This window comes from Methanosphaera sp. BMS, from assembly GCF_003268005.1.
GTDB lineage: Archaea > Methanobacteriota > Methanobacteria > Methanobacteriales > Methanobacteriaceae > Methanosphaera.
Genome location: NZ_CP014213.1, coordinates 461,370 through 519,040 on the forward strand (window position 1 = coordinate 461,370; position 57,671 = coordinate 519,040).

Annotated in this window: 39 protein-coding genes (2 of these 39 cut by a window edge); 24 read left to right on the forward strand and 15 right to left on the reverse strand. The window is 26.6% G+C overall.

Annotation, left to right across the window (positions count from 1 at the left end; genetic code table 11):
• From AW729_RS01480 to AW729_RS01505, 6 genes are all read left to right on the forward strand, one after another.
• Window positions 1-1,060: the 3' portion of an IBR domain-containing protein gene (locus AW729_RS01480; RefSeq protein ID WP_112123415.1), read on the forward strand. 698 nt of this gene lie to the left of the window's left edge; the window shows 1,060 of its 1,758 coding nt (coding positions 699-1,758); its start codon lies beyond the left edge, outside the window; its stop codon occupies window positions 1,058-1,060.
• A 19-nt stretch (window positions 1,061-1,079) separates the two neighbouring features.
• Window positions 1,080-1,757, forward strand: coding sequence for a hypothetical protein (locus tag AW729_RS01485; RefSeq protein ID WP_112123416.1), 678 nt, complete (start codon window positions 1,080-1,082; stop codon window positions 1,755-1,757).
• Between the two features lie 39 nt (window positions 1,758-1,796).
• On the forward strand, window positions 1,797-2,099 hold the full coding sequence (locus tag AW729_RS01490; protein ID WP_112123417.1) for a hypothetical protein: 303 nt from the start codon (window positions 1,797-1,799) through the stop codon (window positions 2,097-2,099).
• Between the two features lie 50 nt (window positions 2,100-2,149).
• Window positions 2,150-2,587: a hypothetical protein gene (locus tag AW729_RS01495; protein WP_112123418.1), complete on the forward strand. Its 438-nt coding sequence runs from the start codon at window positions 2,150-2,152 to the stop codon at window positions 2,585-2,587.
• Window positions 2,588-2,807: 220 nt separating this feature from the next.
• Window positions 2,808-5,096 (forward strand): DEAD/DEAH box helicase family protein, encoded by a 2,289-nt coding sequence (locus AW729_RS01500; protein WP_162685724.1) that lies wholly within the window; start codon window positions 2,808-2,810, stop codon window positions 5,094-5,096.
• Window positions 5,089-5,595 carry a hypothetical protein gene (locus AW729_RS01505; protein ID WP_112123420.1) on the forward strand — a complete coding sequence of 169 codons (507 nt, stop codon included), beginning with the start codon at window positions 5,089-5,091 and terminating at the stop codon, window positions 5,593-5,595. The genes AW729_RS01500 and AW729_RS01505 overlap by 8 nt, the downstream gene beginning before the upstream one ends.
• Before the next feature lie 294 nt (window positions 5,596-5,889).
• On the opposite strand, the gene AW729_RS01510 is transcribed toward AW729_RS01505, so the two are convergent.
• Window positions 5,890-8,121 carry a type I restriction enzyme HsdR N-terminal domain-containing protein gene (locus AW729_RS01510; RefSeq protein ID WP_112123421.1) on the reverse strand — a complete coding sequence of 744 codons (2,232 nt, stop codon included), beginning with the start codon at window positions 8,119-8,121 and terminating at the stop codon, window positions 5,890-5,892.
• 105 nt (window positions 8,122-8,226) lie between these two features.
• Between AW729_RS01510 and AW729_RS01515 the strand changes: the two genes are divergently transcribed.
• The gene (locus AW729_RS01515; protein ID WP_112123422.1) at window positions 8,227-8,670 is read left to right on the forward strand and encodes a histone-like protein; all 444 of its coding nucleotides are present in this window, start codon (window positions 8,227-8,229) and stop codon (window positions 8,668-8,670) included.
• Between the two features lie 9 nt (window positions 8,671-8,679).
• Here AW729_RS01515 and AW729_RS01520 read toward each other — a convergent pair whose 3' ends face one another.
• The 5 genes from AW729_RS01520 to AW729_RS01540 form a co-directional block, all read right to left on the reverse strand.
• Window positions 8,680-15,279 (reverse strand): DUF4011 domain-containing protein, encoded by a 6,600-nt coding sequence (locus AW729_RS01520; protein ID WP_112123423.1) that lies wholly within the window; start codon window positions 15,277-15,279, stop codon window positions 8,680-8,682.
• Between the two features lie 500 nt (window positions 15,280-15,779).
• Window positions 15,780-16,181, reverse strand: coding sequence for a hypothetical protein (locus AW729_RS01525; protein ID WP_112123424.1), 402 nt, complete (start codon window positions 16,179-16,181; stop codon window positions 15,780-15,782).
• A gap of 32 nt (window positions 16,182-16,213) precedes the next feature.
• Window positions 16,214-18,379: a DEAD/DEAH box helicase gene (locus tag AW729_RS01530; protein ID WP_112123425.1), complete on the reverse strand. Its 2,166-nt coding sequence runs from the start codon at window positions 18,377-18,379 to the stop codon at window positions 16,214-16,216.
• Entirely contained in the window at window positions 18,369-19,628 is a 1,260-nt protein-coding gene (locus AW729_RS01535; protein WP_112123426.1) for a BREX system ATP-binding domain-containing protein, read from the reverse strand. The genes AW729_RS01530 and AW729_RS01535 overlap by 11 nt, the downstream gene beginning before the upstream one ends.
• Before the next feature lie 3 nt (window positions 19,629-19,631).
• A complete protein-coding gene (locus AW729_RS01540; RefSeq protein ID WP_162685725.1) occupies window positions 19,632-20,312 on the reverse strand; it encodes a hypothetical protein in 681 nt (226 codons plus the stop codon).
• Between the two features lie 179 nt (window positions 20,313-20,491).
• Here AW729_RS01540 and AW729_RS01545 point away from each other — a divergent pair, with 179 nt between their 5' ends.
• The gene (locus AW729_RS01545) at window positions 20,492-24,055 is read left to right on the forward strand and encodes a DUF5655 domain-containing protein (protein ID WP_112123428.1); all 3,564 of its coding nucleotides are present in this window, start codon (window positions 20,492-20,494) and stop codon (window positions 24,053-24,055) included.
• Window position 24,056: 1 nt separating this feature from the next.
• Window positions 24,057-24,485 (forward strand): YkvA family protein, encoded by a 429-nt coding sequence (locus tag AW729_RS01550; RefSeq protein ID WP_112123429.1) that lies wholly within the window; start codon window positions 24,057-24,059, stop codon window positions 24,483-24,485.
• A 149-nt stretch (window positions 24,486-24,634) separates the two neighbouring features.
• Here AW729_RS01550 and AW729_RS01555 read toward each other — a convergent pair whose 3' ends face one another.
• The 3 genes from AW729_RS01555 to AW729_RS01560 all read right to left on the reverse strand — a co-directional run bounded on the left by AW729_RS01555 (window position 24,635) and on the right by AW729_RS01560 (window position 27,803).
• Window positions 24,635-24,841 (reverse strand): transposase, encoded by a 207-nt coding sequence (locus tag AW729_RS01555; protein WP_394339577.1) that lies wholly within the window; start codon window positions 24,839-24,841, stop codon window positions 24,635-24,637.
• A gap of 82 nt (window positions 24,842-24,923) precedes the next feature.
• Window positions 24,924-25,046 carry a hypothetical protein gene (locus tag AW729_RS11615; RefSeq protein ID WP_257791405.1) on the reverse strand — a complete coding sequence of 41 codons (123 nt, stop codon included), beginning with the start codon at window positions 25,044-25,046 and terminating at the stop codon, window positions 24,924-24,926.
• Between the two features lie 666 nt (window positions 25,047-25,712).
• The gene (locus AW729_RS01560) at window positions 25,713-27,803 is read right to left on the reverse strand and encodes a DUF262 domain-containing protein (RefSeq protein WP_112123431.1); all 2,091 of its coding nucleotides are present in this window, start codon (window positions 27,801-27,803) and stop codon (window positions 25,713-25,715) included.
• 532 nt (window positions 27,804-28,335) lie between these two features.
• Here AW729_RS01560 and AW729_RS01565 point away from each other — a divergent pair.
• The 4 genes from AW729_RS01565 to AW729_RS01580 all read left to right on the forward strand — a co-directional run bounded on the left by AW729_RS01565 (window position 28,336) and on the right by AW729_RS01580 (window position 34,424).
• The gene (locus tag AW729_RS01565) at window positions 28,336-29,313 is read left to right on the forward strand and encodes a restriction endonuclease subunit M (protein WP_112123432.1); all 978 of its coding nucleotides are present in this window, start codon (window positions 28,336-28,338) and stop codon (window positions 29,311-29,313) included.
• Window positions 29,313-33,335, forward strand: a complete 4,023-nt coding sequence (locus AW729_RS01570) for an Eco57I restriction-modification methylase domain-containing protein (protein ID WP_112123433.1) — start codon at window positions 29,313-29,315, stop codon at window positions 33,333-33,335. Before AW729_RS01565 ends, AW729_RS01570 begins: the two co-directional genes overlap by 1 nt.
• 260 nt (window positions 33,336-33,595) lie before the next feature.
• On the forward strand, window positions 33,596-34,132 hold the full coding sequence (locus AW729_RS01575) for a transposase (RefSeq protein WP_162685726.1): 537 nt from the start codon (window positions 33,596-33,598) through the stop codon (window positions 34,130-34,132).
• Window positions 34,083-34,424, forward strand: coding sequence for a transposase (locus AW729_RS01580; protein ID WP_112123435.1), 342 nt, complete (start codon window positions 34,083-34,085; stop codon window positions 34,422-34,424). The genes AW729_RS01575 and AW729_RS01580 overlap by 50 nt, the downstream gene beginning before the upstream one ends.
• Before the next feature lie 223 nt (window positions 34,425-34,647).
• On the opposite strand, the gene AW729_RS01585 is transcribed toward AW729_RS01580, so the two are convergent.
• Window positions 34,648-35,298, reverse strand: coding sequence for a hypothetical protein (locus AW729_RS01585; protein WP_112123436.1), 651 nt, complete (start codon window positions 35,296-35,298; stop codon window positions 34,648-34,650).
• 1,495 nt (window positions 35,299-36,793) lie between these two features.
• On the opposite strand from AW729_RS01585, the gene AW729_RS01590 reads away from it, so the two are divergent.
• The 6 genes from AW729_RS01590 to AW729_RS01615 all read left to right on the forward strand — a co-directional run bounded on the left by AW729_RS01590 (window position 36,794) and on the right by AW729_RS01615 (window position 44,906).
• The gene (locus AW729_RS01590; protein WP_112123437.1) at window positions 36,794-37,597 is read left to right on the forward strand and encodes an endonuclease/exonuclease/phosphatase family protein; all 804 of its coding nucleotides are present in this window, start codon (window positions 36,794-36,796) and stop codon (window positions 37,595-37,597) included.
• Between the two features lie 216 nt (window positions 37,598-37,813).
• Window positions 37,814-38,284: a DUF6508 domain-containing protein gene (locus tag AW729_RS01595; protein WP_112123438.1), complete on the forward strand. Its 471-nt coding sequence runs from the start codon at window positions 37,814-37,816 to the stop codon at window positions 38,282-38,284.
• Window positions 38,285-38,550: 266 nt separating this feature from the next.
• A complete protein-coding gene (locus AW729_RS01600) occupies window positions 38,551-41,286 on the forward strand; it encodes a type I restriction endonuclease subunit R (protein WP_112123439.1) in 2,736 nt (911 codons plus the stop codon).
• Between the two features lie 263 nt (window positions 41,287-41,549).
• Window positions 41,550-42,116 carry a restriction endonuclease subunit S gene (locus AW729_RS01605; RefSeq protein ID WP_257791431.1) on the forward strand — a complete coding sequence of 189 codons (567 nt, stop codon included), beginning with the start codon at window positions 41,550-41,552 and terminating at the stop codon, window positions 42,114-42,116.
• Window positions 42,103-43,647: a type I restriction-modification system subunit M gene (locus tag AW729_RS01610; RefSeq protein WP_112123441.1), complete on the forward strand. Its 1,545-nt coding sequence runs from the start codon at window positions 42,103-42,105 to the stop codon at window positions 43,645-43,647. Before AW729_RS01605 ends, AW729_RS01610 begins: the two co-directional genes overlap by 14 nt.
• Window positions 43,648-43,649: 2 nt before the next feature.
• Window positions 43,650-44,906 carry a restriction endonuclease subunit S gene (locus AW729_RS01615; RefSeq protein WP_112123442.1) on the forward strand — a complete coding sequence of 419 codons (1,257 nt, stop codon included), beginning with the start codon at window positions 43,650-43,652 and terminating at the stop codon, window positions 44,904-44,906.
• Here AW729_RS01615 and AW729_RS01620 read toward each other — a convergent pair.
• The gene (locus tag AW729_RS01620) at window positions 44,903-45,943 is read right to left on the reverse strand and encodes an integrase (RefSeq protein ID WP_112123443.1); all 1,041 of its coding nucleotides are present in this window, start codon (window positions 45,941-45,943) and stop codon (window positions 44,903-44,905) included. The genes AW729_RS01615 and AW729_RS01620 overlap by 4 nt on opposite strands.
• A 21-nt stretch (window positions 45,944-45,964) precedes the next feature.
• A complete protein-coding gene (locus AW729_RS11375) occupies window positions 45,965-47,209 on the reverse strand; it encodes a restriction endonuclease subunit S (RefSeq protein ID WP_335645365.1) in 1,245 nt (414 codons plus the stop codon).
• 525 nt (window positions 47,210-47,734) lie between these two features.
• Here AW729_RS11375 and AW729_RS01630 point away from each other — a divergent pair.
• Entirely contained in the window at window positions 47,735-48,940 is a 1,206-nt protein-coding gene (locus tag AW729_RS01630; protein ID WP_236951245.1) for an ATP-binding protein, read from the forward strand.
• 758 nt (window positions 48,941-49,698) lie between these two features.
• On the opposite strand, the gene AW729_RS01635 is transcribed toward AW729_RS01630, so the two are convergent.
• The 3 genes from AW729_RS01635 to AW729_RS01645 all read right to left on the reverse strand — a co-directional run bounded on the left by AW729_RS01635 (window position 49,699) and on the right by AW729_RS01645 (window position 52,049).
• Window positions 49,699-50,115 (reverse strand): hypothetical protein, encoded by a 417-nt coding sequence (locus AW729_RS01635; protein WP_112123446.1) that lies wholly within the window; start codon window positions 50,113-50,115, stop codon window positions 49,699-49,701.
• A gap of 378 nt (window positions 50,116-50,493) precedes the next feature.
• Window positions 50,494-50,697 carry a hypothetical protein gene (locus AW729_RS01640; RefSeq protein WP_112123447.1) on the reverse strand — a complete coding sequence of 68 codons (204 nt, stop codon included), beginning with the start codon at window positions 50,695-50,697 and terminating at the stop codon, window positions 50,494-50,496.
• Window positions 50,698-51,320: 623 nt separating this feature from the next.
• Complete coding sequence (locus AW729_RS01645) at window positions 51,321-52,049, reverse strand: hypothetical protein (protein ID WP_112123448.1); 729 nt, start codon at window positions 52,047-52,049, stop codon at window positions 51,321-51,323.
• 516 nt (window positions 52,050-52,565) lie between these two features.
• Between AW729_RS01645 and AW729_RS01650 the strand changes: the two genes are divergently transcribed.
• The 4 genes from AW729_RS01650 to AW729_RS01665 form a co-directional block, all read left to right on the forward strand.
• Window positions 52,566-52,919, forward strand: a complete 354-nt coding sequence (locus AW729_RS01650) for a hypothetical protein (RefSeq protein ID WP_112123449.1) — start codon at window positions 52,566-52,568, stop codon at window positions 52,917-52,919.
• A 19-nt stretch (window positions 52,920-52,938) separates the two neighbouring features.
• On the forward strand, window positions 52,939-53,385 hold the full coding sequence (locus AW729_RS01655) for a hypothetical protein (RefSeq protein WP_112123450.1): 447 nt from the start codon (window positions 52,939-52,941) through the stop codon (window positions 53,383-53,385).
• Window positions 53,386-53,794: 409 nt separating this feature from the next.
• On the forward strand, window positions 53,795-54,460 hold the full coding sequence (locus tag AW729_RS01660) for a site-2 protease family protein (RefSeq protein ID WP_236951246.1): 666 nt from the start codon (window positions 53,795-53,797) through the stop codon (window positions 54,458-54,460).
• A 2,156-nt stretch (window positions 54,461-56,616) separates the two neighbouring features.
• On the forward strand, window positions 56,617-57,671 hold the 5' portion of the coding sequence (locus AW729_RS01665) for an RNA-guided endonuclease TnpB family protein (RefSeq protein WP_112123451.1). 58 nt of this gene lie beyond the right edge of the window; only the first 1,055 of its 1,113 coding nucleotides appear in the window; the start codon lies at window positions 56,617-56,619; its stop codon lies beyond the right edge, outside the window.

The following is a 57,671-nucleotide window of genomic DNA, read 5'->3' on the forward strand; positions in this document are numbered from 1 at the left end:
TAAATCTTTGGAGATATTTTGGAAAAAGGTATGTTTTGACAAAGTTGAATTAAAGTCATGGTATAATCATTTATCGAATAATTTAGCAAATAATACTAACCCCGAAGAATTTTTTGATAATTTATTTAATATTGATTCTGAAGATACAATGGGTTGGTGTAATAAAATTGATTCGATAGGTTATGTTTTTAGAGATTATGCGTATAATTATTATGACTTACTTTTGGAAAGAAATCCGGATTCAATCCAAATACTCAATAAAAAGGCTGAATTCTTATATTATTCTAAGCCAACAGTATCTTTAAAGTTATATGAAAGGATATTAGAACTTAATGAATATGATAAGGATGCATTAAAACAAAAACTGCGATTACTTTATAAATTAAAATGGTATGGTAAAGCATATGAATTCATTAAATCATTACCTGATAACATGAATGGAATTACAAGTGAAATATCAGACATTGCAGAATTATTAACTGATAATAAAAAGTATTCCGAAGCCATCTATTGCTATGAAAAATTGTTACAATATAATCCATCTGAAATTTCTTCCATAACAAATATCAAGAAAATATGGAAAGAAGCGGGAATGAAAGAAGCTAAAAAGAACAGTAAATATTACCTTGATTGGATTGATGTAATCATTTCACGTAATGATGTAATATGGTGTCCAAAAGAGGGATGTAATGGAAAATTATGTCATATAGTTCAGGGATTTAACGGAAAAAGACTCTTGGGAAGAAATATGATACTGGGGGAATATATTGATTGTGATGAAAACGCTACACATTATTGTCCTAAATGTAAAAAAGAATATGAATATGGCGTAGAATGCTTTAATTATGATATGAATGATTCTGTATTATATGAATATGCAGTTACATTAATACTAGCCATCAAACATTATATTTTAAATAGTTATACAAATGAAGAAAATATTAATATTTTACAAGAACGATTATATACTGAATATCACTTGGATAAAAGAGAAGTTAATGCTTTTATAAACAAATTAGAAAAATTAAATTATATAAATAAAATGATTACTTTGAACTAATATTAAGTAGGTGATAATTATGGGTTCTAGAATAGATTTTCATTGTAGTAAATGTGGTAAACAGTGGGTTGAAGATTTTCAATACTTTTATTTGATGAGTGATGATAGAATTGAAGAAAGTGGATTAATGTTTTTAACTTCACAAATAGAAAGACGGTCTGTAGCTAAAGGTTCTGTATATGAAACTTACTGTAGAGATTGTGATAAAGATATAAAATTATATTTAATAGAAGAAGTTAAAACAGAATATCCCTCAATAGATCAAAATAAAATAATAGAAGAATATAAACATAAACCAAATATAATATTTGGAGATTATACAGATTTTAAAGATGGAATGAAAGTAAAATGTTGTAATTGTGGTGAAGATATTATTTTAAAGGCAGATTATGACCTTGAAATGGAATTTAATTTAAATTGTAATTCTTATAATATGTTTTGTGGTTATTGTCAGGAATATACTACAGTTTATGCGATTAAACCACCACTAAGAGAATATACAACAAAAGAAGCATACGAAAAAATTGAAAAACTAATAGATGAAAACAGTTTAGTAGGATTTGCTAAAGATTATGAAGGAATATCAGAAATCAATTGTCCATTCTGTGATAAAGAGATACCAATACAAAATAGTTTTGATAAATGTCCAAAATGTGATGGAGAACTAAAATGTGTGGAGATGATGATGTATGATTAATAAGTATTCCTTCATTAATTATTTTAGGAGTTTTAAACAATGGTAAAAATAAAAGATATACTGGAAAAATTAAGCCCACATCTGAGCTACGGCGAAGCGATAATGAACATAGAACTGGGAGATGTGGATTTTGATAACTTCAAACAAGAAGGTGATTTTTTTTATGTATTTTCTAATTCAAAAAATCCAAATATCAGATTAAGAATAAAAGAGGACTTTCCATTTAGGGTAGTATTAATAAAAAGAGAAGGTAATAGTGCTTATGGAACAACATGGAATGGAATAGAATCTATCACTTGGGTAGAAGAAAAGGAAGAATTTGTAGAGAGGTTATTCGAATAATGAAAATTAATATATATTTTAAATTAGTAATAATAATGGAGGTAAAATAAATGGCACAAATAGTAGATTATAAGTGTAATAATTGTGGAAATACTTTTGAATGGGAAGATTTTTATTTAATATACCGTAAAGATGGTGAAATAGTTGAAAATGAATGTTTAATGATAACAAGTCGTGAATCTTATGAATCTGATTTGAGAGGAGAAGCATTATTAACCTACTGTGATGATTGTAAGAAAAAAGTTAAAATTTACACGGTTGATGAAGAGTATTCTGAAGAGGATAAGAAAAGATTTGGAGAAGAAATTAAAGAATACATGAAACATAAACGGCCTAGAAATACTATAAAAACTTTTATTGAAGAAGTTGATTATGAAAACATATCCTGTCCTAAATGTGAGAAGAAATTATCATTAGAATATACGTTTAGTAAATGTCCAAAATGTGGAAGTGAAAATATAGTTGGATATGTAACAATGGCTGATTAAATAAGATTATTTTCATTTATTTTTTTGATGTAATATCAACGAATAATTTTAAAACCAATTAAAAAAAACAAGTATACATTCTATTCATAATTATATCGTATGATTTCTTAAATAACACAGTAAATAGTAAATTTTATTGACAGTTATCTTCTTTTTTTCATATAAGATATATATTATGAAAATATAAATATTAATAATATAAAACATGGAGTTAATAAAAATGGAGAATAGTGTTGAAGTAACATGTTATGGTACAATAAACAAAATTAAAGGAAAAAATCTACGACCTTCATATCAACATCAAATTGAGGCAAAACAAAGTTTGGATAAAATGAATGAACATGATTCATTCAGTACTTTATTGGTTCTTCCAACGGGTGGTGGTAAAACATATACTGCTGCTACTTGGATTATGAGAAATGCTATTAATAAACATAAAAAAGTTATATGGATTGCACATAGACAAATGCTTATTGAACAGGCATTAGAAACTTTTAAAGATTATCCATATGAAGAATATCTTCCAAATATTTCTAGTTTTAATTTTAGAATTATTTCTGGTAATAAAAATCATGATCGTATGGTAAACATTCAAGAAAATGATGATATATTATTAATCAGCAAAGATAGTGCGGGTAAGAATCTTGAAAAGCTTAATCAGTGGATAGAAAATGAATCAGAAGTATACCTGATAATTGATGAAGCTCATCACTCAACTGCAAGAACTTATCAAAGAATTATTGAATATTTCAAAGATAATGTGACTAATGTTAAACTTATTGGTTTAACTGCTACTCCTATGAGAACAGCAAAACGTGAACAAGCATTATTAAGTCAAATATTCTGTGATGGTATTGATGAAGATACTGGTCTAGTAGTTATGGGAAAAGATGTTGAAGATAATGAAAAAAAGAAAGGTATATGTTATAGAATTCCATTAAAAGATTTGATGAAAAATGAAATCTTATCTACCCCTATTAGAGAATCTACAGATACAAACTTAGATATTCCTACTTTATCACCAGATGAATTAAAGAAAATAAACAATTCGGATAAACTACCTAAAGAGTTAATTGATAAAATGAATAATGATGGAACTCGTAACAGGGTTATAGTTGATAAATACCTTGAAAATAGAAGTAAATATGGGCAAACAATTGTCTTTGCTATGAGTCAGAATCATGCTATAGGATTGAATGCTGTTTTCCAGAAAAATGGTGTTAAATCAAATTATATAATTTCAAGTGTTCAGAATGATATGGGATATAAGATAGATCAAGAACGTAATGAAAGAATAATAAATCAGTTTAAAAATAATGAGTTAGAAGTTCTTATAAATGTAAATATATTGACTGAAGGAGCAGATATTCCACAAACAAAAACTGTATTTTTAACAAGACCCACAACTTCAATTATCCGTATGACGCAAATGGTGGGTCGTGCTTTACGTGGAGTTAAGGCAGGTGGGACAAAAGAAGCATATATCATATCTTTTGTTGATAAATGGGAAGATAAAGTTGCATGGGTAACTCCTGAATTAATATTTAATGATGTGGATGTACTACCTGAAGATCCTAAAGCTTCCAAACCATGTCAAATGTCTATAATAGCTATTAGTAAAATTGAAGAATTTGCTAAAATCCTTGATGATTCTATAGATACTAGTAAACTTGATGCTGTACCATTTGAAAAACGTATTCCAATAGGAATGTATTCTTTTTCATATGATAAGGAAGAAGGAACAGATTATTCTTATCAGGTTATGGTTTATGATAGTACATGTACATCATATGCACAATTCTTAGAATCATTGGATAATAAAGAAATATTTGAAGAATTTGGTATTGAAGATGAATATCTCAAAGAAGAAGATTTAAAAGTCATGGCAGATTATGTTAAAGAAAAGTTCTTCAATGAAGATATGATTCCACCATATGATGAAAATGATATATGCGAAATATTAAATTATTTTGCTTCACAGAAGTTAACTCCTGAATTTTATACATTTGATGAGATAGATAGAAATAATTTAGATGTCTCAAAAATAGCTGAAAAAATGATTCAAGAAAAATATGATCCAATTCAACAAATGGAATATATAGAAGAACAATGGGATTTAACAGATATTAATATTTTAAATATATTTTACAGTAATAACTTTGATTTATTTGTAACATTGATACAACATGAAATTTTTAAACAACTAAAATCACCTAAAAAAGTACATAATATAATTTACGGAACTAAAAAATATGAAGAACTAACCTTATATGAATTATCTAAATTTGCACCAAATGAAGCTGAGAAACTTAAAGAGAAAATATTTGAAGATGCTAAAGATAAAAACGGAAAATATACTTGTCATCAATGTGGTATAAACTCAAAATATAAAGCTGGATTTGAAATAGATCATATAATACCAATGAATGAAGGTGGACTAACAACAGAAGATAATTTACAATTGTTATGTAGAGGATGTAACAGACTTAAAGGAGATAAAATTGATTGAATATTATACGCCAGAACAATTAGCATATTTTTGCTATGAAGAAAAATATGATCTTCTAAAAGTTAATAATTTAGTTGAAAAAATTTATCGTGAAGAATATTCTTTTATAAATAAGAATTATCACGATAATCAAGAATTATTCCTAGAGGAAATATTGATGTATCAAAGTTTTTTAACATATGAAGAATTATATGATAATCAGGTTAAACATCATATTGATATTAACAATCATTTGGAGAAATATGAGAAATTTATAAATGATTTTTCTCCAAATTTCTTTTTGATTACACGTTTGATTTTATTATATCATCGAAAATATAGAGTAATCAAGTTACGAACATTACTCAAAAAATTTGGATATAAAAAGAGATCACCATTCATAATTCAAAAAATTAGGGACAATGTGATGTTTTATCATTTAAAAATATATATTGATGGTGAATTGGTAAATATTGAAGATTGTGATTTGGATGATATGATAACATTTAGATTATATTAATATTTTTTTATATTTTTAATCGATAGGATTTTTCATATCCATATTCTACAATTGCTATATTAACATTGTAGTGATTAAAATCTACTTTTAATTATATTGAATAAGATGTTTGTTATTCTTATACTTAAATATATTATTCATATAATTATAATATATACTTTTTATTATATCATATGATTTACCCGATTCTTGAATTTTTTAATGATTCCATGTATATGTAATAATATGATAATTGAATTTTTTACCTAAATATGTTTTGATAATCATCAAAATACTTTTTTAACTACTGATTTTCTACTCCATTTCATCATTGTTTGCCATTAATTCATCTGAATTAATATATTCGGCACCCAAAAATCTTTTTACTATAAAGTATTTTTTTCCATCATCTTCATCAAACTCTAAATATGAAAGAATCCTATATCTATTTCTTGGAATTTCCTCATCTTTTTCAAGATATATATTCTCATCATCAATGTCTTCTATGTAATATTCTTCAAATACGTGTTCACCAGTATTGTAAATATACTCTTCTAAATATACTCCATTGTAATCATCATTTTCCATATCTTTTAGTATATCTATGTCCTCTAAATATGCCTTTGGAACTATTAGATTATCATCTTCTTCATTCACCAGGTAGTTTATATCATTTTCAGTGACATATGTTTCACCATCTTCTATTGGCCTAACCTTTCCAAAATAATCCACTACTTCATTTTCATTTGTTTTAAAAGTATTTATATTGTATGGAATGTAATAAGGGGTATATAGTGCATTGACTTCCTCTTTTGCTTCAAAAAACTTGAATATCTCAGTATCTGGTAAGAATAAAGGTATTAATTCTAATAGTTTTTCATCATCTTCTTCAACCACATCCCTACATACAAAATGATATTCTGTTTTATTTGAAGTGGGATATTCTAGCTCTAATATGTATTTTCCTTCAAAGTCATATTTTGATGCCATGGATGCATGTTCTTCATCAAATACTCCAGATACTGGAATGTAAAAAGAACAATTGAGCATATAATCTAATATTGAATTATATGTTTCTCCGAATATTGTAACTTTTTCAACTTCATCAATTTCTTGTTCATTTCTATTTAGTACTCTTAACATGTCAAATTGTGAAATATTTCTATGATGTGATTTTTCTGCTTCTTTTATAGCATCTTTGGAAATAGTTATTGTCACTAAATTTAAATAGTCAATTAAGTATTCCATAGCATCATCATCTAATTCTTTAAGATTTAATTCTTTTAGAATCTTTTGTATGTGTTTTTTGCTAATTCCTTCCGGTAAGTTTTCATCATCTTTATTTTTAGGAACGTAATTTTCCTGATATTTGCTACGTCGTTCTTGTTTTAGGAGGGCATATTCTATACAGTTACCTATTAAGTTCTTAAATTCAGGATTGTCTGCATAAAGTAGGTTGGTCATATTAATTTGTCCTAACTGGACCATATTTTCATCATTAATTTCAAGGTCACTATTTTCTTCAATATAATCTAGAATTATGCTTCTTTTCATCGGACCCATATTGCGTGTACTTGTAGCTCCATCATCATAGAATTTAAGGGTATTATCATCTAAAACTCCAAATCTATCAAATCGTATCCATTGAATTTCAGCACCATTTAATGCAATCATCATCACAGTATCTGTTCTACCACTATCTGTAGCATAAGGAGTAACTTTTAAATTAATAATCTCATAATTACCATCTATTTCAACACGTAAACTCCTGTAGTAACCTACAAATTTACCTCCTGTATTATCTACTTTCCGGTAAAATACTCCTAAATCTTCTATAAACTTATATTTACCAAGTGATAAATCATCAATTTTATGGGAAGTATCTAGTAAGCAATCTCTAAAATTAAGAATATATGGCTTTAATTCATCTCTTGTCTGGAAATGTATTGCTTTTGTTTTATCATCATAATCTTTATTCATCTCTTTTTCTTGTATTTTTTCATTAAATAACTCTTCAAGAGAATATCTATTATAGGAATATTCTGGTATTGGTTCTGTTTTAATATTTGCATAATCCAGTAATTCATCATATGTTGGAGCATTAACAAGTCTGGTGTAATTATTATTCTCATCTTTTTTAAGAAAATCAGCTTCTAAACCATTTGTAACCATTATAACAGGTATATTTAATCGTTCAGCATAACCTTTGGCCTGGTCATATACATCTTCAGTTAAATCAACAGTTTCTGCTTTACATTCAACTACCATGAGTAATTCTTTTTTATCAGATTCACCAGATATCAACAAGTCCATCCGTTGATTATTATCATGATAATGTGCCTCTGATTCTTCAATATCCATAGCAGCATATGTTATATTAAGTTCCTTATTTAAGTACTCAATTATTTTTTGTCTAACATATTCTTCAGAATGCTGATTAGGACTTACCACACGATAAATACCTTTAAGTTTATCATACACTTGAAGTTTACCATCTTTATTAACTATCTCCGGATTATCATATTTACTTAAATCAATTTTCATCATAATAACAAAACCATATATTTAATAATTCTACAATTAAAATATTATATATAATTGGAATAAAATAAATATTTCGTAAAAAATCAGATTATAATAGAGAGGATATAAATGAGTGAAAATAGAGAATTAATACTAAATTCAATAAAAACAAATGGCAAACAGATAACTGATGATGCATTAGATAATCTTGAAGAACTTTTAAATGTAGTTGAAGAGGATCCTTTTGAAACTTTTAATGATAAAATTAATTATATAAATTGGATTACAACGAGGGCAATTCAAGTAGCTAGTGATGCTAAAAGAGATGTTATTATAGAAGAAGATTTTCAAATTATGCTTAGAACACCTAAAGATGATGTCACATTACCATTTACACCAATCAAAAGATTAATAGATAATAACACTTCAAAAAATATAAACAAAGACGCAGCAATACAATTAACATCAGATCTTGATGAATATTGCAGAGGATTATTACTAACGGCTGATAATATTGCAACAGAAAAAGGACATAAAAAAATTATGAAGGAAGATATAGATCAATCAATATAATTACTAGTATTACTCATTATATTTTTTAATTATATCCTCCTTTAAGACATATCCTTCTTTTTCTAATGTAATAGTATCAACTTCTAATTCTTTTAATAGGGGAGTACATCTTTCTTTAAATATTTTACCCATTGATTTATAACCAATTAAACTGGAAGCTGTTTTAAGCAAATCCTTTTCATCCAAACAAGTATTTAATAGTAATGATATGATAATAGATTGTTTAAGCTCCATATCAGATATTGTTTTTATATTAGGTTTTTCTCTTCTTCTAACATATTTTAAAGTATACTTTCCATAATAATAAAAGTCATTATCTTCAATTATAGGAAATATGTTACAAACTCCCTTGAGATTCATATCTATTTCATTTTTAAATTTCTTGGTTGCACTTGTTCTACCTAATGCTTCTTTTACTCTAGAATAAATATCATTAACATGAATAGGTTGTTCACATAGGATTATGTCTCTAATCAATTGTATATTATTTGAATAAGGCGTTTGTGCTTTAAAGTATTCATAATCTTTAACATATTTATTTATTTGTTCCTCCTTGATTTCTTCCACAGTTTTAACTTCTAATTCGGGTTCAAAGATTACTTCTTCTTTCTCAAGTATTTTTTCGTCATCTTTATGTTTAATTGCATATTCAACTGCTTCTATGAGTCGTTTTTTACTATCATTCTGATTATAGAACCAATCCCAGGACCATATTCTGTAGAATGTCCATCCCAGGTTTTCTAGTACATCTTGACGAAGTCTATCTCTATCTCTAGCAGAACGGGATGAATGATAATTTGCACCATCACATTCAATTGCTAAAAGGAATCTGTCGTTATCATCTGGATCAACTAGTGCTAAATCTATTCTATAACCTGCTATTCCAACTTGTTTTTCTATCAGATAACCCTTTTCATCTAGGTAGTTATATACACTTTCCTCGAAAGGTGAATCAAAGTCTTCTCCAGTTCTATAGTTTTTAGGAAACTCCTTTTTCTCTGCAAAATATAAATAATTTTTAAGTACTTGTGCTCCACGTGAGGCTTTTTCAGGTAATTCTAAATCGGATGATTTGAAGTTAGCAAATATCACACATCTTTCTTTTGCACGGGTAATAAGTACATTTAATCGTTTTTCTCCTCCATCTCTATTTAATGGTCCAAAGGTTGGTGATAATTTATGATTTATATCAAATCCATAACCTATGGAGATAAGGATAATATCTCTTTCATCTCCTTGTATGTTTTCTAGGTTCTTTATGAAAAATCCATCTTTCTTATCTTGATCAAAGAATGGAAACATCTCGGGATTATCTTTAAGTTTAATTTCTAGCTGATCCTCGATAGCATCACGTTGTGCTGTACTGAATGTTCCCACACCTACGGTTTTTTTATCACCATATTTTCTAAATACTTTCATTGCATAATCTATGATGTTTTTTGCTTCTTTAATATTACGTCTACTTTTTCCTCGATCATAAACGCTAGTTGGATCATATTCAAATTGAATTCCAAGCTCATGTGAATCTTTAATTGTTGATGGGAAAACATTTAAATTATTGTTATAAAATTCCATATTTGAAAATGCTATTAAGGAGTCATGTTTACTTCTGTAATGCCATTTTAACATTTTAGATTCAAATGATGTTTTACTTAACTCCAATATACTTTCAATACCCTCTGTGTCATATTCATCAGGTTCTTCATCTTCTTTTTCTAATGATACATCAAAGAATGATGTTGGAGGTAATTGTTTGGTATCTCCCATTATAACGTAATGTTTTCCTCTAAGTAATGCTCCTATTGAATCTTCAACTTTTACTTGACTGGCTTCATCAAAGATTACATAGTCAAAGTAAGACTCGAAATATTTTGAATCAAGATATTGGGATATACTCATTGGACTCATCATTAAACATGGTTTAATATCTTTTAAAATTGGTTGGATAATGCCTAATATTTGTCTTATCGGTTTGATTTTACGTTTTTTACCAATTTCCTTATTTAACATGCCTAATGGTGAATTCATGGCTAGTGATGAAGCCGTATTTGGTCTTTTTCCTGCAAGTTGTTCTTTTATTCTATATTGATTTAATTGTAATGATTTTCTATCTAACTGTTTGAATTCTTCAATCTTGTTATTGTGAATATTATAGTTGAATTTTCTTAAAATAGCATTATTTTGTTTGATATCATTTATACAATTGTTTAAAAAGTTATATTCAAATAAATCTACTATGGAATCATATTTTATTTGATCTTGTTTAATTAAATCAATTATTTCATTCGTATATTCATTACTATATTCTTGACATAATTCTATGAATTGATGATAGGTATGTAATGAATTTTTATTCTCCTTAAGTTCTGTTAGTAGCACATTGAATTTTTCATCACTTTCTAAAAATATTCTATCAAAAATATACTTATCATCTATTTTAAGAGTTGTGGTGATTATATCGAATAACTCTTTAGTTTCATTGTATTTGTTGTTTAGTTGTGTTGTTAGTTCGTTTGGTGTTGGGTTGTTTGTTTGTAGGTAGTTTATTGTTTGTGTTGTGTATGTGTTGTTTTGTATTTGTTTGTTTAGGTTTATCATTTCATTTAGTTGTGTTGTTAGTTCGTTTGTGTTACTTTTTATTGATTGGTAGTTTTTGAAGTATTTTTTACCATTATCATCGTTTGAGTGGATTTGGTTTTGGAGTTGTTGGATTTCTTTGATTTTGGATAGTTGGTTTATTATTGTTGGGATATTGTTTGGTTCGAATGATGGATCGGTGGAGTGTAGTTGGGTTGTTATCTCTTTTTTTCTGAGGTATGTTTCTTTATTGTCGTATATTTGTTTGATTATTTTGTTGAATTCTGTGTTTTCTTCTGTGAATATGTTTTCGAAGTTAATTTTGTTTTTTATTTGTAGTGTTGTTGTTATTTTTTCATATTGTTCTTTTGTTTGGTTGTATTTGTTGTTTAGTTGTGTTGTTAGTTCGTTTGGTGTTGGGTTGTTTGTTTGTAGGTAGTTTATTGTTTGTGTTGTGTATGTGTTGTTTTGTATTTGTTTGTTTAGGTTTATCATTTCATTTAGTTGTGTTGTTAGTTCGTTTGTGTTACTTTTTATTGATTGGTAGTTTTTGAAGTATTTTTTACCATTATCATCGTTTGAGTGGATTTGGTTTTGGAGTTGTTGGATTTCTTTGATTTTGGATAGTTGGTTTATTATTGTTGGGATATTGTTTGGTTCGAATGATGGATCGGTGGAGTGTAGTTGGGTTGTTATCTCTTTTTTTCTGAGGTATGTTTCTTTATTGTCGTATATTTGTTTGATTATTTTGTTGAATTCTGTGTTTTCTTCTGTGAATATGTTTTCGAAGTTATATTTGTTTTTTATTTGTAGTGTTGTTGTTATTTTTTCATATTGTTCTTTTGTTTGGTTGTATTTGTTGTTTAGTTGTGTTGTTAGTTCGTTTGGTGTTGGGTTGTTTGTTTGTAGGTAGTTTATTGTTTGTGTTGTGTATGTGTTGTTTTCTATTTGTTTGTTTAGGTTTATCATTTCATTTAACTGTCTATTTAATTCATTTGTATCACTAGCTATTGACTGATAATTTGTGAAATATCTTTCACCAAAATAATCTTTTCTATGCACTTCTTCTCGGATTTTTTGAATATAATCAATATTTTCCAGTTGTTCTAAAATTCTTGAAATGTCGTTAATATCAAAAGAGGGGTCAATAACTCTTAATTCTGAAATAATCTCTTTTTTACGTTTAAGTGTTTGTTGAATTTCAATACATCTGTCATATAAAACAGAATCGTTAATTAATTCATTTCTTACAAGTAACTGACTTTTAACTGAAATTAACTCATTATTCTTAGATATAATCTCATTAAAATCATTTATAATTACTTCTTTATCCACTTCTCTATTATAATAAGAATTAAATTCATTTTTCAATGTTTTAAATTCTGAATCCATGAATTTAAACATTTTATTGCTTTTTTCTATAAATAAATTTAATTTATATTCTAGTTGATTATCATTTAACGCATTCTTTAATGGAGATTGATTAACAAAATCAGATAGTTGCTTAAATCTATTTATCATGTCCGGATTATTTTCAACAAAATAAATATTCACTATAGAATCATCAATAATTCTTTTTATATTACTTAACTGGCCACTATAATTGTTTACATTTATATCAAGAGAATTAAGATTAATATATTTTACTTTGTTTTGATATTCTGTAATGTTTGTTATTAAATTTGATAGTTCTTCTGTTGAGTCACAGTATGTTTTATCATTTAAGAAGTTTATCTTATCATTTAATTCGTAGCAGGAATAATTTTTATCTTTATTTATTCCTGTCGTGGCATAGATGTTGTTTTTTATGGTAATAAGGTTTGTGTATTGGTTGTTGTATGTTTCGATGTCTTCAAGTAATGTATTGGTTTCATCTATGTTTAGATTATCTATATTTGGTGAGTCTTTTAATTGGTCATTTATGGTTGATAGTTCTGTAGTATATTCTTCCACATTTAATTCAAGGCTATTGGTGTTAATGGATGTTATTTCATTTTGATATTCTGTAATGTTTGTTATTAAATTTGATAGTTCTTCTGTTGAGTCACAGTATGTTTTATCATTTAAGAAGTTTATCTTATCATTTAATTCGTAGCAGGAATAATTTTTATCTTTATTTATTCCTGTCGTGGCATAGATGTTGTTTTTTATGGTAATAAGGTTTGTGTATTGGTTGTTGTATGTTTCGATGTCTTCAAGTAATGTGTTGGTTTCATCTATGTTTAGATTATCTATATTTGGTGAGTCTTTTAATTGGTCATTTATGGTTGATAGTTCTGTAGTATATTCTTCCACATTTAATTCAAGGCTATTTGTGTTAATGGATGTTATTTCATTTTGATATTCTGTAATGTTTGTTATTAAATTTGATAGTTCTTCTGTTGAGTCACAATATATTTTATCATTTAAATAAGAAATTTTTTCATCTAATTCATCAATAAGGTAATTATTATCACTGTTAATACCCGTAATATTATAAATATCATTTTTTAAAGAAATTAAATTATTTAAAGAATTATCAAATGAATCAATAGCTGAATATAACTCATCAAATTGAGAATCATCAATATACTCAATATCAAATCCATACCAAAAATTCTTCTTAACCGGTGCTACAAGTTCATAAATAGATGCTATCTCAGTTAAGTTATTTACAGTCTCTTGACGTAGTTTTTTTGTCATAAGTTGTGGATTATTGATAGTGTAATTATGAATAACCTGATTATTATCATTTAAAGATTTTTCAACCACATTTAAAGAACCTATAATAGTATAAGCATTCAAACCAGTATTACCATATTCCTTAAAAATTTCCACTGAATAATCATTCAAATCTTGTTTAAGTAAGTCCAACTTGTCAAGATCAGATGTATCCTTCAGTTTTTCATAATTTAACTGTAATGTTCTATCCATCTCATCAAGAAAATCCCTTTTATTGTATTTGGCACCATGAATTTCAAGACAAGCATCACCTAAACCCACACTATCCAGTCTAGATTTAACAACATCAAGAGCAGCCTTCTTTTCACTGACAAATAAAATCGATTTCTCATTTGCCAAAAGTTCAGATATGAGATTAACAATAGTCTGAGATTTACCCGTCCCAGGAGGACCTTCAACAACAAGATCTTTACCCTTAATAATCTCTTCAATAACATCAACCTGTGATGAATCAGCATCTAAAACATTATATACCTCATAAGAACCCTTAGAATCTAAATTATTTGTATAATCAGTATCATAATCTAATGAAGGTGTTTCACCACCAAAAAATAGATTTTTCACATTATTTGATTCAAGATTAGGCCATTGATTAAATTCCAAATCTTTATACATGACAAACTTTTTAAAATTAAAGTTAGCTAGGTAAATATCTTTAGTTATTCTCCAATCTTGCTTAGCTAGAAATTTATTAACATTACTTAAATACTCATTTAATTCCTCTCTATCATTCAATTCTTCAAATAATGGAAAATCAAGACCTTGTTCTGATAATTTAAATTGTAATGATAAATTAGAACGAATATCATCGTCATTCCATGATAATTTGAAGGATGTTTCAATAGATTCTCTTTCTAACTCTACAGGGATTAATATTAAAGGGGCAGAATACTTATTATTACTTTTAGGATCAATCCATTCAACAAAACCTAATGCTAAAAATAAACTATTAAAACCTTGTTCTTGAATCATGGATCTATTATCATTTAAAGAACGTAATAACCATCTATTCAAAGTTTTTTCTTCCAAATTAGTTTGCAAATAGTTATCAGTATGTGATTCCTTAACTTTATCAAAACTATGCCAAGTATTATCCTCTTGGACAAAACTTCCTTTTCTAGGAAGAAAACCCATTCTTTTTTGTTTTAAAATTAACAAATCAAATAATTCAACAATATTCTCATCTACTATTTCGAGAGATTTGGCAGTCTTTTTAAAATTAAGAAGTTTATTTCTCATGGACATATCTAATAACTTTTCACGATACTCTGTTATCTTATTTACAATAATTTCATTTTCATTAGCAATCATATACTTAGCCCCGAATCATTTATATTATATTTATAATAAGGACTATTAAAAATTAGCTATGGTTAAAAAACATTATAGAAATAATATATTATTTATGGGATATCTATGATTTTTTGATTTATTATTAAAGTAATTTCTATTGTAATTTATTTCAAAATAAAAAAAATATATCAATAATTATTGTGTCAAAAATTAATTCCTATTTTTAATCCATTGGATTTTGAAGTAACATATTTTACATTCATGTTCTTACGGATGTGGCTATCAAAGATTACTTTTAATTAGGTTAATGATATGATTAATTATATTTATGGTTATTTGATATTCTGTATCAATACTTACTCCTGACTTTTTATATTTGATTTAATAATAATTTTTTATAATATTTGTCATAGTACATGTATATCTAATACATAAATAATACAATTTTCTATGGATATTAATTAAGATATTTTCTCATTTTGAATAAAAAAAAGAAGTTTGAGGGGTAGTGGTTAGTATTAAATAGGGTAGTATCTATATGCACCATCACTATCTAAATGACGTTTAACTGTTTGACCAGTCTTTTTATCTCTATAATAAATATCTGTTTTTGTATTTATTCTTTCTTCATTTTCACCAACATCCCAACGGGATTCAATAGTGTTACCTTCAACACTATTGGATGAAGAACTACTTTTACTAGTACTTGACTTTGATTTTGTTGTTGATTTGGTTTTAATTGTACTGTTATTTGTTTGATTGTTAGTAATATTTGTTGAGTTGTTTGTACTGTTTACAGTAGTATTATTTGTTGTATTATTTATAGTATCATCATTATGGGTTAATATTAACGTAGCACAGATTATACTAATACATACTATTATAGTTATACATATGATTATGATTGTCTTTTCTCTCATATTATCATTTAAAGTATTTATAATGAATTATGTTACTCATTATTTAATTCTTTATAGTTTAATCCACTTACTATTTCCATATTTGTGTGTGTTACCAAGTCTTGTAAATCATCAAAGTTGAAAATTAATCCTTTAATAGTAGTCTCTTGTTGTTCTTCTGGTAAATATGGACTATATTTTGTTCGGAATTCTTCTATTGTAATAGAATTTAAATATGTTTCAGTCTCATGATTAATATTGTTTTCATCTAAGTTATTATAGAATAAAACTATATCTTCAACTATATCATCGGGTGATACTAATTTAATATAGTAATCATTTTCTTCTGATTCAATAATTTCAACATGTTCTGATATTAAATTGCTTAATAAAAGATTAACTTTACCTCCAGCAAAAGTGTAGATATGTATTACTTGAAGATCTTCTTTATATCTAAATGTTATCGGAACTATGTTATAATTTAAATTAAATTCTTTTGTATATTCAATTAAATTTTTTAACCATATATTGAATTTATCATTGAATTTTTCTAGTAATGTATGATCAAAATTATCAAGTAATATATCATATATTTGTCTACATAGCAGATATGATTGATATTGATTTCCAGAGTTCCATCCAGGAATTTCTTTAGTTTTTGGAGATTTTTTTACATAAATTATATAATTGTTATAATCAATTTCAGTTATTTCCCAGTATTGACCACTTAAAATGAATCTTGCACCTGATTTTAATCCAAATACATAAAGAACATCTAGTTCTCCAATTTCTTTAAGACCATTTTTTATTTTAAATGATGTTGATGTGGTAAATACGGAATAAAAATTAAGGAAATTCATTTGACCAAATAGTTTTTCAAATTCATAACCTAATGATAATTTTTTACCTATCAAATCTAATATCTTGGAATCAACTAAGTGTTTAATCAATTCTTTATATGTGTCCTTTGAAATGTCCTTAAATACATACGTGTCATGTAATATGTAATATGCATCAGGAATGTTTATTTCTGTCTTTTGGAAGATAATACTGAGAATTTGATGTAAATAAATATCCAATGCATATTTACGTATATTAATATCTTCCACTTTATTTTCATATGATAAATTCATTTGAGCTAAATATTTTAAGCTGGTAATATCATCAGATGTAAAGAGTAATGCTCTCTCTATTTTACTTTTTCTACCACTTCTACCAATTTTTTGCATAAAAGAACTTATTTCATTAGGTGGTGTAATCATAGAGACTACATCAATATTTCCAATATCGATTCCAAGTTCTAATGTGTTAGTACTAACCATAATTCCTTTTTCTTGATTTTTAAACAAATCTTCATTTTCTTCACGTAAATCTTTATTAATGGATGAATGATGAAGATAAATGTTTGTATCTAATTTATCTTTTAATAAAGTGTTAATTTCTTCAACACTTTGTCTTGATTTACAAAATAATAATAGTTTTTTGTTAGAATATGGTTTTAAATTTTCAGCAATCTCCATTTTTTTATCATAAAATTGGGTTTTATATTTTATGACAGGTTTGGCCGAAGTTTTTATTACCTTAACTGGATTTTTATAATCAATCCACTTTGAAACTACCTCTGGATTTCCTACTGTAGCGGATAATCCTATTTTTATAAATCCATCCGTATATTCTGTTAATCGTTTAAGTAATGAATTTAACTGTATTCCACGTTCACTTTCAATAAAATAATGTATTTCATCAATGATTACATATTTAATGTTTCCAAATATTTTCTTCTTTTGACCTTCACTTTTATTTATTAACATTACTTCTAATGATTCAGGTGTTGTTAATAAAATATCCGTGGGTTTTTTAAGATATTTATTTTTCATTGATACTGATACATCACCATGCCATTTTGTAGCACTAAGTCCAAAATATTTATTCCAGGAATGTAAACGTTTATCCATATCATTAATCAAAGCTTTTAAAGGAGCAATATAAAGTACACTAGTTGCATCTAAACTTTTAGTAATTAAATTATTGTATATTGGGATTAATGCTGCTTCTGTTTTACCACTAGCAGTAGGAGCAATAATTAATGAATTTTTATTATTTAATATTATAGGAATAGTTTCTTTTTGAATTTCAGTTAAATCAGTCCACCCTAAGTTGTTTTGTAGAAAATATTTTAACTTATAATCCAATAAGCCTAATACATCATTACCAGTCATCAAATATCTCTTCTTCAGTTTCTATTGAATTTTCTTCTTCTTTGAATAATTTAATAATCTCTTCTTTATTATTCAATTGTTCTTGGTTTTGTTCAACTGTATCAAGTACACTTATTAACTCACGAATATATGTTCTAGGTACAATAACTCCACCAGTAAGGCCAGTATTAGCAACACGTATGTCTATAAATTCACTAACAGCTTCTTTAGCATTACTAATATCCCATTGATATGTTTCTTGATGCATGTCTATGATTAAATCAGAAATTTTTTTAACATCATTTTCCTTAAAACCATGTAAATTAACGATAGGAGTTCTAAGATCATCATAATCACTTTCTAGAACATTAACTATTCTGCTGTATAATGCATCATATGACTTTACACCCTTCTTTTCATCTTCATAGAATTGTTGTGTACCTGCAAATACAAATAGCATGCCATTAAATGTTCCATTGTTACAGTTATCATATATATCTCTCATATAATTATAGGCTACAGAACGTGATTTTTCTAGTGGTGTTTTAAGAATAAATTCTGCCTCATCAACTAAGATTATAAGACCAGAGTAGCCGATTGAATTAATAAATGTGGATAAAGCTGTTAAAAAGTGGAAAGCATTTTCCTTTGTAACATCACCTTTAACACCAAACTTTTTCTTTTCAGTAAAAGGTATATTTGAATCTCCTCTTAGCCATGCTTGGGCATAATTAGCAGTTTCGTCATCATGTTCTTCTCTAGCATGGAAATATTTTTCAATAGCAGTAGCAAATGAATTGGAACAGTCCCTAGTAGCTATTAAGTCCTCTTTAATACGATGTTCAAGGTATTCCTGTCTTTCCTCTATTTCATCGTCATCTTCATATTCATCTTCAGCTTCAACTTTAAGTCGGGTAATCCACCGGTCAATAATATGATTTAATGATTCTCCTGTCTTACATTTTAATGTCTTAGCGATTTCCTTGTAAATATTTTCAATCTTATGAAACTGAAGATTCTGACTAAGAGTAATTCTAGAAACAACAAAATTATCATTAAAAGCAGTTTCTTCTATTAACTTTAAGAAAAATGATTTACCGGCACCAAACTCACCATTAATGAACTTAGTAACAGCAGTACCATTTTCAACTCTGTCTAATATATTTTTAAATTCATTAAGTTCATCTTCTCTACCAACTGAAAAATCCAGAATAGATTCTCGAGGTATATTCCCATTTTTCAAGGCATTTAATGTATCTTGATAATCCATAACCTATTTCTCCTCATGACTAAATATAATATATCCATAATTTTTTGATTTACCCATAGAATCATATAATAAAACATTTTTATCAGAATCTCTGGAGGGAACATGTCTGAAGTTTAATTTCCAAACATTTAAAGAATAATATTTTTTAATTTCATTTACCGGTATTTTAATGTTAAAATCCTTTAAAATACCATTAACAATCTTTATAAATTCAATAATATCCATCTGTTTAAGCTTTTTATTCATATTTAATAAATCATAGGTAGTTTTAATAATATTCAATAAGAAAGTATCATAATTAATAGTAATATCAGATAAATACAATGGTTTTTCACTAATCAAATGTTCACAATCAAGTATAATTTCCATATCCTCTCTTGTAACTTCAACAATTTCTTTACCAGAAAGACTATCTAAGGATAATTTATCTTTAATAGTAGTAAACAAAATTGGGTTTTTAAAATATTTAATACTCTTCAAAAGGATTTTCTTTTTAGATTCAAAATAACCGAATAATTTTTTATCATTTTCATAAATCCTATCCACCATAGTCAAGCCTATAATAGAATAAGTATTGTTTAACTTAGATGAGATAAGAACAATATCCCTATAATTTATCTTGTTGATATTAACTGACTTTTTTTTAATAGCTGCTATCTTATTCTCCGATAAAACATTATTCAAAATATCCTGGTTAACATTGAAAATCCAAAATTTCGTTTTATCGTTGCATTTTTCTAATAATACATTATTTTTAATAATTAACCCACCTATATTCATTAATGATTGTAAATATATCAATAATAATATATTTATTGCAATATATATTTATATATAATAATTAAATCAATTGTGGGATTTAGATGGTATACTGTAAAATATGCTCAAAAATAACAGTAAATGATAATGAGTTATGTAAAGTCTGTCAAAATAAACGAAAAGCAGCAAATATTATAATTAATTTACAAGATAATGTAAATTTTAAAAAATACATTACAAAGACAAAATTATACAATATAGGATATACTGATGTTATACGTTTAGAAGATTTAGTATGGACATTAAATGAAACAAATGTAATAAAAAAAATCAACAATGAAGAATACGAATGGATAGACTTAGATTTACTAAAGAAATTTGTAGAAAAATACGATGAAAAAAATGGGCAAGATTTTAAAATTACAGAAATAGTAAGTGATGAAAATCAAGATAACTGCATGTATTGTGGTAAATCAATACCAAAATCATCTAAAAAGAAAAAAATATGTAAAATATGTAAAAAAACTAGAAAAACACTTAAAAACATAAAATTCATAGACTCATTTGAATATACTCTTAATATAGATGATATGATACAAGAAACATCTAAAGAAGAATATCAAATAGAAGGAATAATCTTTGATCTAATTGAAAATGACTTAATAAAAAAAATAGATGAAAAAAATTACCAAAAAATCCCAGAAAACATAGAACAATACTTAAAAGAACATGAAGACATCAATAATAAAATAAATCAGAGTAAAAAGCAAAAAGTTGATAAGAAGATAAGTAAAACAAAGATTTCAGATGATACAACTAAAGAAAAAGTTGATATTGGAACTAATTCTACCAATGAAACTAATGAAATTAAATCTACTATTGAAAATAAAACTCCTAAAAACGAATCAAAACCATTATTCATCGTAAATACGGATAATCCCCATATATCTTATATCGAACCTGCAGGATGGGTATCATATAAAACAATTAATAGGAATACATTAAATATCTCTGAATATAATGAATTAATTGAAATTCCACAATCACCTGAATATTATCCATCAAAAGTATATATACTAAAAGACTTTGAAAATCTAAAATGGATTAAAGAGTTAAATAAATATTACATATATACAAAAGGTTACAAAGATTATCAAAATGTAAAAATATATACTTCTTCAGATATTGAAGAAGAACTCAAAACTTCTCAAATCAAAGAAACTAAAAAAACAGAAACACATGATAAAGTAAATAATATCTCTGAACAAGAAAATAATATTCCTAACAATAATGCAATATTCGATGAATTCTTTAATAAACATATTACAATTTCCGAAGATGAAAAATCATGGATAACATATGATGAATTATTCAATATATTCACAAAATATGTTTGTGAAGAATATCAAATAAAAATACCTGAATTGGGAGATAATGGATTTAATGTCTTGATATATTCAAAAATTAAGAAAACAAATGGAATAAAAACTAAAAATGTTAATTCAATAATAGAATTTAATTTAATATATGATGATGCTAAATTAAATAAAAAACAATCAAAGGATACAATAGAAAAAACTGAATTTGAAGACATGAAAGTTGATAAAGAAAACAAAGAGCAAATAAATAATAAGAAATTATCATTTTCACAAATAACAGAGGTGAATAAATTATTAACAGACTTTTTAAATGAAAATATTAAAATACTGCCAAAAAATGCAAATACAAATGATTTAACACAAAAAGACATATATGAATCATTTGAAAAGTACCTTAAAACAAAAAATAGTGTAATTGATTATTCAGTATTTTCTTATAGTTTCCAAAATATTGTAGCAAATACAAGTGGAATAAATAGGCTAATTGATGAGGATAATATATATTATAATTTTGAATATAAAGAACACCTAATGAATTTAGATCAAAGTGAAAACATTAGTAAAAAGCAAGTTACAAAAGATACAACATCAAAAGTTGAAAGTATCAAGGGCAATTTGGAAATATTTGATGAATTCTTCGAAAAACACTTAAAATTTACTAACAATGGTAATTGGATAAAAAAACAAAGATTATACACACTTTTTAATAATTATGCTCTAAATAATTATAATGTGGAAATACCTGAAACTGGATTAGACGGTTTTAATTCAATATTACGAACTAAAAAGAAAACTATTAAAAATTTAGAAGAAAGAATTAGAAATGGAAAAATAGAATATAACTTGAAATATAACCCACAAAAAGAAAAAACAGAAGATAAAAAAACTCAAGATAAATTAACTATTGAAGATGAAATTGTCGATATAGAATTCAAACGATTAGAAGAATACTTTGAAAAATATATACAAATATTGGATAAAAAAGTTGATAAAAAGGATATAACAAAAAAACAATTATACATGAGTTATAATAATTATTATAAAGAAGAATATGGAGAAGAAATCTCATATGCTGACTTCACATCGTCTTTTATAAAGTTATTATCAAAGCATTCTGATATATATTCAGTAGTGGTTGGATCAATAGTTCATTATAATGTAGATATTAAAGATACCTCAGAAGAAGTTAAGGATAACAATGTGGATGAAAATATTAATGAAACAACTGCTCAAAATAAACCAAACAAGGAAATATTTGAAGAATTTTGGAATAAACATATTTTGGTAATCGAGGATATGGATGATGGAATAACAACAAGTGAATTATATGACTATTATAAAGAATACTCTAAAAATAATTATAATATTGGGATAAAACAATATGGTGTTAGAGGATTTCAATCATTATTATCTAAAAAAATAAAAGAATCTTCAAATGAGGTATTTTCAAGAGTTATTAAAGGAAAATTAAAATACAACTTAAAATATGTCCTTAATAAAAATGATATTGAAATTGAGGATAAGAATATAAAAGATGAAACTAAGAAAGAAAAAGTAACTGAAAAGTTAGATATAATACCTGTAAATATCAAAGAATATTTCAAAAATAAAACTACTAAAGAGATAGAAACTACTGATGAATTAATTATAGTTTATAATGACATTGTACATGTTAATGAATACTTATCATTAATTAAATTGTTTACAAATACGAAAGATTATCTAAATAAAATAAACATCAGTTGGATAACTGATGATGAAATGAATGTAAATATTGAGTATATTATTAAAAAGGAAAAAATGGGGATAAATCATTCTTTAGTAGCAAATAAAGTTATCCATGAAAACAATATGGATACTGGAAAAGAAAAAACAGAATATAATCCTAAAACTAAAAAAACCGTGAAAAAATTCACATTAGAAGACCATGAAAATTTAAAACCAGAAAATCCATCCTATAATTTATTCAATATATTGAATGAAAATATATTGAATATTGATAAAGGGGTGTCAAGAGCGATACTGAAGAAATTTGTAGGTTATAAAAAAAATAATAAACGTTTTGCAGATATTATAATTAGAAAATCATCATTAACTCTAAGTTTATATATTCCAATAAAAGAAATTGTAGATCCAAGAGGTATATGTATAGACATTACAAATAAAGGTAGTTGGACTAATGGGTTAATAGATGTTAAAATATATGATGTAGCAGAAATAGGATATGCAATGAATTTAATAATCCAATCTTATGAATACACACAAAATAATTATCAAAGGAGTGAATAAAATGCCAAAAATATTTAAAGAATTTTACGATGCACTAACAGAAAACTTAGACTCATACAACGGTCAATACGCTTCATTTATAGACAATGGACCAAAATTATATAAACTATTGTCAAACTTACTGATGAATTATAATAAAGAACTAGATTCTGAAGATAAGATGAAAATCAATGCTGCAATATCATACTATGTAGTACCATTAGATGTTATACCGGAATCAGAATATGGTCCCTATGGATATATTGATGATATTTATATCTGTGTATATGTAATCAAAGACTTAATAAAAAAATATGGAATTGAAGAAATAAATCAATTCTGGGAAGAAATAGAAGAACTATCAGAAGTAATAGAAGAATCATATGAAAAAACAACAATTCTTCTAGATGATACTGATGAAATATTAAAATATATAGGATTAATAGAATAATCATAGAGGGGTGACAATTATTTTTTGAAAGTTAATTGTAGTTGTCACTTTGGTCATAGTTAACATTGATATATTCATATTATCTATTTTTTTGTATTTTTAATTTTATCCTCTATGAATATTGTGTTTCTTTTATGTTGTGTATTTTATCATGTTTTGGGTTGTTGCCATAGCAATTGTTCTGTTTTTGAACTTTTTATGCCTTTTACGTGATATAATCTGTATTTTAGTGTATATTTATAGTATGTGAATCTTGGTTCTACATTTGGCATCCTGTCTTTGTATTTTTCTCGTGCTTCTGGTGTGTGCTTGCGGTGTTTTAGTTTCATGGTTGAATCATTTATGTAATCTGTTATTACTTTGGGGTCATTTTAGTTGATATGTATTTGTCTTTGGATGGACAATTGGAACAGTTAACTCCATAGTAAATTATATTGTCTAGTTTTCAGGTGGTATATCTTTTTTTGTTTGAGTATTTGTCCTTTGGGACATAACAATTATTTTTCTCATTCCGGTCATGTAATTTTTCCAATCTTTTTTTGTTGTTCTTTTTTCGGTCACTGGATCTTCACAGTTTATATTTTGCTGATGCTAATCATTTATCAGGCAGGTAAAGCGTTATTTTTTTTCTTTGATTTTATGCTTTTTATCTTGTCCTAGTTGTAATATCCAAAATCTGATAGTACTCTATATCAGAGCATTGTTCATGGAATTCTTCTGGTGCTATGTTTAGTGCTTTTTGTATGTATATATCTTATGATTTTTCAATCAGGATATGAGTTGTTTTGATTGATTCCTCTGTTGAGTGTCAACTGCTATTATTAATCCATTTTTACATATATAATTATCATGAATTATTGTACGTTATCCAAAGGTAAAATAAAATGTTTGATTATAATCTCTTCTTTCAAAATCATAAAAAATTTACCAATATCTATATTTTACTATATAATATCTATTACAACCCAATATATAAATATATTTAACAAAAACGTAAAAATTTTATTAAAGTTTGATTATAAAATTATAAATAATACAAAACGTAGTAAGATTTTTATAGAAAAAATAACCAATTAAATTGTAGAAAAAAAATGGAAAAATATAATAATTGTGCACCCTTTCCCCTAATATAAAGAAAAAAACCTAATTTATTTTCAAAATATTTAAACAAAATATATCTTTCATAACGCCTTGTTTTCTAAAATAAAAAAGCAAGAATCAGATTAACTAATTGTCATCTCTTTTTATTTTTTGAGTTGTATCATATGCCTGTTTAATTAATTTATAAACATAATTAATATCATCTTCTTTTTTAAGATATACCATAGTATTGCCAGTACCATAATGTCCTATATCAGTTAAATCATTACATAATCCTTTAGGGTCCTTTATTTTATCTATTCCAATATCTAAGTATAATTTTAATCCTTGCTTTTGAGGATCTATTTCCGTAAAATTTTTAGTTGTTTTGAATACGATATATTGTTTGTTAAATATTTGAATAACATTTTCATCTATATCTAAAATCATATCTGATAATATGTTATATAATTTTCGAGAATGTGTATGTTCTTCCAAATGTTTGTGATCATTAATTGTATATACCATTCCTGTTTTTATTTCTTTAATTTCTTCTAATTTCTTTTCTATTTCTGATGTAACTAATGGATATTCCCAAATTGATTTGATTTCGTTGAATAATATGTCTGCACGATTATTTATCTCTTTTTCGTTCCATGAAGTTAGATTTGATAAATATTTATTTAAATGTAATTTAGAATCTTTAAAACCCTCTTCCATATTTAATTTTTCATCAAATGTTTTATTGCCCATTTCTGAATTTCTAGCTGTTAAAGTTAAATTTCCTATTGTATTTAAATATGTTTCATGAATTTCTTTATAGTTTTCACCTAAACATTCCTTCCATTGACTATTTAAGTTTTGTGGCATTATGTGTTCTATAGTACAATTTTCCACAATTACAATTTCTTTATTATGATAATTTTCTAGTTTATATAGCATGTGTCTTCCATTTTTATTGTAAATCTTTTTGGTTTTACATGATTCTTTAAACTCTTCATCTTTTGGGAATCGTTTATTATCATTTTTCGGATATTGTAGAAGATTTACAATAAATGAATTAAGATAATCCTCCTTATCTATGGATTTATGAAGTATTAAAAATACTGATCCCATAGCATTTGTATTTAAACTACAAACATATCTTCGTAGAACATAACTTTCAATATATTTAGTAATTTGAATGAAGTCTTCTTTAGTTAAATTTATTTCTGGATTGACATAATCATCATAAACACTTAATAAAAATCTATATACAACTGTATTATTTAGACTTCGAAGACTGTCAAATACTCTTTTAAGATCTTCATCTTTTTCATTTCCATAAAACATATTATTATAGTATTCTGCATTACTATGAATATCTTTAACTAGTAATTTAATATTATCTCCATACTTAAGATTTGCATAATGTTTAAATTCCTTATAAATATCGGAATTAATAGGATTATTTAGTTTTGACATTAAATATGAACTAAAAAATAAATCAAAGTCTTTTTCATCAATATCGCTAAAAATAGATTCGATATTTTTCCAATAATCATTATAAAGAGTTTTTTGATCTTTAGAATCCATAAGAACATAGTTACGAATCAAGTCACTATTTGTAAGTTTTTTTCCAGTAGAATTTAAACTTTCAAAAATTGATTGTGGTTTATCCTCTCTTTGCAAACGAACTGAAATGAAAATTAATTTATTAAAACCTTTCCAAAAAATTTCCATATCCTCATTAGATAAAAGTTTATTAAAATATTTGTAGTTTTCTTGAATATTTATGGAGTCATTATCATCAAAATCCAATTTCTTATCTGAAAATATTGAAGATATGATTTTATCTAATGTCACATCATCTTTTTCACGCAAATAAAGTTTTTTAGTCTTTTCCATGTTATTATTAATAATATTATTATTAAAAACCCCCATAGCATAATTTTTATTAATTTCTTTATATTTTTTACAAAAACTACATAATAATAAGGTTAGTGTTGTTATACGTTGTTGTCCATCAATAATATCTAAATCAGAAATAGAACCAATGACACCATTGTCTTCGACTTTATAAACAATAGACCCAATAAAATAACTTTGCCTATCATCATTAGCTCCGATTTCCATTATGTCATTAAATAATTCTTTACATTCTTCTTTACTCCAACTGTATTCTCTTTGATAAAGGGGTATGTTCATATTAATTTGTTGACTAATAAAATTTTTAAAATAAAATTCTTGAACCTGCAAAATTACAACTCCTTACATTATTAATGAATATTATATTATATGTTTAATTTTAATAAAAAATCTTGTTCTCAAAATATTAAAATTATTCTATGTAATAGATATTGAACTTCCTGAGAATTTAAACACAGAAATGAATACAACATCAAATGACTGAAAAAACAAAGATTGAATGCTAAAGGTGGAACCACGATTCACTACAAGAAAAAAACACTAAAATACAGACAATACTATCTAAAAGGACTAGATTTGCAAAAACAGAAATTTAATGGTAATAATCCTAAACATATGAAAAATACACAACATAGAACTTCAACAAAAAGATAATCAAATAGGAATATAAAAAATATAATAATTCATATAAGAGACACCAACAAGACTTGAATTGTCTAGAACATACTCTCAAATCATAATTGTTGCAGGGTCTCTAAGTTGTATTATTTTGAAAATATGCATGATAAACATTATAATGGATGTCCAACAAACATAAATTTGTATAGTAATTATTTATTAATTATTTATTCCGGGGGATAAAATGAATATACTAGGAATTGATATAAAAGAAAAAGTTTTAAAAGATTATTATCCTAAATTATTGACAATTCTTTTAAAAGACCATTCCTCCAATAAAAATATCATTTGGGCAACAGATGATTATAAACGTTATGGTAAAGGTTATGAAAAAACTTCAAGAATCTTTTCTAAATTAATTACTGGTGATAATGGATATATTATTAAACCAAGAATTAAAAAAACAGATAATCAACAAACTTCAAGAAGTCGTGATAATGGGGAAGTTTTTACTCCTTCATGGATTTGCAATAAACAGAATAATTTAATTGATGAAAAATGGTTTAATTATAAATATGTATTTAATCAGGAAAATGGGAATAAATGGGAAACAAATACTAACAAAATTAAATTTCCAAAAGGAAAGAGATGGCAAGATTATATAATGGATATTAGATTAGAAATTACATGTGGTGAAGCACCATATATTGTAAGTAGATATGACACAGTAACAGGAAATTACATTAATATAAAAGATAGAATTGGTCTTTTAGACAGAAAATTAAGGATTGTTTCTGAAAATACTGATAATCAAATTGATTGGTTGTATTGGGCTAAAAAATCTATTGAGAATATTTATGCTTATGAATTTCAAGGAGATAACCTACTTTTAGCAAGAGAAAATATTTTATTTACTTTTATAGATTATTTTAATCAAAAATTTGATAAGAATCCCGATTTTGATTTGATATATGAAATAGCGAATATAATTTCTTGGAATATTTTTCAAATGGATGGTTTAAAATATGTGGTTCCATATTCTTGTCAAACTGAAAAAAAGATTATTGTCACATTATTTGGAAAGGAAGTAGAAGAAACTCAATGTATTGGTTGTAAAAAAGATTATGTTGATCAACATAATGGAGTATATTCTAAAATTAAAGATTGGGAAACTGGAAAAACAATTAAATTTATTGATTTAATCAATAAGGGGGAAATATGATGATTAATTCTAATGAATTTGTGGATACTTTTAGTTATAAAATTATTTATATTTTCACTATAAATGATGAATTTCATAAAGGGCGATTGAAAATAGGTGATACAAGTATTAGTACTAATAAAACTCCTGACCAATTACCTCCTAATTGTCATGAGTTAAATGTTGAAGCTAAAAAAAGAATAGATAGTTATACAAAAACAGCTGATATAAAATATAATCTTTTACACACAGAATTAGCTATCATAACTTACAATAAAGAAGGGGTCTTAATATCCGAAGCATTTAGGGATTATGATGTCCACAAAATTTTAGAAAATTCAGGAATTCCAAAAAAATCAGTGGGTAGAGCTAATGAATGGTTTGAAGTAGACCTTGAGACAGCTAAACTAGCTATCAAAGCAAAAAAAGAAAATGAAGATAATCTTTCGGGTACAACTACTATGAAAGGTTATACTCCCATAATATTCAGGCCAGAACAAGAAACAGCTATTGAACAAACTATTGAACGATTTAAAAAACAAAATCGCATGTTATGGAATGCTAAAATGCGTTTTGGTAAAACATTAACTGCTTTAGAAGTTATTAAACGTAAAAAATTCAAAAGAAGTATTATTATAACTCATAGACCTGTTGTGGATAAAGGTTGGTATGAAGATTTTAATAAAATTTTTTATGATAAAGACAATTATAAATATGGTTCTAAACAATCTGGTTACTCATTATCAAAATTATTAAATTCCGGAAAAAATTTTGTATATTTTGCTTCTATTCAAGATTTAAGGGGATCTAAAAAGGTTGGAGGAATTTTTGATAAAAATGATGAAATTTTCAATTTAGATTGGGACTTTGTTATTATTGATGAAGCACATGAAGGAACACAAACTGACTTAGGTCAAAATGTTAAAGATACAATAATTAAAAAAAGAACAAAAGTTTTAGAATTATCTGGAACTCCATTTAATATTCTTGATCAATATGATGATTTAGACATCTATACTTGGGATTATGTGATGGAACAAGAAGCTAAAGATAATTGGGATAGACTCCATTGTGGTGATTCTAACCCTTATGAAGAATTACCCAAAATGCACATCTTCACATATGATTTAGGAGAAATGCTAAATAATAATCAGTACGATGATATAGAGGATAAAGCATTTAACTTTAAGGAATTCTTCAGAACATGGACTGGAAATATTGAACAAGATTTTAAAGTAATGCCTTCGGATAAAGAAGAAGGAGATTTTGTTCATGAAGATGATGTTAAAAGTTTTTTAAATTTAATATCTCGAGAAAATGAAAATAATAATTATCCTTTCGCTAGTGAAGAATATCGAAAGTTATTTAAACATTCATTTTGGTTGCTTCCGGGAGTTGCTGAAGCTAAAGCATTTAGTAAATTATTAAGAAATCATCCTGTCTTCAGTGCATTTGAAATTGTGAATGTTGCTGGTGAGGGAGATGAGGAAGTACATAATATCGAAGCTTTAAAAGACGTTAAAGAAGCTATTGATAAAGCGGGGGAAGAGGGTTACACAATAACATTATCTTGTGGAAGATTAACAACTGGAGTAACTGTTAAAGAATGGACATCTGTCATGTATTTATCAGGATCTTATTCTATTAGTGCATCTAATTACCTTCAAACTATTTTTAGAGCCCAGTCTCCTTGTAATAAATTTGGAAAAATGAAAACTGATTGTTATGTTTTTGATTTTGCACCGGATAGAACTTTAAAAGTTATTGCTGAAGCTGTTCAACTTTCTACAAAAGCAGGTAAAACATATGATAAGCAAAAAAATGCACTTGGGAAATTTTTAAATTATTGTCCGGTTATTTCAATAGATAATACTGGGATGAAACCATATAATGTAAGTAATATGCTTCAACAACTTAAAAGAGCATATGCAGATAAGGCAGTGCAAAATGGTTTTGATGATACAAGTTTATACAACGATAATCTCATGAGTTTAACAGATATGGATTTAGATGAATTCGAAAAACTTAAAGAAATTATTGGAAGTTCTAAAGCACAAACAACACCTAAAAATATTGTGATTAATGATCAAGGATTTACAGATGAAGAAAGGGAAAAGCTTGAACAAATACAGAAAAAACCAAAAAAACAAAGGACACTTGAAGAAGAAGTTGAATTAAAACGACTTAAAGAATTAAGAAAACAAAAACGAACAGCTATTTCAACTTTAAGAGCTATTTCAATTAGAATGCCTTTGTTAATATTCGGTGCTGATATTCCTATTACTCAAGATTTTAAACTTAGAGACTTTTTAAATGAAAACATTGTTGATCAAAAATCTTGGGAAGAGTTTATGCCTCAAGGTGTCGACAGAGAACTTTTTGAAAAATTTATCAAATATTATGATGAAGAAGTATTTGTTGCGGCAGGAAATAAAATAAGACATATAATTAAAGATTCTGATAACTTGTCTGTTGAAGATCGTATTAGAAAAATTACAAAATTACACTCATGTTTCAAAAATCCCGATAAAGAAACAGTCTTAACACCATGGCGTGTAGTAAATATGCATTTAAGTGATTGTTTAGGTGGATGGTGTTTTTATGATGATACATTTGATGTAAAAGAAGGTATTTTAGATAAACCACGTTATATTAGTCATGATGATGTTACTTCTGAAGTATTTAATGATAAAAGCCAAATTTTAGAAATTAATTCAAAAACAGGTTTATATCAATTATATGTTGCATATAGTATTTATAAAAATAAAGTTACTTCTTATAATAATGAATTATCATTAGATGAACAACAGTTTATTTGGTTAGATGTTATAAAAAATAATATTTTTATCATTTCTAAAACTCCAATGGCTAAATCTATAGCTAAACGGACATTATTAGGTTTTAGAGAATCGAAATTTAATGCACATTATTTTGATGATATGATAAATCAATTTGAAAATAAAGATAATCTTCTTATTAAAAAACTTTCAAAACCAAGTTACTGGAATATTAAAGGGGTTGATAAAATGAAATTTAATGCAATTGTTGGAAATCCACCTTATCAAGAGATGGATGGTGGTGCTAATGCTAGTGCTAAAAATATATACCCATATTTTGTTAATGTATCTAAAAAATTACATCCAAATTATGTATCATTAATTATTCCTGCTAGATGGTATACTTCAGGTAAAGGTTTAGATGATTTTAGGCAAGATATGATTCATGATAAACATATAATAAAATTATTTGATTATGTGGATTCTAAAGACATTTTTCATACTGTTGAAATAAAAGGAGGAATCTGTTATTTCTTAAGAAGTGAAAATGAAGAAAAACCGTGTGAAATTGTGTATCATAGTGATGAAGGAATACAACATTCTACTAGATATTTACATGATTTAGGCGAAATTTACATCAGAGATGAAAGAATTATTTCAATAGCTCATAAAATAATTGATAATGATTTTGAAGCATTTGATACTATTATATCAAGTCTCAAACCTTATGGTCTTAGAGGAGATTTCTTTAAAAATCCTAAAAAATATGATTTACCTGAAATTTTAGAAGATAAAGTTAATTCAAATGATTTAGCTATATATGGTCTTGAAAATAATAAACGAGTTTATAAATATGTACCTAAAAATTATCCACTACCTAAAAAAGAAGGATTGGATAAATATAAGTTGTTTGTTAATCGTACATATGGAAATGGAAAATTAGGGCAGGATAATCGACCTACTCCTGAAATTGGAAAACCGGGACAATTATGTACTGAAACATTTTTACAAGTAGGTCCTTTTGAAAGTGAAATAGAAGCACAAAATGCATTAAAATATATGGAAACCAAACTTTTCAAATTGTTAGTTGGTATAAATAAAACAACTCAAGATGCCCCTAAAAGAGTTTATACTTTTGTTCCTATGCAAGATTTCACAGAATCTTCTGATATTGATTGGAATGGATCAGTAAGTGAACAATTATATGAAAAATATAATTTAACTCAAGAAGAGCAAGATTATATTGAAAAATTAATTCTAAAATAATTTATGAGTTAATAATTTTATTTTTTCTTTTTTTGATTTTATAGAATAATTATCGTTATAGTAGTAATACACTAAAGAATAAGTATTTATAGTAAAAATAGAATAGATATTATTATGCAAACTGAAAATATCTATTCTATAAATAAGTATATGAATTCTAGACAACTTAAACTTTTCGATTTTGAAATGCCAAGACATAAAACCCCTTCGTTAGTTCAATTATCAAAAATTGAAAAGTCGATTTAACTGGCAATAGGATGTTGGATTTTGTTTTAACAGCATATAATTATGCTAAACTAACATTTAAAAAGTATTCTTCACAATATTCTAAACAAAAATACACACAACCACAATTATTTGCAATTTTAGCATACAAAACATACAATAAATATGATTATAGGAACATAATAGAAAATTTAAATGTATCTACAAAATTACAAAAGGCTTTAAATCTTAAAACAATACCTCATTATACAACTATCCAAAAATTCTTCAAAAAACTACCAGTTAAAAAATTAAATCAAATTAACACATTACTTTTACAACAGTTCCCACTATATGAATGTTATTTCAGTTTAGATGGAACAGGATTCACTAATTCCTATTCAGATATATATTACAACAACAGAACTAAAAAAACACGTCGAAGTTATATCAAAAATCACATTACAGTGGATTCAAAATATATGTTAATAAGACATCACAATGCTACAAAAGGACCAAAATATGATATAAACTTTGCAATAAGTGCAATACGAGCAATACGATGTTATAAACCAATACATATTAGCAGATAAGGCATATGATACAGAAATTATTAAACAAACAATTATTGAAGAAACAACTGCATTACCAGAGATACCAGTAAAAACAAGACAAAAACGTGGTACATATAGAAGCAAATGTAGAGTGATATTCAGACCTCGGGTATATAGATTCAGAAACCAAGTTGAAGGAGTAAATAGTGTTGAAAAAAGAAAATTTAGTGGAATAAACAACAGTAGAAGCACTAATTTACAAATAAAAGAAACAAAAATGAAAAATGTGTTTTATACCATTTACCAATCAATTCAAATTGTACAAAAATAGGGATTTCTACAGAGCCAAATATATACTCTTCAGCTTTTTTTTATTTACCAGGGGGCCGACAAAAATATGATTTTTTTACTATTTTAAAAAAAGGATAGTTATAAAAGTATAGCATTAAGTTTTCAATACTATACTTCATAATATATATAATATAATATTATAATTATTTATTATATTATAAAAGATATCAAGGATATAATTCACTTTTTAATGTTTTACATCTTTACAATTTTTGTAAAGAATTATTTTTACTTATTCTAAGTATATGTTTATTCGGAACTTTAACCCTGTCAAAATTGTACTCCTGTTCTTTGATTTCATCACGATATTTCCTGATATACTCATCAAATTCTCGCTTAGTTGTTGCAGTTTGACTTGTTATCATCGTACGGGTATCTTGAGGTATTACGTTATGCAGATTTAGCATTTTAGACAAAAGTGAAGTGTATTTTCCATAATATACATAATATTCATCATCACACATTTTCTTTACATTTTCCTCATCATTGTAAAGTTTTTCTTCATTAAATTGCATTACATCCCGTAAAGCATTTGCATCATTTTTGTGAAGATTCTTTACATTTTCATTACATTTGTAAAACTTTTTTTCATCATTTTTCTTTACGTTTTCATCAATTTTGTAAAGAGGAGTCTCAGTGACTATCTTTTCACTTTCCTCTTTTTTAATTGTTTTAAGTGATTCAATACATTCTTCTATGGCACTAAGTCTTGAATATCTATAGGCATTTTCTCTGCGTAAATCATAGAAATCTATACATTTTCTGACATACTCTGAAGTGTTAAGTCCTGATTGTTTTATTTTTTGTTCTTGAGTCTCTGTTATTCTTACGTTAATGTTTTTTATAGTAATCACCTTTTTTATTAGAGAATTCAATATTTTTGTAAATTTAAAGTTATTAACAGTTTTTTTGATGATTTTATATTATTAATAACTTTTTGTTGAAAAAATAAAGGATTTTCAACAGTTAATCGTATGATTTTTCTGATGAGATAAATCATAACGGTAGAAAAAAATTATTCATTGTTTTGAAAAAAATTTTTTTCTAAAATGCTATTTGTAAGTGGTAAGAATATCCGGGTAAATTGTGGTAATTCTAGTTAAAATTACCAAGATTATTCCTTAAATTTAGGAAAACCTAAAAAAAAATAACAGGTAATTATCACTTAAAAATCCATAAATAATTTTTAAATAAATTCTATAAAAAAATAAAGCATCAACAACTACATAACGGTAGAAAAAATTATTCATAGTTTTGAAAAAATTTTTTTCTAAAATTCATTTTGTAAGTGGTAAGAATATCCGGGTAAATTGTGGTAATTCTGGTCAAAATGACCAAAATTATGCCTTAAATTTAGGAAAACCTAAAAAATATAACGGGTAATGATCACCTTAAAATCCATAAATAATTTTTAAATAAGTTCTATAAAAAGATGAAGTATTGACAACTATGGAAGTATATCAATGGAGTTAGCAAAAAATTCCATAATTTTTTTCCATAAATGTATTATATTTAGATAAATAAATCAAGGTGATAAAAACGTTAAATAATTGAATAAAATTTTTTCCTTTAGAAAAAAGTTTGTGCTACAAATTTTAATATTCAAAAAATGTAGCACAAAAAAAATTTTACAAAAAAAAGGTTATAAACAGTTAATATTGAAAATAATCCCATTAAAAAAATTAACGGGAATCAATTAGAATACAACTTCCCATTTAGGTAAATATGATTAATAAAAAGGTTTAATTACATCATAATAATTTTTATATAAAATACATGGGCTAATTCATAATAATTATAACTCCTATAAGTCTTATTAAAGTCAATTAGTCTTAATTAATTTTTATACCTATTAATTAGACTCTGATTAAGATTTTAACAATCAAATACAATATTTTTAATTTGCTACAAAAAAGTATTTGTGAATAGGTAGTCTAATAAAATTTCATTAAAGAAATCACTAGTCGACCTATTACTTAATAATATCTCTAAACAGAAAGAGTAGAAAAGGGAGAATCTGACTATTTTTCACATTAACATGACACGGTTTCTATATATTTTGATTAAAACATATTGGCTGTATTTTAGGAATTATTCGAAAAATCATCGGATCAAAATTAATATATTCTAATGTAATAATCCACTTTTTCTTCTATATATATTTATAATTTATATTTTTAATTATATATTGGTTTAATTTAATAAATAACTTGAAAAATTTGAATATTTTTTCTTGTGGATTAGCTTAAAACTTTTACAAATATATAAATATGGTTTAATATTAAAAATAGTATCAATTAAAACTGATAAAAATATTGCTAATATTTTTAAATAAGTGGGGGTAAAACCATGAAAATAATGAGTTGGAATTGTAACGGAAGTTTTAGAGAAAAAATTAACTCAATAACCCAAAAAAATCAAAAAACATATGTAGATGCAGATATTTATGTAATCTGTGAATGTGAAAATCCTGATGAATCACATCCGGACTACAAAGAATACAAAGAGTTAATCCAAGACTTATTTGGAGATAATCATTATTGGGTTGGAAATCTTCCTTATAAAGGTTTAGGAATATTTGCTAAGGATAATGTTGATTTAATAGAATTGGAAACTAATGGAAATTTTGAATTCTTTAAGGCCTTTAGAGTAAATGATTCCTTCAATCTATTGACTATTTGGGTACAAGATAAAGATAAAGAAAAAGGACTAAATCCATATGTCGAAATGATTCATGACTTCTTTGATGCTAATACAGAATTATTTGATGAAAATCTTATAATATGTGGAGACTTAAATAGTAGTGCTGTATTTGACCATAAACATAATGCAAAAGATGATAATGGAAATGCTAAAAATCATACAAATCTTGATAAGAAATTAAATGACAAAGGATTATTTAGTGTATATCATGAGTTAAGTAATGAAGAAAATGGTAAAGAAAAACAAAAAACCTTTTTCCTATATAGACATTTAAATTATCAGTTCCATCTTGATTATGTATATGCCAATAAGGAAATAATTGAAAAAACAATATTAAAAGAAAAAGGAAAGAATGTTTATGAAGATTTACCTAACAAGTTTGAAATTTTGGATAAGTGGAACTGGATTAGTTTAAGTGATCATTTGCCAGTAGTGTTTGAATGGGATTAAATAACAATTTTGTATCTAAATCCGGTATTTCTATTTTTTATGAGATGGATGGTCTTATAAGATCATCATCCCTATTTTTTAATATTTTATTCTTCGTTTAATGTGTTTATATAACTAATTTTTGGAAAAAATAGATTGGATTTTTTTATATTATTTAAAAACAGATACATGTCATAATTGATAAAACTTAATAGTTATGTAAGTTAATTTTATAATATGGAACCTGAATATAACCGTAAAACTGAATTTACTAAGGAAGAATTAATCGAGATTCTGGATTCTTTTCTAGAATATAAACCTGTATTTGACAGAAGAGTTTCTGGCGAGGATTCTTCATGGAAAGTAGATGAAACAAGGTATGATACTGATGCAAGCACACATAGATATATTGGTTATGATTATACTTACGTGAAAGCAGCATGGGATGTTAGGAATGTGGTGTATGATTATCGTATTGAAGACAAAGAAAATATTCCTAATTTTAAGATCATTTGTGAAAAATATGGAGTACATGACGTTAAAGGAGCATCTGAGAAAAAATTGGATTTTCTTGAGATAGTTACTATTATTACTTATATTGATAGGGCTGACCGTCATTCTGATGGTGGATGGTATGAACATCGTGTAGAGGATGGTACTTTTTATAATTTGCTCTGCAGGTTAGAAGATATTAGAGATGATTTGTGATTTTCTTATGATTAGATATTGTTATTATAATTGTATATCCATACTTAAATTGTATAAATCGAATAAAAAACTTCTATAACAGAGAATTATATGTTCACAATTCTTTTATATTATTTTTTCATTTTCTTTTTGTTATACTGTAGATAATTGGAGTGGAAAAATTTTCTTCAAAACATTTATATTTAAAAATTTCTATTTTTATATCTTTATAATTATATTATCCTGTTTACATAAATATAAGTAATAATAAAAGGGGAATTTTTTTCATGTCTACAGAAAGTGAAGCAGTATTGGAGCAGAAGTTAATTGAAAAATTAACTAATAATGGTTATTCTTATATTAAGTTGGATAATGAGGATGATCTTAATAGTAATTTTAAAAAACAATTAGAAAAGTTAAATAATGTTAAATTAACTGATGAAGAGTTTGATAGACTTCTTATTTATTTGGATGATGGGAGTATTTTTGAAAAATCACGTAAATTAAGGGATAAGTATTATATTAAACGTGATGATGAATCTTTTTATTTGAAATTTTTAAATCAGAAGGAATGGTGTAAGAATATTTTTCAAGTTTCTAATCAAATCACTATGGTTGGAAAATATGAAAATCGTTATGATGTAACTATTTTAATTAATGGTCTTCCTCTTGTTCAAATTGAACTTAAACGTCGTGGTATGGAGCTTAAAAAAGCATTTAATCAGATACAAAGATATTGGCAGCATTCTTATAAGGGATTATTTAATTATATTCAATTGTTTGTCATAAGTAATGGTATAAACTCCAAATATTTTGCTAATGTAGATAATATTCTTGACTTTAGTTATGATCAAACATTTTACTGGAAAGATGAGAAAAATAATAATATATATAAGTTAGATCCCTTTACGGAGACTTTTCTTGAAAAATGTAATCTTGCTAGGATGATTTCACAGTATATGGTATTGAACGAGGATGAAAAGAAAATCATAGTACTTAGGGCATATCAAAAATATGCTGTGGAAGCCATATTAAAGCAAGCTCTTGAATATAAGCAAAATGGTTATATTTGGCATACAACAGGTAGTGGTAAGACGCTCACCTCATTTAAGACTTGCAGATTACTTTCTAAAGAAAAATCAGTAGATAAGGTAATATTTGTTGTAGATAGAAATGACCTTGATGATCAGACAAGTAAGGAATTTAATAAATTCTCCCCCGGTAGTATTATAGATGTTAGTAATACATATGAATTGATTAGAAAACTTTCAGGTGATGATAAATTAATTGTTACAACGATTCAGAAATTAAATAATGCTGTTAAAAGAGATTCCAGTAAATTAAATTCTGTTAAGGATAAACATATAATATTTATCTATGATGAATGTCACAGGTCACACTTTGGTACTATGCATGATAATATTGAAAATTACTTCACGGATTGTTTATCTTATGGATTTACGGGTACACCTATATTTGCTGTTAATGCAAATGGTGATAAAACAACCAGTGACATTTTTGGCAGAAGACTTCATTCGTATCTAATTAAGGATGCTATTGCAGATAACAATGTACTGGGTTTTAGTATTGATTATTTTTCAACGGCCAAACGACGTGAGGGACTTGATGAAGATGTGGCTAGTATTGACACTAAGGAAGTATTGGAAGCTGATGATAGAATTGAGATGATTTGTGATTATATTATTAAAAGTTATAAATCAAAGACTCATAATGCTAAATTTAATGCAATGCTTACAGTTAGTCAAGGTAGTGTTATTCATAAATATTATAAATATCTAAGAAATAAGGATCCCTCATTGAAGATTGCATGTATATATACCTTTGATGCTAATGGTGAATTAATTGATGGTTTTACAGAACGCGATTATCTGGAAGCGTATATTCAAGAGTATAATAAGATGTTCAATACTAATTTCTCTACAGATACATTTAGTGAATATCAGAAAGATATTTCTAAACGGATGAAAAAAAGAGAAGAATATATGAAGTCTAAGACAATTGACTTGTTACTTGTAAAGGATATGTTTTTAACAGGATTTGATTCACCATCATTAAACACATTATATGTAGATAAAAAGATGGTATATCATACATTACTTCAAGCATACTCCCGTACCAATAGATTAAACGGGAAACAAAAACCACATGGAAATATTGTGGTGTTCCGTTCACTTCATGAAGAAACCGATAAGGCATTAAGATTATTCTCTGATGATGCACCATTAGAGACAATACTAATGTATGACTATAAACATTATGTGAAAGAATTTAATGATGAACTTGACCGTTTATATGATTTGGTAAAAACTGTTGAAGATGCACAATTATTAATTAGTGAAAAGGATAAACGAGAATTTGTATTAAGATTCAGAGAACTTATCAGGACAAAAAATAAATTAGATAACTTTACAGAATTCACATTTAACGATGTTAATATTGAAGAACAAGACTTCGATGACTTCAAAAGTCAATACTTTGAAATATATGAAGAGTTTAAGGATGATGAGCATACTAAAGTATCAATTCTTGATGATATTGATTTCGAATTAGAATTAATAGAAAATGATGAAGTCAATGTGGATTATATATTAAAATTATTAAAAGAAATGACTCCAGAGACTCCGGAGTATCCTGCTCAGAAAAAATATATACTTAAATTAGTTAAGGAAACAGAAAAACTAAGAAGTAAGATAGATTTAATTGAGAAATTTATTGATGAAAATATCGGGAGAATCAATGAAGAGGATGGAAATGTTGAAGATGAATTCAACAACTTTATGGAAGAAGAGAAGAAATTAGCCATTGCTAAGTTAATACTTGAAGAAGAACTTGATGAGAATGTATTGCGAAACATTCTTAGCGAATATGAATTTAGTGCAAAATTTGATGACGAACAGGTAGACAGTGCCTTTACTAAAAAGATGGGTATTGTTGAACGTTATGAGAAAAGAAATTATCTGATAAGTAAAATCAAGGAGATATTGGAGAAATTTGAATATTAATTTCATTTTTTCGGTACTTCATTTTTATTTTTTTTTAATTAACTGGGTATGTCTTTGTAATTAAAAGACAACTTTATATAGTATAAATATAATAAATAATAATAAGTCTTTGTAACCCAAAGACAAATAATTGTTTCAAAGTACTACAATTAAAAATAAATACAAGAATAAAAATTGCCAAAAAAATGATTTTGTAATGGACAAGATACAAATACTCAAATAATAAATTAAATCCAAAACAAAAAATTAAGGAGGAAAAAGAAATATCAAATTATAAAACATTAGAAGAAATAGCACAAATATACACAGGACTACGAACAACCAGATATATAAATAAAAACACAAAACACCAACAAATAATACTCAAAAAAATCAATACAAACAACACAATAGAAATAGAAAAACAAAAACTTCCAGAAATAGATAAAAAGTACTACTCAAAAAAAGATGACATATTAATACATGCAACAGGCACAACAAACACAATAAACATAATAAAACAAGAAGGAATAATAATACCAGCACATTACATAATACTACGAGTAAAACAGGACGACCCCCAATTTATATATCACATACTAAAAAGTGAAGAATTTAAAAAAATAGAACGAAAACTAAGTGGAGGAACAAATCTACCCTTCCTAAAAACACCAGATCTCAAAAAAATGAAAATAAAAATCCCACCTCCGGAAAAACAAAAAACATATGTAAAAATTATGGAATTAATAAATAAAAAAACACAACTAGAAGAAAGAAAAATCAAAATAAATAAAAACATACAAAATTGGATATTTAAAAAAGAATTAGGTGAAAATTATGTCAAATTATAATCTAGAAACAAAATTATGGTCAGTAGCAGATGAACTTCGCGGAAACATGGATGCAAACGAATATAAAAATTACATATTGGGATTTATATTTTACCGATACCTATCCGAAAAACAAGAAAAAACAATAAACAAAGCACTAGAAGATGATAACCTCACATTCAAAGATGTACAAAAAGACACAGTAATCTATGAAGTAGTACAAAAAGATTCATTAAGCAAACTAGGATACTTCATAACACCTGAACTATTATTCAGCACAATAATAGAAAAAACAGACGAAGAAGAATTCATACTAGACGACCTACAAAAAGCATTCAACCAAATAACAAACTCATCACAAGGAACAGAAAGCCAAGACGACTTCAGCAATCTATTTGAAGATGTTGAACTCAACTCCTCAAAACTAGGAAAAACACCCGATGAACAAAACGATAAAATATCAAAAGTCATAAGAAAACTAAACGAAATAGACTTTAAATTAGATGAAGATGAATCAGACATACTTGGAGATGCATATGAATACCTCATAGGACAATTCGCATCAAGTGCCGGAAAAAAAGCAGGAGAATTCTACACACCACAAGAAGTCTCAACAATACTTGCAAGAATAGTAACACTAAACAAAGACAGACTAAAAAGCGTATATGACCCAACCTGTGGATCAGGATCATTACTACTGAGAGTATCTAAAGAAACAAAAGTGGCAGATTTCTACGGACAAGAACTAAATCAAACAACATACAACTTAGCAAGAATGAACATGATACTACACGGAGTAAGATACAACCAATTTGACATAAAACAAGGAGATTCACTAGAAAACCCACAACACTTAAACCAGAAATTCGAAGCAGTAGTGGCAAATCCACCATTCAGTGCAAAATGGAGTAGTTCCAAGAAATTCATGGACGACGAAAGATTCGGAGCATACGGAAAACTAGCACCAAAAAGCAAAGCAGACTATGCATTCGTACAACACATGATATACCAACTAGACGAAAACGGAACACTAGCAGTAGTACTACCACACGGCGTACTATTTAGAGGAGCAGCAGAAGAAAAAATAAGAAGATACCTTATAGAAGAAAAAAATTACTTGGATGCAGTCATAGGACTACCAAAAAACATATTCTATGGAACAAGCATACCAACATGCATATTAGTATTTAAAAAATGCAGAGAACACGATGATAACATAATATTCATAGATGCATCAGAACACTATGAAAAAGCTAAAAACCAAAACAAACTACGACCAGAAGATATTGATAAAATAGTCACAACATACGCTGAAAGGAATGAGGAAGACAAATACTCACATGTAGCACCATTAGAAGAAGTAATAGAAAATGACTACAACCTCAACATACCACGATATGTAGATACATTCGAAGAAGAAGAACCAATAGACCTAGATGAACTAGTAGATGAACTAGAACAAATCGAAAAAGAAATCCAAGAAGTAGATGATAAAATTATTGAATACTGTAAAGAACTAGGCATAAGACCACCTGTAATTAGAAGGGATTAACAATGGATAAGTCTACACAAAGAAGTGACAATACAGTTAAAGACCATAAGCAAGACTTAATAATTCCAAAATTACGTAATAATTTATTCAAGGATAATTGGTCTACTAAGAAATTAGGCGATATTTCTAAAATTATTATGGGCCAATCACCATCTTCATCAAATTACTCGGATGATACTGATGATACTATATTAATCCAAGGAAATCAAGATTTGAATAATGGTTTAGTAGTTCCACGAATTTATACATCTGAAATCACTAAGATATCTAAACCTGGTGATATCATATTAACTGTTAGAGCTCCTGTAGGAGATATTGCTATTAATGAATATGATTGTTGTATTGGAAGAGGTGTTTGTTCTATAACACCTCATGAGAATAAATTATTCATTTATTATTATTTACAATATCTTAATAACAAAAAAATTTGGAATAAATATTCACAAGGAAGTACATTTGAATCTGTAAATTCAAAAGATATTAAAAACCTCAAAATAAAAATTCCATCAATAAATGAACAAAATTATATTTCAGAATTCTTATCATCAATAGATAAAAAAATTGAGTTTATGGAAAAGAAGTACAATTGTTTATTACAATTAAAAAACAACATAATAACGAATTTGTTTTGTAATGAAGACATGTACCAACCTTTGTTGAAGTTCAATGATGAAAAATGGGAATACATAACCTTAAATGAAATTGGAACTACATATTCAGGATTGTCAGGTAAAAGTAAAGATGATTTTGGAGTTGGTACTTCATTATTTGTTCCATATAAAGCAATATTTGATTCAGAAATTATTGACATTAATCTTTTAGAAAATATTAAAATAAATGATTCAGAGAAACAAAATTTAGTTAAAATGTATGATATTTTATTTACAAGTTCATCCGAAACACCTGAAGAAGTAGCAATGACATCGATATTTCTAAATAATTATGATAATTGTTATTTAAATAGTTTTTCTTTTGGTTATAGAGTAACAGCCAAATTTATTAATCCAATATTTTTGAATTATTATTTAAGAAGTCCCATGTTAAGGAAGAAGTTCTATAAAATAGCTCAAGGAAGTACCAGATATAATATTTCAAAAAAAGAAATTATGAAATTATCGATAAAATATCCTTCAAGTGAAACACAAGAAAAAATCATTTCATTTATATTAAATATGAATAACAATATATCCAACTTAAGAAGAGAAATTGAACTTAATAAAGAGTTTAAACGTTCTTTATTAAGTAAGATGTTTTGTTAGTAAAGGTTGATTTGTTGATCTGATAAGAAGACATTTATTGTGATGTGTATGTCTTCTTTTATTTCTTCTTTTTTTGGTTCTTTATCATATATCATTACATTTTTCATGTTTTTAATATATATTTGTTTGAGTTTCTCGGGGTTTGTTTTGATGTAAGTTTCATGTACACTGTTTTTACTTCTTCCTTGTAGTGCATCTATGTATTCTGCAACTAGTTGCATGTTGCTCGCATGAAATTTTCTTAGAATATGTGTTCTGAAGAATCTGTAGTTTCCTTTGAATCCCCATCCCATTTGGTCATTGATTGTTTGAAATTTTTTCATAATGTATGATCCGTTAAATGGGAACAATTTATCTGTTCGTTTTAAATTTTCTCTTGTTTTAAGATATTTAATTATATATGTACTTGCTTCTGATGAACAGAATGTATAATAATATTTATCTGTTTTTATTCGTTTAAGATAAATTGTTGGGACAATATCATCTTTTTCAGATAATTCTTCTAATATATCGTTTAATCTTGTGTTTTTATGGTATTCTTGTGTTCCTTTGATAAAATCTTCTACTGTTAATGATAATGTTTCTGCTTTAGCTGTTCCACTACTGGACATGAAAAGAATTAATGCTTTTATAGATAATGGCGATAATTCTAAAGCATCTTTTATATGTTGTTTTGTTGGAAGATCAAGATAATTTGTTACGTACTGTTTTTTATATTTAACATCAGGCAAATATGGAATTTCTATTTCAAAATGTATGTAAAATGTTTTAAGTTTGGAAAAATAAGTTTTTATAGTATTGGAAGATAAATTTGATTCTAATAAATATGTTCTATAATTTAATAATCTTTCTTTAAGTCGGCGTTCTTTTAAGGGTATTTTATTTGTTTCATCTTCTTCAGCTTCTTGAATTAACTCTTCTATAGTACAATTATGTAGGTTAGTGTATCGTAGTAATGTGGATACATAACCTTGTTTTGTACTATCTTTAATATTTCTATCCTTACAAAATTTAATAAATAATTCATTGTTATACATGAAAATAATTCTATTTAAATACTAACAAAACATTTTAGATAATAATGATTTTTTCAATTGTTTATTTAGTACTATTTCCTTTTCTAGTAAATAATATTTTTTATCTATATTTGTTAGCAATGAAAATAGTTTATTTTCTTCCTCTTTATCTGTAGGAATATAAAAGTTAAACATGCCCATTTCTGAATTTTTTAAATTATTGATATTTGAACCAGCTATAATGTAGTATATGTTTCGTTTATATGTTTCTGTTCGAAATAAAAATTTACTTAGTTTGTTATTTGGCCTAAAAATACTGCAAAAAGCCCCTACTGTAATCGGTTCATTTATAATTATATTATATTCTGCACTTTTACCTACTAATTTTTTAGATCCGTTATTCATACAAATTACAATATCTTTTTTTTGGAGCATTAATTCGGGTTTAATATCTTTTGATACATATTGTAGTTCATCTGATGAAAAATCTAATTGATTTTCTTTAATATTGTTTGATCTTAATACAATATTTCCTTTTTCAACAACTTCTTCTTTATTATAACTTAATCCTCTATAAAAAGTTCCCAAATCATTTAATGAAACTTTTTTCCAATCATCTGGATAATTCTGTTTATCAAAAATATTTTTTATAGTTTCATTTTGATATTTTTTGACGAGCATCAATGTTTTTTCCATTAACTCAATTTTCTGATCTAAATAAGAAAATACTGAAGCAATTTTTTTTTGTTCGTTATTTGAAGGTATTTTGATTTTTATGGTTTTTAAATCATTAGAATTAATCGCAGGATAACTTGTTCCAGTACATCTTTTCATAACTTCGTTCAAGAATTGTTTTGTGTGCAGAAAATAATATAAATATTGTGAATTTTCTTTAGCTTTTATTTGAGCATAACCTGTTGAAGCTACATATGTTCCATCTAAATTAAAATAATAATTGTTTTGTTGATATGGTCTAACGGTAGCAAATAAAATATCTTTTTTATCTAATTTTCTTTGAGCTCTACTAGGTGCATCATTTTTACGTATTTTTTGAGCATCTGTTAAAATCCCCGAATTTACTGATTCTAAATCAATATAATTAAATACTTCGGGAACTTCTGTTTTTGGGTTAATTACACATACATCTTTAAGATATTTTTCTTCCCATTCCTCTTTAAAACGGTCATATCTTAGTTCAGGTATGTTTTGCTTATATATTAAATTTATTATTAAATTGTTATAAACTTCTTCAAAATAAGTTATCCAAAATAATATTATTTTTTCAATGTATTACAATCTATGGGGTATTTTTTATATAAAACCTCATTCCATTTTAATTTTAATTGTTTACACGTTGGTATACTTATTTTTATTAAAATAATTTTTCATTTTTTTCTCTTCGTTATATTTAACTATAACGAAGTAAAATTCCTATTTTTCTTGTAGTACAATTGGATTTATAGCATAAATTAGTATTTTTTCAAGAAAATGGGTCATTAATCACATATAACAGTTCAATCTATAATTTAACTAGCTGACAATAAAAATCTATTGGTTTTGCTGGAAAAATGTCTTGTCATGTTAGGTGGAAAAATACGTGAATTACGTACGGCCAAAAATCTTATCAAAATTCCTGCTATAGCAGATATTTTAAAAATAATTTTTTGAAAATACTCTTATGATAAAGATTTTATAAAATATTTATTAAAAACATTACTATACTAGAGAAATATTTATAATATATTAAAGAGATATATTATAATAAAGTATTAAAAAGAATATTTAAAAATAATTTCGAGTATTGGTGGTTTTATGATTAGACGGGAATTTTATCTTGAACAAATAAACGATGTTATGGATAGTGATTTTGTCAAGGTCTTCATTGGAATCAGAAGATGTGGAAAAACAGAATTGATGCTCAGTACAATCGATGAACTTAAACAAAAAGGAATCAAAGACGAAAACATAATATATATCTCCCTTGAAGATAGGAAATATTATGATATATATGACTATAAACAATTGGATGAAATCATTTACTCATTAGCAGAAAACAGTACGGAAAAAATATACATATTCATTGATGAGATTCAACAGGTAGATAAATGGGAAAAAAGCATCAATGGGTATAGAAAATCATTGAACTGTGATATCTATATAACGGGATCTAACTCAAAACTATTATCCACTGAATTATCAACATATCTGGCAGGAAGATACATTGAAATAAAGGTTTATCCATTTTCATATACTGAAGTCATCCAATTCAAACTACTAGAAGGCTTGACAATCAACGAAAAAGAAATCTTCAATGAATATGTGACATATGGTGGTATGCCGGGGTTACTTGCAGTGAATGAAAAAATGAAAACGAATGCATTGAGAGATATTTATAATTCCATAATAGTAGATGATATTCTGACAAGACATAGAATAGAAAAAGTGGACCTGTTTAAACGATTCATAAGATATCTGATGAATTCAACTTCACAAACATTTTCCAAAAAGAGCATACAGAATTACTTGAAAAACGAAAACATTAAAATGAATCCTGAGACAATTAACAATTATACTGATTACCTACAGGAGGCACTATTCATAGCCAGACTCAGACGAAAGGATCTTGTTGGAAAAAAGGAAATGAAAACCCAGGAAAAATATTATTTAACAGATCATGGTTTTCATCAGGCATTAATTGATGATAACAGCAAATGGATTCCACGAATCTTAGAAAACATAGTATATATGGAGTTACTTAGAAGAGGCTATGATGTACGTGTGGGAAAAGTATATGACCGTGAAGTAGACTTCGAATACAAGAAAGACAATCAAAAAAGATACATGCAAGTCACATATATGCTTTCTACAGATGAAACGATAGAAAGAGAATTCACGCCACTGGAAATGATACGTGATAACTATCCAAAATATGTGTTGTCACTGGATGAATTTGACATGTCACGTAATGGAATTATACACATGAACATTATAGACTTTCTTAAAAACAAGGAGATATAACCGGATTAATACATAACATGAATAGCATTTAATGATAAACAAGACTACATGTCATAATCCAGATTAACTGATAAACTTTTATATTTTTTTTGTCATTATCAATATTGTCAATTTATTATTGATAATATGGCCATATTCATTGACTATATTTTTATCTATTTTGGATATTATAATTTACTAGTTTTAGTGTTTATCATTTATTTTTATTGATGGTTATTTAAATTATTCATTGTTAGTATATAAATAAATAGTTTATACTTATAGTAGTATTAATTTTATTTAAAAAGTTAATATGTTATCATTTTTTTCTTATTTTTGATATTATTTGTTAAAAAGGAATCTTATTAAAATCAGACAATAATATACTGTAACAATGATACTTATTTATTCATCCATTTCATTCAATAAGAAATGCTTTACCTCGGATTTTATGATAAATGAAAATATGCAGTCAATTTCTTAGACATTTTTACTGATGTCTTTCATTTTTTCAATCAAATCACTATCGTTTCATTTATTCCTCATTCATCTGTTATGATATGCTTGTATTTATGGCGTGTTATTAATAGTGTTTCATATTGTGCTTGTAATAATATTGAATAATAAATTGATAATTAGGGATTCATATTCTTTACTGTTAAAATTATATTGACAGATAATTAACATGTATCAAGTACATTATTATAAAATAGTTCAAGTTAACATTTTTTGATGTTGCATTTAAAAAAAAAGTTTCAACGGATAATATTCATATTATATTATCCGAATACATATTCACCACTTTGCATATCATAAAAGCGATATGCTCCATCACTATCCAAGTGTCTTTTTGCTATTCTTCCTGTTGATTTTTGTTTTAAATATACATCTTTATTAGTCATAAACTGTTCTAAACCACTATCTTCACCTAGATAATTCTTGTTTCTATATGTTATTTGATTGCCCTCAATATATCCGTCATCATCCGTATCAATACTTTGGCTTTTTTGACTGGCAGTAGCTGATTTTTCCGTCGTGGCATTTTTAGTGGTATTGTTATTTGTCATATTTTGGGTTGTATTGTTTTCCTTGGAATAACCTGTATTTGATTGGTTAATGTAAATCAACGTACCACAGATTATCGCTATTACTATGACAAGTGTTATGCATATTATCGTTAATTCTTTTGTTCTCATATACTTACACCTATAATTTTTGAATCTCTGGATTCACTTTATCATATTATATTCTCCATCTTATCAGTTAATAACTTAACTAATATCCGCTAAGTAATCATGTCAAGAACTTAAAGACAATGTGGTTATTACAAAAAAATATGAATATGCTACCAATTAATTTCCAATAAATACAAAGAGTTAATATAAATAAAATCATATTATTATTATATAAATAGAATATTGTTTAATTTCTATGAAAAAACATGACGTCCCACACTAAAAAATAAGATGTGAGTCATGACATTATCCAAATTGAAAAACATAAAGCTTAAAAAAAAGAGGTGTAATTAAATGAAAAAAGGAAATATAATACTCCTCGTTACAATGCTTGTACTGCTACTGGTAGCAACAGCCACTGCAAGCAGTCAACCGGACAACACTAGTTGTTGAAGGGGTTGCTACATCTGCTGTAACAGAGTTATCAGCATCGGATAGTATTGTTGTATCTTCTGCTGTATCTGCTGCACTGATTGCCGTTATACCAGCTAGTAAAATTATTATGGTTGCTACTAGGAATATGCTTTTTATATTCTTTTGCATAGTATTATTCAACTCTCTAATGCTTTTAATAATAAAATCATTTACAAGAATATACTTATAATCATTTTATTATTGATTATATGATTTGTATTTTAAATTAGATAAATATTTTTTTTATCAGTCTAAATGTAAAGGGTAATAAATATTGTTTTAATCTATTAAAAGGAGGTTATTCTTTTTATTTTATTTGTTTGAATTTTTTTTGATTAAATGGGACTTAAATCTTTTTTCTATATTTGAATTAATATAAAGAGGGGATGAAGTCATGTTTTATCATTTAAATTGTTGTTGTGTAACTATGCATTTAAATGTGGTTATTTCAGGTATTTAATTGGATGGTGTTATCCATGATTTATTTGGCACTTTGGGGATATGCAGTTATATATTGCTTAATCTGGTGAATTATTTTACCAGTACTATGTTAAGTTACAATAATTTTTAATCATAATTTACATATAAATATGCTAATGTATTAACTTGATGATAATCTATGATTAAATTGATGAGGATTCCCTTGACAGGTATATTGTACTTCCCGGATTACGTGATGTTGGTAAATCCACTTTATGAATAGGTGAATGATTATCTTTTTTAAGAAAAATATGAAATAAGTGGAAGTATAATCACATGTCTTCCATTGAAAATCCTTTAATTTTAAGCGGATTTTTGGACAGATAGTCTCTTGCCTTATTTTCTATGCTTGATTTAACCTCACTTAAATTTTTATCCTTCAGGTAGTCATTGGCCTTTGACTCGATTTCCTCGGTAATGTTTTTTGCTTTTGATATGGAGTCATCGGATATGTTTTGTATGGTTGATAGGGTATCGTTTGAGTCGATCTTGTCCGGGTAAACCTTCTTGTATTCTACTGATCTGGCCATATGGGCGGCCATGTCCTTGTCGTTGCAGCAGATGAGGATATTGTCATTTGTTGTTTCATTATATAGTGGGATACAGTAGAAGTCTCCGTTATAGTGTACTGTGATAACATCAAATATCTTAATTTCAAATAATTCATCGGCACTTATCAGATAAGCTGTAAAGCCGTCAATGTCCTCTTTTTTTCCATTTTTTATCAGGTCATTGAGTGTGTTGTAGCCCATTTCGGTTATTTTTATTAGACTGTCATCGGCATTACTGTTATAGGTTACCAGTATTCCCTTATCCCAGTTCCATATTTTCAATCCATCAAATTCTCCATTGTACTTAGTTTGATTGTATGGAACTTCTATACTGGTACCGTTAGGTGTTATGTTAATTCTATCATATTTTACAGTGGTTAATATTACTATAAGACATATTGCAACTATTAGAATTATTATTCCAATAATGATTATTTTTTTGCGATCCATAACTATCACCCTCATGGTATTTTATTTAACCTAAAAACGGCTATTTTTCCGTAATAAACACCATGCTTTTTTCAGATTAGTTCTGGTATACCGGGAATAAACAAGCATTACCGTTAATTAATGATTGAATTTCATAGTATATATACCATTATATGAGGGAATATTTATTATGGATAATTTGGGTACAGATTCATAAACTCTTCAATTTTGTATTAGATATTCATTTTACGAAAGGATTGGGTGTCACTTTTGTAAAATGCCAATAATTTTTTTTGGGGGACATGCTTAAATTAACTATCCTCATGGTATTTGCCTGGACATTAACTGCTTTTTATCTATTTGACATGGTATTTTATATGCGGATAGTTGTGATTGTGTTTAATCAGTTATTTTTTTAACATTATTTTGTTTAATTTTTATCATTATTTATAAATATTTTTAATACTTTTCATTATTTTATAGAAATAATTATATATTGTTTATGATATATTTATTATTGGTGAACATAAAAATATCATGAAATATTATACGAAAATTCAAATAAACAACTCATTTTCAATTCCGGGGTTTGTGAAAAAAAATATAATACATAACAAAACAATTGCAAAATGGGTTATAGATAAAAACAATAATATAAAATTATTTTTTATAAGTAAGGATGATGGTCCATTCAAGGATTATGCCACTGATGAATGTACAGTTTTATTTAGAAGGGTACATAATCAATTAACCATCTCGATTCCAGTAGAAGTTTCAAATATCTTAAACTGTAAAAAATTTGACTGCATCGAATGGAACGTAAATCAAAAAGATATAACGATAAAATGCCATAAAAAACCTGCAATAAACGATATATCAGGACTATTTTAAACAAGGAGGTGAAAATGTAATGTTTAAGCTAATGGTTGACTCATCATTTATTCAAGCGTTAATATTCAAAAATCATCCGAAGCATGAAGTGGCTAGTAGAATGGCAGGGACCATTGATGACGAGGAATACCTATACCTGCCGGTATATGATTTAAACCACATCTTTAATGATATGGACAATATTCGCGATGAAAAGACACGGAAATTTTTTAAGAGCATCTGTGCTTCTACCAGACACATCAAGATAATCACAAGAAAAAATCAGAAGGATGCATATAAATTATATGAAACAAATGCCTCTTTAACATATGAACAATGTTTGACAGTTATTTTAATGAAGACAAACGACATGAGATATATTATTTCCTTCAACGAAAACTATGATCATGTTGAAAATATTACCCGTTTATTCGACGTTGACAAATATCATCCCCATAAACTAAATTATAGCAGATATATCGAATAAGTATTTCATATAATAACGACTTTCTTTTGAACCCTTTCTTTTCTTTTCTTTTTTTATCCACATTAGATGGTGTATGACAATTACCTTGCTATATGAATTGCATATATCTTTCTATTATATATTAAACATAATATCAAGTTATATTTGATAATTATGAACATAATGATAAGAAAATCTTTCTAAAAAAATCTAAACAGAATTGTTGCACATTCTCTTAAAAAGCTTAAACTCCCTAATAAACAAGATGCCTAAGCGTTACGCCACGTTAATGCTTATATGTAATCTTGGCATGTATAGTTATCTGTTGGAACTATCTATTTCTTTTATCTTTTTCGTTTGTATATCCTCATTAGCGTTTTATTCATTAATGACAATCATATAGTAATTGCTATCGGGATAATGAATTTATATGATTAATGCCATATATATGACTATGTACGAATTTACTATGCGTGAAAAAATAGGATTGACTATTTCATTTATCATACTTTCAATAGCCTTTGCAATATCTAATGTTAAAATAGATGTTCATGCTTTTATATCAATATTGCCGATTATCATGGTCGGAGTTGCTGTTGGTTTTATCTCCCGTGAATTGGGACAGAAGTTTGTGGCTAACAAGTATGGCTTAAAGGCTGAATTCAGGTTTTGGCCAATAGGACTAATGATTGCAATTGCCAGCTCATTTTTTGGAATGGTATTTGCTTTTATCGGCGAGGTTAAGATTTACGCGGATGATCTGTCCGATGAGATTGCCGGCCGTATTGCTTGTGCAGGGCCGATGGCTAATATAATCTGGGCCTTGGTGTTTCTGGTGATTGCCGTATTAACAGCTCCCCTTAAACCTTACTCTAGGATTTTTGAGTTGATATTTCTCATCGCGGGTACGGGTTACTCTGTTAATAGTTTCCTGGCAGCCTTTAACATGATTCCTGTTTATACTTTAGATGGGCTAAAGGTTTTCAAGTGGAATGTCGGCGTTTGGCTTATCATTTTTGCCATAGCAGTCACCATGATGCTATTATCTATTGTTATCGGCGTTGAGAAGATGGTTATGATGATTATCACAGGTTAATCATGGGATTTTCCTGTTGATTTATATCTTTCCATATTCATTTTTTTTTTGCTTGTAGTATTGGACAAAAAACAGGTTTATTGTCCATTATTTATTAAACTTTGATTATGTATAATATAAATTATCTTATTTTTCCGTTAACTATTTTTTATATCTTCAATTCCCGGTTTAAATAATCCTCTTTCTATATATGCTTCAGTTAAAACTTTACATTGGTCATAAATAATAATTGGATTATCATATTTAACTTCCTGTTTTTTTTAAGTTTTTATCAGCTGATATTCTGCATCTTCTGATGATTGGGAAAACTTCGGATAAATTTTAATATATGAATAGCCTAATTTCCTTGCAATTACACATACTTGTTTATAACTGTATTTTATTTTGTAATAGTCTTCAATTATAAAATCTATCATCTTGGTTTGGAAGATAGTATATGATGAATAAATGATTAGTTATATATTTCTTATTAGAAAGTAATATGAGAATCAATATCATGTGGGTGATTAAAATGAGAGAGTGCAACAAACAGGAAATTAGTATATCTTGTTATTCAACACTACAACCTATCGAATTATTTTTTCAATTTTTCAATTTTAAAATAATTACTATCCCAATACTTGTTTGTTCTTTTAATTTCTAGGACCGGTATTCTTAACATATTCTATAGTGATGTGAGTTGTACATATCAAGAATGACTTTCAATTGTAACTATTATCTCATCCAGAATATCCAAATGAATCCTTGACACATAAACAATAATGTACTGGTTTAACTGGGACATTTTAAAATTATGTACATACAATTAGCATTGTTCCCACAAAAAACAGTATCCTATTAAATTTTGTACCCTCAATAGACAATTGTACCCCCAATAAATACCTTCAATTTATTAATGTTTAAGTCACCTACACTTCAATTAACACATCAACCTGATTAACATACAATACATAGGTACACAAAACCAAAACGTTACCACAAAAAGTAGTATTCTATTAAATATTGTACCCCCTATAATTCAATTAATTAATGAATATTCAAGTCGCCCATTTTAAAGTTACCAACAAACACGATTTACAAATAAATGCATAAGTACACAATTCCAAAATGTTCCCACAAAAATAAACATATACACCTCCCTTTGAACCCACAAAACTAAAACGTTCCCACAGAAAACAGTATTCTATTAAATTTTGTACCCCCAATACACAATTGTTCCCACAATAAATACCATCAATTTATTAATGTTTAAGTCACCTACACTTCAATTAACACACCAACCCGATTAACATACAATAATAGGTACACAAAACAAAAATGTTCCCACAATTAATTTAAACACATGAAATGACATATTAATTATGTGGCAATTCCATTTTTCACAAAAATCAACATATGATTAACTAGACAATAAAAAGAATATAAGTTGTAAACATTAATGTAACAAGATTATTTTTTTTATTAATGTGATAATATTCACATGTTCCTCTTTAGTAAACATATGAAACATCTTAATAATCTATTTGATCCGGATTATGAAATATTGTGTTGGACTTCAGGGCCAGATATGCTTTTTCTGATGACTTTTATATTTTACTTTAATATACCCGTATAACGAAGTAAAAATCAAACAGTCACCCCCAACTTGAAACACCAACATAGCAAAAAACAAGAAAAAACACTGAAAACATCAAAAAATTACCACCACATATACATGTCACAAAACAAAACATGAAAACTAAACCCCCTAAAAGAAAAATGAAAATAGAAAAACCAAAATAAAACATTGAAAAACCAGTTCTCTTACATTACCCTCTCCAGTAAATTAGCTCATTTATAAAAAATATGATAAAAAAATATAAACAGACTAAACACACACATATTTTAACTACACAATTAAAATAAAGAAAAATAGAATAACTACGAAAAAATACTAGAAAAAATACAAAAAAATAAAGCATATACAATCAATTTACAACATATCATCCTTTAATTGTATTTGGGCTCTGTAGAAATCCTATGAAAAAACAATTAAAAGTAATACTTTTATCAAAATATTTATATACTACTTTAAATAAAATTATTAACTATACCATTAGTAATATTTTATTATATATATTTAATATTTTATTATTTTTGGTGTGTAGATAGTTGTTATGTATAAGAGTTTTGTTGTTCGTATTTATCCTGATGAGGTTCAGGAGAGTTTTTTTATTAATCAGTTTGGTTGTTGCCGTTTTGTTTTTAACACTTTTCTGGATGCTAAAAAGACAGTATACTCAGATAATGGAGAGTATTTGTCTTTTTATGATTGTTCGACTATGTTGACTGAGTTGAAGAAGTCTAAGACGTGGTTAAAACGAGTTGATTCACAAGCTTTGATTGAATCGTTGAAAAATTTAGAAAATGCTTTTGACAGATTTTTTAAACACCTTAGCAAGTATCCACGCTATAAAAGTAAGTATAATCCGGTACAATCTTATAAAACCAATAATATCAATAACAACATCAGAATTGAGGGTAAACGTATTCGTCTTCCTAAGGTGGGTTGGATTCGATTTCGTACACATCAAAAGATATCCGGCAAAATACAATCTGTCACTGTTAAACAAAAAGCATCCGGTAAGTATTTTGTTTCTATTTTATGTAAAGATGTCACAAGGCATGTTTTTAAGAGTAATGATCGTAGTTGTGGTATAGATTTGGGAATATCACGTTTTGTCACAATAAACACGGGCGAAATAATACATTTCCCACAACAAAACAAGATCATACAATTAGACAAGAAAATACAAAGATTTCAAAGAAAACTATCCAAAAAAGAAATTGGCAGTAAAAACTACAATAAAATCAAAAAGAAGATAGCCTTAGCATATGAAAAAAGACATAACATACTAGACTATCATTTCTATAAGATAGCACAACGATTAACAGAAAAATATCACGTAATCTCTATGGAAACACTAAACATTAAAGGCATGCTAAAAAACAGCAGACTATCACGAAGTATACAAGAAAAATCATGGCACATGTTCATCAGAATACTAGAACAAAAAGCATACGAACACGGACGAAAACTAATACACATAGACCAATGGTACCCATCCAGCAAAACATGCAACAACTGTAAATACCACAAAGAAGACCTAACACTAAACAACCGAACATGGACATGCCCCCTATGTGGTAATAGACATGATAGGGACATTAA

What these genes read in the sequence shown, in the direction of transcription:
- AW729_RS01570 (WP_112123433.1), top strand. Translation starts at nt 29,313, where the DNA reads ATGATTAATTCTAATGAATTTGTGGATACTTTTAGTTATAAAATTATT.
- AW729_RS01485 (WP_112123416.1), top strand. Translation starts at nt 1,080, where the DNA reads ATGGGTTCTAGAATAGATTTTCATTGTAGTAAATGTGGTAAACAGTGG.
- AW729_RS01600 (WP_112123439.1), top strand. Translation starts at nt 38,551, where the DNA reads ATGTCTACAGAAAGTGAAGCAGTATTGGAGCAGAAGTTAATTGAAAAA.
- AW729_RS01630 (WP_236951245.1), top strand. Translation starts at nt 47,735, where the DNA reads ATGATTAGACGGGAATTTTATCTTGAACAAATAAACGATGTTATGGAT.
- AW729_RS01620 (WP_112123443.1), bottom strand. Translation starts at nt 45,943, where the DNA reads ATGTATAACAATGAATTATTTATTAAATTTTGTAAGGATAGAAATATT.
- AW729_RS01650 (WP_112123449.1), top strand. Translation starts at nt 52,566, where the DNA reads ATGAAATATTATACGAAAATTCAAATAAACAACTCATTTTCAATTCCG.
- AW729_RS01530 (WP_112123425.1), bottom strand. Translation starts at nt 18,379, where the DNA reads ATGACTGGTAATGATGTATTAGGCTTATTGGATTATAAGTTAAAATAT.
- AW729_RS01595 (WP_112123438.1), top strand. Translation starts at nt 37,814, where the DNA reads ATGGAACCTGAATATAACCGTAAAACTGAATTTACTAAGGAAGAATTA.
- AW729_RS01490 (WP_112123417.1), top strand. Translation starts at nt 1,797, where the DNA reads ATGGTAAAAATAAAAGATATACTGGAAAAATTAAGCCCACATCTGAGC.
- AW729_RS01615 (WP_112123442.1), top strand. Translation starts at nt 43,650, where the DNA reads ATGGATAAGTCTACACAAAGAAGTGACAATACAGTTAAAGACCATAAG.
- AW729_RS01500 (WP_162685724.1), top strand. Translation starts at nt 2,808, where the DNA reads ATGGAGAATAGTGTTGAAGTAACATGTTATGGTACAATAAACAAAATT.
- AW729_RS01515 (WP_112123422.1), top strand. Translation starts at nt 8,227, where the DNA reads ATGAGTGAAAATAGAGAATTAATACTAAATTCAATAAAAACAAATGGC.
- AW729_RS01510 (WP_112123421.1), bottom strand. Translation starts at nt 8,121, where the DNA reads ATGATGAAAATTGATTTAAGTAAATATGATAATCCGGAGATAGTTAAT.
- AW729_RS01640 (WP_112123447.1), bottom strand. Translation starts at nt 50,697, where the DNA reads ATGCAAAAGAATATAAAAAGCATATTCCTAGTAGCAACCATAATAATT.
- AW729_RS01635 (WP_112123446.1), bottom strand. Translation starts at nt 50,115, where the DNA reads ATGAGAACAAAAGAATTAACGATAATATGCATAACACTTGTCATAGTA.
- AW729_RS01495 (WP_112123418.1), top strand. Translation starts at nt 2,150, where the DNA reads ATGGCACAAATAGTAGATTATAAGTGTAATAATTGTGGAAATACTTTT.
- AW729_RS01655 (WP_112123450.1), top strand. Translation starts at nt 52,939, where the DNA reads ATGTTTAAGCTAATGGTTGACTCATCATTTATTCAAGCGTTAATATTC.
- AW729_RS01545 (WP_112123428.1), top strand. Translation starts at nt 20,492, where the DNA reads ATGGTATACTGTAAAATATGCTCAAAAATAACAGTAAATGATAATGAG.
- AW729_RS01645 (WP_112123448.1), bottom strand. Translation starts at nt 52,049, where the DNA reads ATGGATCGCAAAAAAATAATCATTATTGGAATAATAATTCTAATAGTT.
- AW729_RS01520 (WP_112123423.1), bottom strand. Translation starts at nt 15,279, where the DNA reads ATGATTGCTAATGAAAATGAAATTATTGTAAATAAGATAACAGAGTAT.
- AW729_RS01590 (WP_112123437.1), top strand. Translation starts at nt 36,794, where the DNA reads ATGAAAATAATGAGTTGGAATTGTAACGGAAGTTTTAGAGAAAAAATT.
- AW729_RS01535 (WP_112123426.1), bottom strand. Translation starts at nt 19,628, where the DNA reads ATGGATTATCAAGATACATTAAATGCCTTGAAAAATGGGAATATACCT.
- AW729_RS01525 (WP_112123424.1), bottom strand. Translation starts at nt 16,181, where the DNA reads ATGAGAGAAAAGACAATCATAATCATATGTATAACTATAATAGTATGT.
- AW729_RS01660 (WP_236951246.1), top strand. Translation starts at nt 53,795, where the DNA reads ATGATTAATGCCATATATATGACTATGTACGAATTTACTATGCGTGAA.
- AW729_RS01610 (WP_112123441.1), top strand. Translation starts at nt 42,103, where the DNA reads ATGTCAAATTATAATCTAGAAACAAAATTATGGTCAGTAGCAGATGAA.
- AW729_RS01550 (WP_112123429.1), top strand. Translation starts at nt 24,057, where the DNA reads ATGCCAAAAATATTTAAAGAATTTTACGATGCACTAACAGAAAACTTA.
- AW729_RS01565 (WP_112123432.1), top strand. Translation starts at nt 28,336, where the DNA reads ATGAATATACTAGGAATTGATATAAAAGAAAAAGTTTTAAAAGATTAT.